The organism is Allobosea sp. 2RAB26, from assembly GCF_052115465.1.
GTDB lineage: Bacteria > Pseudomonadota > Alphaproteobacteria > Rhizobiales > Beijerinckiaceae > Allobosea.
The window spans coordinates 401,465-458,811 of record NZ_JBFRGS010000001.1 but is presented as its reverse complement, the minus strand read 5'-3'; the positions used below and the strand labels follow the sequence as shown (position 1 = coordinate 458,811).

Genomic DNA, 57,347 nt, shown 5'->3' with positions numbered 1-57,347 from the left:
GATGCGCTTGCCTTCCTCGGCGTGGCAGGTGGCGCAGGAGAAGTCCATCACGCCGCCACGGCGATAGAACAGCTCCTCGCCGACAGCCGCCATTTCAAGTTCCTTGGCGTGCTTGAGCTGCGGCTCGAGCTTCATGCCGTTCGACTTGTTGGCGATGAAAGCCGTCAGGTCCTCGAGATCGGATCCCTTTCCGGGAGAGGAGAAGCGTCGCGACAGCACGTCCTTGGTGTCGAGCCCCTGGACCTTGTCCATGCACCAGAGCAGGCGCTGCTCCAGATCCATGACCTTGTCGGCATCCGCGAAATGGCGCGGCAGCCGCGCATAGGCGCCCTCCAGCTTGCCGGCGCCCTCGCCGAGATCACAACCTTCCAGCGAGACATTCTTGGTGCCGCGCTTCGTCGTCCAGATCTCTTCGCCGCGATCGACTGCGAGATAACCCGGGTTGGAGAATGGGTCCGAGAGCATCTGGCGATAGCGCTCGATCTCCTTCTCGCTGTCGTCCTGCGGCGGCGATTGTGCGGTCAGATGCCCGGCCGCGAGCGTCATGGCCGCGGCAAGAACTGCCGCGCCGATCACAGTGAGCTTCATGCCCTGCCCTTTCGTTTCCCCAGCCGGCCGCTTCATGCGACCTTCATTCCCGGCTTTCTTGATTTGAAAGCCTTTACATTCACAAAAAACAATATCACGATATGTCGAAATGATGTGCGACGGACGGTCGCGTCGTCAAGAGCTAACCAGAATAATTCCAGGGAGGATGTCCGAATGGATTTTCAGCAAGCGGGGCTGTCGCGCCGTCACGCTCTCAAGGCGGGTGCCTTCGCCGCCGTGGCCAGCCTTCTCGGCGCCAAGCTCGCCTTCGCGGATGAAAAGACGGTCGCGGACGAACTGAAGAAGCTCTATGACGACAAGCCCTTCGCCACGGGCAAAATCAAGCTCGATGTTCCCGAAATCGCCGAGAACGGCCTGGTCGTCCCGATCAATATCGAGATCGAAAGCCCGATGACGGACGCCGACTACGTCAAGGCCGTGCATGTCTATGCCGACGGCAACCCGCTTCCCGGCATCGTCAGCTACAGCTTCACGCCAGCCTGCGGCAAGGCCTCGGCCGCGACCCGCATGCGCCTCGCCCAGACCCAGAACATCGTCTGCGTCGCCGAGATGTCGAACGGCGCGCTGCATATGGCCAAGGCCAATGTGAAGGTCACGATCGGCGGTTGCGGCGGCTGAGACCTGCGCGTTCCAGCCCCGACAACGACAAGATCACGGTGAGGATACCCCATGAGCACCAAGCCCACCCCGCGGGTCCGCGTTCCCGCCAAGGCCGCCGCAGGCGAGATGATCGAGATCAAGACGCTGATCTCGCACGAGATGGAATCCGGCCAGCGCAAGGACGCCAAGGGCGAGACGATTCCGCGTAAGATCATCAACAAGTTCAGCGCGAGCTTCAACGGCAAGCCGGTTTTCTCCGCCGATTGGCATCCCGCGATTTCGGCCAACCCGTACCAGTCCTTCTTCTTCAAGGCGACGGAATCGGGTGAATTCACCTTCACCTGGAAGGATGATGACGGTTCCGAATACACCGCCAAGAACAAGCTGACGGTCGGCTGATGTCTCGCCGGCCGCGACCCGGCCGGTTGCTCGCATCGAACGGACAAGCGGGGCGAAACGTCCCCGCATGAGGGCGGCTGCGCGCCGCCCAAGGGTGGATCATGATCTCACGGCGCGATTTTCTTCAGGCAACATCGGCTGCTGCGGCCATCACGCTAGCTTCCGGATTGGGCCCGCTCGGCCGCGCAGCCGCGCAGCAGCGCCTGTCCCAGGCCGACATCCTGCGCTTCGACCCGCTCGGCACCGTGACGCTTCTCTACGTCACCGATATCCACGCCCAGCTCGTGCCGCTGCATTTCCGCGAACCCTCGATCAATCTCGGCGTCGGCGAGGCCAAGGGTCAGCCGCCGCACCTGACCGACGCGGAGTTCCGGGAGCATTTCAAGATCGCCACGGGCTCGGCCGACGCCTTTGCCCTGACCTCCGACGACTTCACCTCGCTTGCCCGTCAGTACGGCCGGATGGGCGGGCTCGACCGCATCGCGACGCTGGTCAAGGCGATCCGCGCCGAACGCGGAGACGATAAGGTTCTGCTGCTCGATGGCGGCGACACCTGGCAGGGCAGCTGGAGTTCGCTCCAGACCAGGGGCCAGGACATGGTCGACGTCATGTCGGCCCTGAAGACCGATGCCATGGTCGGCCATTGGGAGTTCACGCTCGGCGCCGAGCGCGTCAAGGAGATCGCGGAGAGCGCATCCTTTGCATTCCTCGCCCAGAACATTCGCGACAAGGAGTGGAACGAACCCGTCTTCAAGCCGCGCAAGGTCTTCGAAAAGGGCGGCGTCAAGGTTGCGGTGATTGGCCAGGCGCTGCCGCGTACCGCCATCGCCAATCCGCGCTGGATGTTCCCTGACTGGGAGTTCGGCATCCGCGAGGAGGAGATCCAGAAACAGGTCGAGGAGGCCCGTGCCGAGGGCGCAGCCATCGTCGTGCTGCTCTCGCATGACGGTTTCGACGTCGATAGGAAACTGGCCGCGCGGGTCAAGGGCCTCGACATCATCCTGACCGCCCACACCCATGACGCGATGCCCGGTGTGGTGCGCGTCGGCAATACCGCCCTCGTCGCCAGCGGCTCGCATGGCAAGTTCCTGTCGCGGCTCGACATCGCGGTGAAGGACGGCAAGGTCGCCGATATCCGCTTCAAGCTGATGCCGGTCTTCTCCGAAGCGATCACCCCCGATACCGAAATGGCGGCGCTGGTCAGGAAGCTGCGCGAGCCCTTCGCCGCCGACCTCGCCCGCGAGATCGGACGGACCGAGTCGCTGCTCTACCGGCGCGGCAACTTCAACGGCACCTTCGACGACCTGATCTGCGACGCCATGATGAGCCAGCGCGACGCCGAGATCGCACTCTCCCCCGGCTTCCGCTGGGGCGGGACGCTGCTTCCCGGCGAGCCGATCACCTGGGAGGCGATCACCAACGCGACCGCGATCACCTATCCCAACTGCTACCGCATGGAGATGACCGGCGCCCAGCTCAAGGAGATCCTCGAGGACGTCGCCGACAATATCTTCCACCCCGATCCCTATTTCCAGGGCGGCGGCGACATGGTCCGCATCGGCGGCATGGGCTACGCCATCGATATCGGCAAGCCGATGGGCAGCCGCATCTCCGGGCTGACGCATCTGAAATCCGGCAAGCCGATCGATGCGTCCCGGAAATACGTCGTCGCCGGCTGGGCAAGCGTCAACGAGGGCACGCAAGGGCCGCCGATCTGGGACGTGGTCCGCGACCATGTCGCCCGCACCAAGACCGTTTCGATCACGCCAAACGACGCCGTCAAGGTGACCGGCGCCTGACCCGCGCCATCCTCCCTGAACCCTCCCAATCCAGAGGAATCTGCCGCCATGACCTCCCCCCGCAACCGCGAAAGCCTGAGCAGGCGCCGCTTCCTCGGCGCGGCCGGAATGGCTGGCGCGGGGCTGGCCGCCTCGGCTACCGGTGCCCGCGCCGGGGCTCCCGACCCGCTGATCACCGACGTCCAGGACTGGAACCGCTATCTCGGCGAAGGCGTCGACAAGCGGCCCTACGGAATGCCCTCGCGCCATGAGAAACATGTCATGCGCCGGGACGTCTCCTGGTTGACGGCATCCCCGGAATCCTCGGTCAACTTCACGCCACTCCATGAACTCGACGGCATCATCACGCCGTCCGGCCTGTGCTTCGAGCGCCATCACGGCGGCATCGCCGATATCGAGCCGGCCAATCACCGCCTGATGATCCACGGCCTGGTCGAAAAGCCGCTGGTCTTCACCATGGAGGACATCCGGCGCATGCCGCGGCAGAACCGCGTTTACTTCCTCGAATGCGCCGCCAATTCCGGCATGGAATGGCGCGGCGCGCAGCTCAATGGCTGCCAGTTCACCCACGGCATGGTCCATAACGTCATGTATACGGGCGTGCCGCTGAAGGCCCTGCTCGAAGAAGCGGGTGTGAAGCCGACCGCCAAATGGCTGATGCTGGAAGGTGCGGATTCCTCCGGCATGAACCGTTCGCTCCCGCTCGAGAAGGCGCTGGGTGACGTGCTCATCGCCTTCGCCATGAACGGCGAGGCGCTGCGGCCCGAGCAGGGCTATCCGCTGCGCGCCGTCATCCCCGGCTGGGAAGGCAATCTCTGGGTCAAGTGGCTGCGCCGCATCGAAGTCGGCGACAAACCCTGGATGGCGCGCGAGGAAACCTCGAAATATACCGACCTTCTTGCGGATGGCCGCTCGCGCCGCTTCACCTTCATCATGGACGCCAAATCCGTGGTGACCAATCCCTCGCCGCAGGCGCCGCTGAAGCACAAGGGGCGCAATGTGCTGTCCGGGCTGGCCTGGTCGGGACGCGGCACGATCAAGCGTGTCGACGTCACGCTCGACGGCGGCAAGAACTGGCAGAGTGCCCGCATCGACGGCCCCGTTCTCGATAAGTCGCTGACCCGCTTCTATGTCGATTTCGACTGGGCCGGCCAGGAACTGCTGATCCAGTCCCGCGCCATGGATTCCACCGGCTATGTCCAGCCGACCAAGGACGAGCTGCGCAAGGTGCGCGGCGTCAATTCCATCTACCACAATAACGGCATTCAGACCTGGCTCGTCCGGGCGAATGGGGAGACCGAGAATGTCGAGATCGCCTAAGCTCGCCCTGCTTGCGGGTTTCGCGGCGCTCGCCGTCGTCGCAGCCGGCCCGTTGATCGCGCAACCTCAGAAGCAGGCCCAGCCCAAGCCGGTGCCGCATGCCGCCGGCCAGCCCGCGCACGCGAAACTCAATCTCGGCCGCCTGGCGCTGCCGGAAGAGATCAAGGCCTGGGACATCGACGTGCGGCCCGACGGCATGGGCCTGCCGCCCGGCAAGGGCACGGTGAAGCAGGGCGACGAGATCTTCCAGACGCAATGCGCGAGCTGCCATGGCGAGTTCGGGCAGGGCAATGGCCGCTGGCCCGTGCTGGCAGGCGGCCAGGGCAGCCTGACCTCGGACCGTCCGGAGAAGACGATCGGCTCGTTCTGGCCCGATCTCTCCACCGTCTACGACTACATCCGCCGCGCCATGCCCTATGGCAATACGCAGTCGCTCTCACCGGACGAGATCTACGCCCTGACAGCCTATCTGCTCTACCTCAACGACATCGTGAAGGACGAGGAGTTCGAGCTGTCCGATAAGAATTTCACCAGCGTCAAACTTCCGAACGCGTCGACCTTCTATGACGATGACCGCGAAACCACCGAGAAGGCGTTCTGGGGCAAGGAGCCTTGCATGAAGGACTGCAAGGCCGAGGTAAAGATCACCGGGCGGGCCGCCGTGCTGGATGTGACGCCCGATTCCAAGACCGCCCCCAAGGTGGATTGATGGGGACAGGCTGCGCCACCGCAAAGTGCGCATCCCGGGTGGCCCTGGCCGCCCTGGTCGGTTTTGCGGCGCTGATCCCCGTGATGTCCTGCGCACAGGCGGCCGGCGATCGCGCGCTCGGCGAGTATCTTTCGTCGGAATGCACCGCCTGCCACCAGACCAGCGGGCGCCATGATGGAGGAATTCCTGCCATCGTCGGCGTCCCCGTCGACCAGTTCATCGCACTGATGAACAGCTACAGGGACCGGCAGCGAGAGAACCAGGTGATGCGCACCATCGCCGGGCGCCTGAGCCAGGAAGAGGTCGAGGCGCTGGCAAGCTATTACGGCAGCCTCAAACCAGCTCCATAGACCGGAAGCCGGCGAAACCCGAGGGAGGGCCAAATGTCACATTCATTAGCGGACGCCACTCGTCGCAGCATGCTTCTCGCAGCGGCCTCCGGCCTTGCCGCAGCAGCAACACCAGCAGGGGCAGCGCCGCGTGACCTCAAGCTGACCGACCTTCAGAAGGAAGCCGATGTCGCCTGTGTCTATCATTGTGATTTCGGCGATCCGCAGCGCTTCGTTCAGATGCTGACCAACATCGCAAACCATTACTCTGCCTATGGTGCCGATCCGTTCGCCCTGCAGTTGGTCGTCGTCGCGCATGGACAGGGCGTGAAGTTCTTCCTGAACGACCTTACCGATACCAGCTGGCGCGACGAGGCCATGGTGCCCAAGATTTTCGAGCGGATCGAGGATGTCGCAAAGAACGGTCTCAAGGTTCATCTCTGCGAGATCACCTTCGATCGGCTGAAGCTCGACAAGGCCAAGGCGCGCAATGCCGCGTTTATCAGCTTCGTGCCGTCGGGCGTGGCAGCCGTGGCTGCCCTGCAGGCTAAAGGCTTTGGCTACATGAAGGTTGGATAGGCCCGCAGAAGGCCTGCCGGGATCAGGGATCACCGGGTTCACTGACGATAATGGGGAGAGAGAGATGCTGATCGATCGCCGTTCACTGGTTCTGTCCGGGCTGGCGCTCTCCGGAGCGACGACCCTTGGCGCCCCCGCAGTGCTTGGCCAGGCGAAGCCGCGCGTCGTCGTGGTCGGTGGCGGCGCGGGCGGTGCGACTGCAGCCCGCTACATCGCCAAGGACAGCAATGGCGCCATTGCGGTGACGCTGGTCGAGGAGAATGAGCGCTACCAGACCTGCTTTCACTCCAACCTCTTTATCGGCGGGTTCAAGAGCTATGACGAGCTCGTCCATGGCTATGACGCGCTGACGAAGAACAACGGCATCACGCTTGCGCGCGCCCGCGCCACCGCGATCGACCGCGACAAGAAAGAGGTCGTGCTCTCCACCGGCGAGCGCCTGCCCTATGATCGGCTCGTGCTCTCCCCTGGCATCGACCTCAAATATGATTCCGTCCCGGGCTGGTCGAAGGAGGCCGAGGAAGCGATGCCGCATGGCTGGAAGCCCGGCCGCCAGACCCGGCTGATCAAGGAGCGGCTCGATGCGGTGCCGGATGGCGGCCTGATCGTGATGATCACCCCGCCCAATCCCTATCGCTGCCCGCCAGGTCCCTATGAGCGTGCCTCGATGTTCGCCCATGTCCTGATGCAGACCGGGCGCAAGCAGGCGAAGATCGTCATCCTCGATCCGAAGGAGAGCTTCTCCAAGCAGGGCGTCTTCCAACCCGACTGGGAGAAACGCTACGGCACGATGATCGAGTGGCTCGGCCCCAAGGTGCATGACGGCATCAAGTCGGTCGATCCCAAGACCAACACCGTGGTGACCGGCTTCGAAACCTACAAGAACTGTGCCTTCGTCAATGTCATCCCGGCCCAGATGGCGGGCGCGATCGCGCGCGAGGCTGGACTTGCGCCCGCCGGCGGCTATTGCGCCATCGATCCCGCGACGATGAAGTCGGCAGCCGATCCCGCCATCTTCGTCCTCGGCGATGCCTGCATCGCTGGCGACATGCCGAAATCCGCCTTCTCGGCCAACAGCCAGGCCAAGGTCGCGGCCATGGTCATCCGCGGCGAATTGTCCGGGTCGCGCACCTTCCCGCCGCGCTACGTCAACACCTGCTGGAGCCTGGTCGACACCGACGACGCCATCAAGGTTGGCGGTCGATATGAGCCGAAAGACGGCAAAATCGCCGCTGTCGAGACCTTTGTCTCGCAGCCCGACGAGAGCGACGAGCTGCGCAAGCAGACCCAGGCCGAGAACATCGGCTGGTATGCCGGCATCACCGCCGACATGTTCACGTGATTGGCCCAGGCGCCGATTAGAAGCATTCTGAATTTCCCGCCGCGCGATTCCGTGCGGCCCGCTGCCGATGAAGGAACCATGATGAAAGCGATTGCCTGCGCCACGATCCTGATCGCTGCCGCGATCTTCGGGAATTCAGCCCAAGCCCAGGACGTCGCCGCCGGCGAGCGCTCCTGGAACAAGTGCCGCGCCTGCCACCAGCTTGGCGAAAGTGCCAAGAATACGGTGGGGCCCATCCTGAACGGTCTCTTCGGTCGGCATTCCGGCTCCGTCGAGGGCTACAGCTACTCCAACGCCAACAAGAACTCCGGCATCACCTGGGACGAGACCGTCTTCGCCGAGTACATCAAGGATCCGCGGGCCAAGATCCCCGGCACCAAGATGGTCTTCGCCGGCATCAAGAACGAACAGGAGATCAAGGATCTCACCGCCTTCCTCAAGCAGTACGACAAGGACGGCAAGAAGATGTGAGCTGAGGCCAGCCTCGATCAGGCCGGCCCACGCCTGCGCGACGACGGGATCAGCCCTGTCGTCGCGTTGCTTGTTCCGTCAGGCGTATTTTGGCATGAGCGCTCGCAAGCGTTCCGAGCCCGGAACGGATTCTCTGCTCGCAAGCCAAGGCTCCCGCCATGTCGGACACGAAGCGCCCCCGCATTGCCATCACCTACTGCACGCAGTGCAACTGGCTGCTGCGATCGGCCTGGATGGCCCAGGAACTGCTCTCGACCTTCGGCCCCGATCTTGGCGAAGTCGCGCTCCTGCCGGGTACAGGCGGGACCTTCCAGATCCATTATGACGACGTGCTGATCTGGGACCGCAAGAATGATGGCGGCTTCCCCGACGTGAAGGCGCTGAAGCAGCGCGTGCGGGATCGCCTCGACCCCGGCCGCGACCTCGGCCATCTCGACCAGAGCCACGGCTGAGCGATCCTGCTCGAGCGAGCCTCACGATCCCGGCGCCCGGCCGGGTATCACCTGTCGGGCGCGCTCTTCCTCTGCCCCGCCCTACCGACCGGAGCCTGGCAAGTTGAAGCTCAGGACCGCGAGCTCTGTTCTGTTATGCGCACCGAGCTTGCGCATGACATTGCGGACATGAACCTTGACGGTGCTTTCCTTCAGGTCGAGCTCATAGGCGATCACCTTGTTCGCCTTTCCATGCTGCACGGCCTCGAGCACTGCCGCCTGCCTGGGTGTGAACATCTGCCGGGGCCCGACCGGGTCTCCCGGCTTGCCGGCGCGACGCGACAACAGACTCCCCGACGGAATGAACACTCCGCCCGAACGCACCAGGCTCATCGCGCCGCGTGCCACGTCGAGGCTAAGCGTTGTCGGGATATAGCCTTTCGCGCCGGTCGCGATGGCCTCCAGCATCTCGTCGACGTCCTCGGTATCCGAAAGCAGAACCAGCGAGACATCGCCATCCGCGGCAAGGTCCTCGATCTCCCGCTCGATCTCCTTGCGGCAGCGCGGACCGCTCACATAGCGCAAAACCACCGTTCCCGGTCTCGGCGGGCTCGACCGCTCGCGACGCCATTCCGCCAGCGACGAAAACGTCTCGACCTCGTAATCACGACTTTGAGAGAGCAGGGATGAAGCCAGGCAATCACGGATCAATTGCCTGGCTTCGATGATGACGATGGCGGCAGGCTGCTCTCGGAGACGCGAAATCTCTTCGGCTCCCGAGCGAGTCAAGGATGGCCGCCGATCGGCCATGAGCGGCAGATTCTCATGTATATTTTCGAATATCATAACAATATCCTTGAATTAAAAGCGCATCGCCCCATAATTTTGCCAGAAATAAGTCTAAAAGGAGAACTGCCGCCGCTTTCTCCATGTATTAAATTTTACATCAATTCTAAGCCAGCCAAAGAAAATTATTCGGCGAACCAAACAAATGTTACCTTTTCAGCTCACCCTCTAGGACAAAAAATCGTGAAGACCTCATCAGAGGACTGTCTCTGCCTCTGCACCATTGACGGAGAGACCAGCCATACGGCGTAGCCGCTCCATGTCGTAAATGCTGAACTGGCCGGTCGCGAAGGACATCACCCGCTCAGCCTGCAGGAATTGCATGACGCGATGCAGGTGAACCCCGGTGACTCCGCAAGCCTCCGCCAGGTGGCGTTTCCCGAGCGGCGTCTTGAAGCCCCCGTCATGCATCAGCCCCCGGATCTGCAGGCGATCGTGCAACGTCACGACGAAATGGGCGAGCGCACGAGACGTCCGCCCCGCACCGAGCGCGGTCAGCGAATCCACGAGGCGACGGCGCCCGGCAACCGCAGCACGCGTGATACTCCGCATGAAGCTCTCGTGCCGGAACATCTCGTCGACTCTCGCAGCAGCGAAACTGCACAGCATGACGGGGGTCAGGGCAATGATGGTGCTCTCTGAGGGGCCCGCCATCACCGTATCGAGACCGATCAGATCCCCGGGGAGGAGGATGGCGACGAGCTGACGCTCGCCGGACCCCAGAGCCCGGTACTCTGCAGCCCAACCGGAGAACAGCGTGAACAGGCCGGGCCGCGCGCCTCGTTCCAGGATCACGCTACCGGCTTCCGCAAACCTTTGCCCCTGCTTGAACTCTTCCAGGGTCGTAGCATCCGCATCCGACACGCCATGGAGCGCGGGGATCTGCCGCAACGGGCATGTCAGGCACCACACGCGTTCCCGCGCGACGCCCGCATGGTTCGATGCCACGGCCGACTGGATGCGATGCATTACCCCCTCCGCCAAGGCCGCGCGATGGCCCGAAGGGTTAACTTATGTTAACCGCCAATCCCCGATAAGCTGCATTTGTCGGACCCAGTTTCAAACGTTTCATTGTACTTTGGCGCCCCAAAGGACTCCCCCACCGGGAAACTGCGCGTGGTGACGATCAACGGCTTCACGCATCGGCCGCGTGGACGTGCCGCTCCTCGCAGCACCGGATAAGAGCGGAAGCGACCCGCGCCAGCTGGGGTGCGACAAGTTCCGGGAAGATCGGCAGCGAGAGAAAACGCCGCGCCAGCCGCTCCGAGACTGGAAAGTCGCCGGGCACGTAACCCAACCCGGCATAGGCCGGCTGCAGATGAACCGGGCGGGGATAGTGGATGCCGGTCGAAACCCCCGCCTTGGCGAGTTCCGTCCGCAGCCTGTCCCGCTCTTCGCTCTGGATCGCGTAGACATGAAAGACGTGTTCCGCACGCCGGGCCGGAGCCGGAAGCTGCAGCTCAGTGTCGCCCAGCAGCCGCTCATAGGCCGAAGCGATCCTTCTGCGCTTCTGTGTCCAGCCATCGAGATAGGGCAGCTTGACCTGCAGCGCCACGGCCTGGATCGCGTCGAGGCGCAGATTGAAGCCGGGCCTGACGTGATTGGATCGTCCCTCCTGCCCCCAGTCGCGCAAGCTGCGCAGCAGCTGAGCGGCCTTGGAATCGTGAGTGACCACCGCGCCCCCCTCGCCGCAGGCCCCGAGATTCTTGCCGGGATAGAAGCTGAAGCAGCCATATGAGCCGAAGGCGCCTGCCCGCATGCCATCGCGCTCCGCGCCATGGGCCTGGGAAGCATCCTCGATCACGGTGATGCCGTAGCGATTGGCGATGGCGCCGATCGCCGCCATATCGGCAAGCCTGCCATGGAGATGGACGGGCACGACGGCACGGGTCGCCGGCGTGATGGCAGCCTCGAAGGCTTCCGGCGACATGGTGAAGCTGTTGGGATCGACATCGACCAGAACCGCCTTCGCTCCCGCATAGTGGATCGCGGCCACCGTTGCGACGAAGGTCATTGGTACCGTGATCACCTCGTCCCCGGGTTCGACACCGGCCGCGAGCAGAGCCAGGTGCAGGGCTGCCGTGCCGCTGCTCACGGCCACGGCTTCCCCGACACCGCAATATTCAGCGAACGCGCGCTCGAAGGCCGCGACCGGTTCGCCCAGGACATAGTTGCCGCTGCGCAGGACGGAGAGGACGGCCGCCTCAAGCGGCTCCTGCACCGTCTTGAACTGAGCCTTGAGATCGAGAAATGGGATCATGAGGTTTCCCCCAGTACGGTTTCAAACAACCTGGGTGCAGTGGCGTTGGCTCCGGCATGGCCGATGACGCTGGCCGGGACCCCGGCGACCACCGCGCGGGCCGGCACATCACGCATCACGACTGCGCCGCAGCTGACCACGGCGTAGCTTCCAATCTCGACCCCACAGCCAATGGTGGCATTCGAGCCGATCGACGCCCCTCGGCGCACGACCGTGGCCTCCTGGGCCCATGCCTGCGCCTCTCGCGATCCCCCCGGCCTGACCGCGCGCGGCATGCGGTCATTGGTGAACATCACGCCATGGGCGATCATGACCTCATCCTCGAGCACCACCCCCTCACAGATGAAGGAATGCGAGGATATCTTGCAGCGCCGGCCGATGCGGCTACCGCGCTGGATCTCGACGAAGGGGCCGATCCGTGTGCCCGAGCCGATCGCACAGCCATAGAGATTGACGAGATCGGGGTGGCTGACGACGACATCATCACCGAAGTCCACATCGATGATGGGCATGGCGCTCCCCTTCCCTGCTCCGGCAGAACGCTAGCGTGCAAAAGCGGAACCGGAACGATGGGAATAGGGCGCGCCTCGTTCGGATGAAGCCTATAGGCGGATCGCCCGCAGCAGTAGGCTCCCTACACCTTCCGACGAATTGCTTCTCCTCCCGTGGCAGCAGGACCTTGCAGGCCGCGCCACCAAGGTCTGCCGCACCCCCGCCCGACGCAGCGCCTGACAATCGCCGGGGAAGACCGGAGGCGCGGCCTTGCGCACTGCCGCGGGCAGGATCCTCTCGATTTTTATTCGTGAATGAGCGGCCCGGCTGGCCGTCGCAGGGCAGATGCGCGCTCTCGCTCAGTGGACCGTTATCGCCAGCGCTCGACCCTGTTGGACAGAGGGGCCTCCGCTTCGGCAGATCGGCCCTTCCGGTTCAGTGAACGTATAGGTGACGGCGACGCATGATCCGGTCGAAGGCAGCGGCGCTCCGACGCGACCGGGTCGCCGCTCTCATGGTCGCCCGGCATCCAGGAAGCTGCGGACCAGAGCGACGGTCGCCGCAGGATTCTCCTCCATGATCCAATGTCCGCTACCGGGCACAACCGCGCCCTGGACGTTCTCGCCTGCGAACTTCATGACCGCAGCCATGCCCAGTCCGAAGGATTTCTCCCCCCCGATCGCCAGCACAGGGATCGTCAGCTTGCCCTTTGCCAGGAAGGCCTTGTTGTCGACAGCATCCTGATCGAAGGCGGCGAACTGGGCAAAGCCCGCGCGCATCGCCCCCGGCCTGGCGTAGAGCGCCGCATAATGCTCTCGCGCAGCTTCGCTGAACCGGCTGGGGGTCGCCGAGAATTCATTCCAGAAGCGATCGAGATAGATGCGCTCGCGGCCGGCGACGAGCCGCTCCATGTCGGGGCCGCCGAAGCGAAAGTGCCAGAGCAGCGGATTCTTCAGGATCTCCTCCCAGGGGCCGACGCCCGGCAAGGGGGCATCGATCAGCACGAACTTCGTCACGCGATCGCGATACCCGGCGGCAAGCGCAAATCCGACCATGTTGCCGATGTCATGGGTCACCAGCTCCGCCCGGTCCACCTTCAGGGCATCGAGGACGCCGGCAATGTCGGCGGCCTGGTTCTTCTTGTCGAAGCCCTTTTCGGGGATGGCCGAAAGGCCCATGCCACGCAGGTCGGGAACGATCACGGTCCGGTCCCGCGCGAGATCGGCCGCCATCTCGCCCCACATGTCGCCGGTTTCACCATAGCCGTGCAGCAGGACGACCGCCGGCCCCTGTCCGCCGACCCGTACGTGCAACGTCGTACCGTTGGTCGGGATCTCCTGCGTGCGGAAACCCGCCGGAAACGGAACAATCTGAGCCAACGCGGGGGCAGCGAAAAGAAGGGCGCCGGTAGCGGCGGCCAGGAAGCGAAGCATCGCGATCTCTCCTCATGTCTGGCCGGGCACTCCAGGGCACGGCCTTGCTCTCGACGAGATGATGGCGCTGCGCCATTGTCTGGAGTAGCCGCCAGAAAGCGAAACTGGTTTCCGGAAATAGCGAACAATGATGAAGCTCGACGGAGTCGCGGCATTCGTGATGGTCGCGGAAGCCGGATCGATCACCGCTGCGGCCCAGCGCATGGGACTGGCCAAATCCGTGGTCAGCGAACGGCTGGCGGAGCTGGAACGGCTGGTGGGCACGCGACTTGTGCAGCGAACCACCCGCAAGCTGTCGCTGACCGAAGGCGGCACCGCCTTCCTGGAGCGCGGCAGGCGCTTGTTGCGCGAGGCCGAGGAGGCCGTGGCAGAACTCGCCGAACGGCGAAGCGAGCTGGTCGGACCACTGCGGATCTCCGGACCCGTCAGCTTCGGGGTCCTGCATCTCGGCCCCGCGATCTTTTCCTTCCTGGCGACCAACCCCAAGATCGAGCTGGCACTGGAGCTGGAGGATCGCTTCGTCGATGCGGCGGCGGATGGCTACGATGCCGTCATCCGCCATGGCCCAATCCATGACACGCGACTTGTCGCGCGGCACATTGCGAGCAGCCGCCGCGTCCTCGTCGCCTCGCCTGCCTATCTGGATGCCTGTGGCAGACCGGGGACGCTGATCGAACTCAGGCAGCATCGCGCGATCCTCTACATGAACCGGGACTCGGACTGGCGGTTTCACAGCGAGAGCGGCGCAGTCGTGGTGCGAGCGCAGCCGGCCGTGCGCGTCAATAACGGGCTGATGATGCGCGACGCCGCCCTGGCAGGGCTTGGCATCACCTTGCTGCCGACCTTTGTCGTCCATGAGCAGGTCGCCCGCGGCGACCTGCAGATCGTCGATGTCGGGATCGAGGCCGAAGGCGCTGAAGTCCACGTCGCCCATCCCCGCGACCGCGCAGCCTCCGTCAAGGTACGCGCCTTGACGGAACATCTGCGCCAGAGCTTCGGGAATCCGCCCTATTGGGAGACAGCGGTCGCCCAGGCCTCGCCGATGTCGTGAACACGACACATTCTCGGCACCGCACTGCGCCGCCGAGGCATTGGATGCATCTGCGCTCAGACCGAGCGGCTGTAGCTGCGCCCCGGCTGAGCGAGATAGGCATCGAAGACCGAGGCCACCTTGCGGACAAGCAGGCGCGAATCCTCCGGCATCAGCACGCGACTACCGTCGAAGTGAATGACCCCGTCCTGCGCCAGCGCCTTCAGTCGCGGGAAGGATGGCGCCAGATCCTCCGGGTTCGCCTTGTGCTTGGCGCAGACGGCGCCGATATCGACCGTGAGATCGCACATCAGGCGTTCGATCAGCTCGGCACGCAGCCGGTCGTCAGTACTGAGCCGGAAGCCTTTCGCCGTGGCCAACGCCCCGCTCAGCACACGCTCGGCATAGCGGCCGATGACGACCTCGTTCTGGACATATCCGCCGGGAAGGCGGCCGATCGCCGAGGCGCCGAAGCCGATCAGCGCCTCGGCGCCGTCAGTGGTGTAGCCTTGGAAATTGCGACGCAGCACGCCCTCTGCCCCTGCCTGCCCCATGCTATCGTCCGGCAGGGCAAAATGATCGAGGCCGATGCGGACATAGCCGGCGGCGACCAGCGCCTCGGCCATTGCCTCAGCCTGTTCGTGACGTTCCAACCCGTCAGGCAAATCCGCCTCGTCGATCCTGCGCTGATGTTTCTTGAAGCCGGGCACATGAGCATAGCCGAAGACCGAGAGGCGGTCCGGCCGCAACGCGACGCAGCGCTCGACGGTCTCGATGCAAGATCGGACCGTCTGCTTCGGCAGCCCGTAGATCAGGTCGAAATTCAAGCCGCTGATGCCGGCAGCTCTGAGCCCGGCGACGACGCTTGCCGTCTGCTCGACGCTCTGGATGCGGTTGATCGCCTCCTGCACCACCGGATCGAAGCTCTGGACTCCGAGGCTCGCCCGATTGACGCCGGATGCAGCCAGGGCCTCTGTCACCGCCCTTGTCAGCCTGCGGGGGTCGATCTCGACGGCGATCTCGGCCGAGGGGGCGATGACAAAGCGCTCCCGCAACAGCGCAACCAGACGAAGGAAATCGTCCGGCGCGATGATCGTCGGCGTACCACCGCCAAAATGGACATGCTGGACCTGGAGCGGCGCAGCGAGCCGATCGGCAACGAGCGCGATCTCGCGGCGCAGGACTGCGAGATAATCGACGATCGGCTGGTCGCGCAGGGCAACACTGGTGTGGCAGCCGCAATACCAGCACATCGAGCGGCAGAACGGGATGTGGAGATAGAGCGAGGCCTTCGTTCCGGGCCTCAGCGCCCGCAGCCAATCGCCATAACTTTCCGCACCGATCTCGCCCGTGAAATGTGGCGCAGTCGGGTAGCTGGTATAGCGCGGCAGGCGCTCGTCGAAATACCGCGCCCGGACATTGATCATGACACGTATCCCTGTCTTGCCAGAGTCGATTTCAATGGCATGTGTCTAGCGCGCCCCGGCGAACGATCCTTGATCCAGGACAAATGCCGCCCCGATCGATGGGGCGTGCTACCGACTTGAGAGGATTGGGCTCTGGCGCGACCGCCATGGCTCCCAACGCAGTTCCGCCCATCGCTCAGAGCTCTTGCCAAGCACGGGCTCCTCTTCTGGAATACGCCACGCTCCGCCTGCGCTGTCGTCGCAGGTTGCTGCCGAGGCAAGCCCTCCGGGGTGCCGCGGCAGTTGCATGCACGAAAATGGGGAACAGACCACACATGACGAAAACGCGGTTCGATATCTGGCTCGACCAGCATCACGCTGAGTTCACGGCGATCCGGCGCGACATCCATGCCCATCCGGAGCTCGGCCTGGAAGAACACCGCACGGCCGCGCTGGTCGCGGGCAAACTCCGGGAATGGGGCGTCGAGGTGACCGAAGGCGTCGGCGGAACCGGCGTAGTCGGTGTCATCCGTGGCCGCCGGCCGGGCCAGGGCGCGATCGGACTGCGCGCCGACATGGACGCGCTTGCGCTCATCGAGGAGACAGGGCTGCCCTATGCCTCGCAGAATCCGGGCCGCATGCATGCCTGCGGCCATGACGGGCACACGACCATGCTGCTCGGCGCGGCGCGCTACCTCGCCGAGAACCCCGATTTCGCCGGCAGCGTGAATCTGATCTTCCAGCCGGCGGAGGAAGGGCGCGGCGGAGCGCTCGCCATGCTGAAGGACAGGCTATTCGCGCGCTTCCCCTGCGATGCGATCTACGGGCTGCATAACTCACCAGGCATGCCGGCCTCGTCCTTCGGCACGTGCAACGGCCCGATGCTGGCTGCGGCCGATAGCTGGCAGGTGATCTTCCGCGGAGTCGGTGGGCATGGAGGTTCACAGCCTCACCTCTCGACCGACATCACCTATGCGCAGGCCCATTTCGTGCTCGGATTGCAGGGCATCATCGGGCGCAATGTCGCGCCGCTCGACACCGCCGTGATCAGCGTCGGCTATGTCCATGCCGGCTCGGCGGAAGCCAGCAATGTCATCCCGGCCGAGCTCGTCATCGGCGGTACGGCGCGCACCTACGCGCCGGAAATCCGCGATCTGGTCGAGCGACGGATTGCCGAACTTGCCGCGGCAACCGCGCAAGCCTGGGGCTGCACCGCGGAGGCCTCCTATCGGCGCGGACCGAGCGCCTTGCGGAACCAGCCGGATCAGGTCGCAGTCGCAGTGGCCGCCGCGTCCGCTTCGGTCGGCGCCGCCAATGTCAATGGGGCGATCCGGCCGGGAACCGGGGCCGAGGATTTCGCCGAAATGATGCAGATCAAGCCGGGCGCCTTCATGCGCATCGGCAATGGCGTCGAGGCGGACGGCTCCTTCAAGGGACTTCACACGCCGCTCTTCGACTTCAACGACGAGATCATTCCCGACGGCATTCGCTACTGGGTGAACATCGTCAGCGAAGAGCTTGGCGAGGATCTGCGGGCAGCCGCGGCCTGAGGCTACCTGCGCCACTTTCCCGCGCCGCCGGAAGCGGCGCGGGACCATATTCTGCTGTCGAAGGGGCGCAGCCTGTCCGCCCTCTTGCCGTTACGGTTACAGGCAACAGTTCCAGGCGCGCAAAACTTCGCCACGCTGGCAGTATGCCCTGCAGATGCGGGCCCTCAGTGCTTCGGCCGGAGGCTGCCATGGAGCAGGCGCAAAAGCGTGGACTGACGAGGCTCTTGCTGCGCTGGCCAGAACGGCGCGCGCAGCTGCGGGAAAAATTCGCCCGCGACCCCGGCTTTGCAGAGCTGTGCGAGGCTTATGAGGCAGCCTGCGAGGCCGAGTCCTATTGGACGAAATCGACACTGCCTGTGGGCCCGGCGCGAGCCCGGGAATACGACGCCCTCGTCTCCGCGACAGAACAAGATATCTTGATCCGGCTAGGTCTTTCTTAAGGGAGCCGACCCGGATTCTGGCGGAATTCATCGAATACTGCCTTGATCCATGCTGGCTCGCAGGGCATCATTGGGCTTTCAAGAGCTAATTACGGGCTTTCTTCAGTCCTAGCTGTCGAGGCGAGTGATGGGCGGGCGCATTGCAAGGCTGCATGACGGGAATCCTCCTCCCCAACTCGTCCTTGCAGCGTTGGACACTCTGCTGGCGCACGAGGCCTTGCGCCTTTCCGAGCGCAACCGGCGCTTCCTCTCTTTTGTCGTCATGCAAACCGTTGCGGGCCATTCCGACCGTATCAAGGCCTACTCGATCGGCGTCGATGTCTTCGGCCGCGACGACAGTTTCGACCCTGGCACCGACCCGATCGTGCGGATCGAGGCGACACGCCTGCGCTCGGCGCTGGCAACCTATTACGAGACGGCGGGAGCAAGCGCTCCCGTCAGAATCGCGATGCCACCCGGCAGCTACGTTCCATCCTTTACGTGGCGGCCGTCAGGGAATGGATCCACGAGACCGGCTTTCGCTACCGAGCCAGCGAGGATCGCGTCCGCCGGCGCCAGCCTGCCGACAATCATCATCAAGAACCTGACGGACCGCGCGGCCCGGCTTGCGGCAGTTCATGGCGACCTGCTTATCGAAACCATCATGAAGCGGCTCGTCACAGCCGGCTTCAGACTGTTCGCGATGCCGTCTGCCGAGCGCAGAGCTGCCGCGATCGCGATCAGCAAACTCCTCCTGCACCCCGAGGAGACTTACGCGCTCGACATCGCGGTCCATCCGATGTCGACCTGCCAGCGCTTTTCCTGGTGCGCCACCGATCTGCGCAGCGGAGAGATCATCTGCTCCGACTTCGTCGATGAGACCGAACGCGACGTGCCTTGTGCGAGCACCATCGACATGATCGCTGCGCAGGCAGTCCAATCGGTGTCAAAGGCTCTCGCCGGCTGAACTGGTCGCCCGCCGCTCTCTTAGCTTACCGTAACTGTTACAGGCTTAAGCCCTTGCCGCCCCCATGCGACCGTCGCCCGGCGCGCATGGGCCGCGTCCGGCGGCTGTCGGGCTGGCCCGGAGCGTCGATCCGGCACCGGGAGTGATTCATGGAACGCCACAAGTTCATGGCCGCCGCAGCCCTGGCACTGACGCTAGGGTTATCCGGCGGAGCAGCGAAGGCCCAGACTGCGCCTCCCGCCAAACCCAATATCCTTGTCATTTTCGGGGATGACGTCGGCCAGGCCAACATCAGCGCCTATACGCATGGGGTGGTCGGTTACAAGACGCCGAACATCGACCGCCTCGCCCGGGAAGGCATGATGTTCACGGACTACTACGCCGAGAACAGCTGCACGGCGGGGAGATCCTCCTTCATCACCGGGCAGACGCCGCTGCGCACCGGGCTTTCGAAGGTTGGTATCCCCGGCGCCCCGGTAGGTCTGCAGAAAGGCGATATTACCATCGCCCAGGCCCTCAAGCCGCTCGGCTACGCCACGGGTCAATTTGGCAAGAACCACCTTGGCGACAAGGACGAGTACCTGCCGACCAATCATGGCTTCGATGAATTCTTCGGCAACCTCTATCATTTGAACGCTGAGGAAGAGCCGGAACGGCCCAACTGGCCGAAGGATGATCCGACATTCGTCAAACTGATGTCGCCGCGGGGCGTTCTGAGGACCTCCGCCGATGGCAAGATCGAAGATACGGGCCCACTGACGCGCAAGCGCATGGAAACTGTCGACGACGAGACTACGGGTTCCGCGATCGACTTCATGCAGAGGCAGGTACGCGCCAACAAGCCGTTCTTCACCTGGATGAATTTCACTCGCATGCATGTTTTCACGCATGTGCGGCCGGAGTTTCGCGGCAAGAGCGGCATGGCGGGTAACGAATACGCCGACGGCATGTGGGAGATGGACCAGAATGTCGGCAAGCTGCTGAAGACGCTGGACGATCTCGGCATTGCCAACAACACCATCGTCGTCTTCACGACCGATAATGGCCCCAACGCCTTCACCTGGCCGGATGCAGCGACGACACCGTTCCGCTCGGAAAAGGATACGAACTGGGAAGGCGCGTTCCGCGTGCCGGCCATGATCCGCTGGCCGGGCCAGGTCAAGCCGGGCGAAATCGCCACTGGCATCGTCTCGGGCCTCGACTGGTTCCCGACGCTGCTCGCTGCGGCTGGTGACACAGCCGTGAAGGATCGCCTCCTCAAGGGCTGGCAGCCGCAGGGCAACCCGACGACCTTCCGCAACCATCTCGATGGTTTCAACCAGATCGACTACCTCACGGGCAAATCCGACAAGAGCGCACGCAACGAGTTCTACTATTTCAACGACGACGGCGCCCTCGTCGCGATGCGCTTCGACAACTGGAAACTCGTCTTCGAAAAGCAGGAGCAGCCTGGCCAGATGGATGTCTGGGCGAATCCCTTCACTCCTTTGCGCCTGCCCAAGATGTTCAATCTGCGCATGGACCCCTACGAGCATGCAGAGATCTCCGGCAGCGGGTACGATCAGTGGCGGACCGAGAACGCCTATCTCGCCGCCCAGGGGGTGATGAAAGCCACGCAATTCCTCGAGAGCTTCGTGGAATATCCCCCGAGCCAGCGGCCCGCGAGCTTCGGCGTCGATCAGGTCCGCAAACAGGTGGACAGGAAGATCGACGAGTCGTTCAGGAAGCGTGGTCTGGAGTGAGCCTGTAACTCAGGTATGGTGCCAGCCGGCGTCGCGAGGCGCCGGCTGGTCTCCTTCAAATGGGCCTTAAGCTGAAAGCCGGCATGAGCGTGGGGACAGAAGCGTCGAGGCGACGTCGCGGCGCTGGGGCGATCCGGGATCGCGCCACGCCGGTTGTCCGTGCTGCGCTCACCCTGCCAGCCGGCTTGCTGTTCCTCTCAGGTACGGCCGCGCTGATCCTCCAGGTGATCTGGATCAGGCAGCTCTCGACCGTGGTCGGGGTCGAGGTCTATGCCGTGACGACCGGCGTCAGCGCCTTCTTCGCCGGCCTCGCGATCGGCGGCCTGATCTTTGGACCGATTGCCGACCGCAACCTTCAGCCCTTGCGTCTCTACGCCGCTCTCGAAGGTGGCGTCGCCATCCTCGCCATGGCTGCGACCATCGGCCTGTCGCAGGCAGCTCCGCTCTTTGCCCGCCTCGAATTGACGACACCGCCGCTCGCCTGGGCGATGGTGTTTGCGCTCGTCGGCTTGCCCGCCGTGCTGATGGGCGGCACGCTGCCGGCACTGACGCGTTTCGCCGCCACCCGGCGCGACGATGTCAGTCAGGTCGGCGGCCGGCTCTATGCGGCCAATACAGCGGGCGCCATCACCGGTGCACTGCTCGCCTCGTTCCTTGTCATTCCCGCGGTCGGCATGCGCGGCTCGGCGCTCGTGGCCGCCGCAATCTGCCTGGTTGCGGCCCTCGCGGCGCTTGCAACGAACGCTAAGGCAGCTGTCGCAAGCGTCGACGCGGTCAAGCCGACCGATAGCGGCTTCTCGCCTTCGGCCGCGCTGGCCATCGCCCTCTACTCGGTCGCAGGCGGCATCGCGCTGGGTTACGAGGTAGTGTGGTCGCAGACGATCGTGCCCTTCATGAGCACGCGCAGCTTCGCCTTCTCCGTCCTGCTCGCAACCTATCTCACCGGGCTCGCGCTGGGGGCTGCCATTTTCGCGCGCTGGGCCGATCGCGTCACGAAGCCATGGAGTGTCTTCGGCCTGCTCATCGCAGGGGCCGGCCTGTCGGCCGCTCTGGCCATCGCCGTGCTCGGCCCCTGGCTGAGCCAGCTCCAGGGCCTGGTCGAGGCAGCAGTGCTGAATCTGACGGGCAGCGCCTTTGCCGGCATGTCCGCCCGATTTGCCGTCGCCGCGATCTGCGTCGTCCTTCCCAGTACCCTGTTCCTAGGCGCGGCCTTTCCAGCGGCGTTGCGCCTGATCGTCGCCCCCCGGCATATCGGCCGCGGTGTCGGCATGATCGTCGCGTTGAATACCCTCGGCGGCATTCTTGGCACGGCCATCACCGGCTTCGTCCTCATTCCGGCGCTCGGGCTCGTCCAGACCCTCGCAGTGCTCGCCGTTGCCGCCGCGCTGGTGGGAGCCGTCGCTGCCTTGCGCGAACGGCGCGCCGGCTCAAAGGCTTGGATCGCGGCGCTCGCCATCAGCGCCGCCACATGCGCGACCGCCATCCTCCTGCCATCCGATCGCCTCGCCACGCTGATGCCCGGCGCCCGCGGCGCGAGCCTTACCTTCTATGACGAGGGCCTGGGCGGCACGGTCGCCGTCGTCGAGCGGAGCTCGGGCCGAAACCGCTTCCGCCGTCTCTACATCCAGGGCGTCTCCAATTCCGGCGATGCGATGCCATCCCTGCGCTACATGCGGATGCAGGCATTGCTGCCGCTGATCATTCACAACCGCGAGCCGAAATCGGCTTTGGTGATCGGCTTCGGTACCGGCATCACGGCGGGAGCCTTGCTGACCTATCCCGGCCTCGACCGGCGCGTCGTTGCCGAATTGCTGCCGAGCGTCATCCGCGCGGCGCCGAATTTCGAGGGTAGCTTCCGGGCCGCAACCGACCCGCGTCTCGAGATCCGCCTGCGCGATGGACGCCGCGAGCTCCTGCGCAACCCGGATCGCTACGACCTGATCACGCTCGAACCGCCGCCACCCTCTGCTGCGGGCGTCGCCAACCTGTATTCGAGCGATTTCTATGCTCTGGCTCAATCGCGCCTTGCCGAGGGGGGCCTCGTCGCGCAGTGGCTGCCCCTGCCGACCCAGAACGACGAAGACACGCGGTCTCTGGTGCGCAGCTTCCTCGACGTCTTCCCGCACGCCACCCTCTGGACCACTGAGCTGCACGAGATGCTGCTGATCGGCTCGCAAGAACCGGTTTCGCTGGATCTGCAGAGGATCGCCGGCCGCTTCGCACAGCCGGAGGTGGCAAAGGCTCTGAGTGATGTCGGAATCGATTCCCCTGCGGCTCTCCTCGCGACCTTCGTCACCGATCGGCAGGGGCTGGAGCGCTATGCAAGCGCTGCTCGCCCCGTGACGGATGACGATCCGCGCATCGAATATGCAGGCTGGGTGCGGCGGCTCGAACTGGCGCGGACCTTGCCCATTCTCCTGGAGATGCAGGGAGAACCGCCGGTCATCGGCGCCGACGATGCATTCCGGGCCGATCTTGCAAATGAGCGCAGCAGACTCGTGACATTCTACGATGCCGGCCTTGCCGCTTATGTCGGCGACCGGGCGCGCTGGGCGCGGCAGATGCGGCGCGTGATCCAGGCCGATCCCACCAACCCCTATTATAACTGGTTCACAGGGGGCCCTCGCGAATGAGCGAGCGCGGAAGCGTTCTGCGGGATGCCCGCCCCCGGAAGCCCGACATTGAGAAGGAGAACCCGGTGCTGAACGTTCGAGCTGCCCTGGCCGCATTGTTCCTGGTCTCATCCTGGGCGTGGAATGGCGCCGTCCTCGCCCAATCCGACCCTCTGCCATCCTGGAACGACGGCAAGGCAAAGACCGCCATCGTCGAATTCGTCAGAAGGGTAACGCAGGAGGGCGGCCCCAATTACGTCAAGCCGGCGGAGCGCATCGCCACCTTCGACAATGACGGCACGCTCTGGGCCGAGCAGCCGGTCTATTTCCAGCTTCAGTTCGCCTTCGACGAGGTGAAGCGGCTCGCTCCCCTGTATCCGGAGTGGAAGAGCAAGGAACCCTACAGGTCGGTCCTGGCCGGCGACATGAAGGGGCTGGCGGCCTCCGGAGAAAAGGGCCTCCTGCAGATCATGGCGGCTGCCCATTCCGGGATAACGACACGGGAATTCGAGCGATTGGTCGTCAGCTGGCTCAACACCGCGCGGCACCCGACGAAGAAGCGCCCCTATACCGAGATGGTCTACCAGCCGCAGCTGGAGCTGCTGACCTATCTGCGCGCCAACGGCTTCAAGACCTTCATCGTCTCGGGCGGTGGCGTCGAATTCATGCGCGTCTTCGCCGACAAGGTTTATGGCATCCCGCCCGAACAGGTGGTCGGCTCCGCCGGTGCAGTGACATTCAGGCTGAGCCCGAGCGGCAAGCCCGAACTGTTCAAGGACGCCAAGGTCGAGTTCATCGATGACGGTCCCGGAAAGCCTGTCGGGATCAACCGCTTCATCGGCCGGCGACCGATCCTGGCCTTCGGCAATTCCGACGGCGACCTGCAGATGCTGCAATATACGACGGCCGGCGATGGGCCACGCCTGGCCCTCATCATCCATCACACCGATGCCGAGCGCGAATGGGCCTATGACCGCAAGTCGCCTATCGGTAAGCTCGACAAGGCTCTCAATGAGGGCCAAGCCAACGGCTGGACCATTGTCGACATGAAGTCGGACTGGAAGGCTGTCTTTCCGCCGGAGCCGTAGCGATGAACAAGGAAGACGTGGTCAAGCGCTTCAGGATCACGGACGGCGACAAGTTTCGGCTTTCCGACGTCGACCCCGCCGATGTTTGCGGTTTCGACAGTGAGAAGGACGACGCCAAGGAGTTGCTGGCAGCCGGGGTCAAGCGTCTGCACGCGCTGCAGGAGCGGCTCTACGCCGAAGGGCGCTGGTCGCTCCTCGTCATCTTCCAGGCGATGGATGCGGCCGGCAAGGACGGCACGATCGAGCACGTCATGTCGGGCATCAACCCGCAAGGCTGCGAGGTGACGTCCTTCAAGGCTCCAAGCACCATCGAGCTGCGGCACGATTTCCTGTGGCGCACCACCTGCGCACTGCCGGAACGCGGTCATATCGGGATCTTCAACCGTTCCTATTATGAAGAGGTCCTGGTCGCGCGGGTCCATCGCTCGGTCCTCGAAGCGCAGAACCTCCCGCCCAAGCTGATCACAGACGATATCTGGCGCGAGCGTTTCGAGAGCATGCGCGATTTCGAGCAGCACCTTTCGCGCAACGGCGTCGCGATCCTGAAATTCTTCCTGCATGTCTCAAAGGACGAACAGCGGCGCCGTCTCCTCGCCCGGATCGACGAACCGGACAAGAACTGGAAATTCGACTCAAGGGATCTGGCCGAGCGCGGTCATTGGGACGAGTATATGGGTGCCTATGAGGATGCGATCCGGGGCACCGCGACGAAGAGCGCGCCCTGGTACGTCATTCCCGCAGATCACAAATGGTTCACGCGGCTCGCCGTGGCGGCAGCCATTGGCGAAAAGCTCGAACAGCTCGACCCACAGTTTCCGACGGTCGACGACGACATGCGCAAGGCCATGGCACAGGCGCGCAAGGTATTGGCGAGCGAGGAGCGGTCCGAGCGCGCCAAGGCGGATTGAACAGCAGCGGAGGCCCGACGACCATGACGGATGGCGCGGTACTGGACAGGATCGACACGTTGAGCGGCATGATCCGCATTCCCGGCGGAACCTTCCGCATGGGCTCGGACAAGCACTATCCGGAGGAGGCGCCGAGCCATCGCGTCACGGTCGATGGTTTCTGGATCGACGCGACTCCGGTCACCAATGCGCAGTTTCGCGCCTTCGTCGAAGCAACCGGCTACGTCACCTTCGCCGAGATCCCGCCGGACCCAAAGGACTATCCCGGCGCCCTGCCCCATATGCTGCGAGCAGGCTCGCTGATGTTCAACCCACCGACCCATGCGGTCGACCTGCGCGACTGGTCGCAATGGTGGAAATTCCAGTTCGGCGCGACCTGGCGCAAACCCTATGGGTCGGGGTCGTCGATCAAGGGGCTCGACGACCACCCGGTCGTGCATGTCGCCTATCGCGATGCCGAAGCCTATGCAGCCTGGGCCGGAAAGGCCGTGCCGACCGAGGCCGAATGGGAATTCGCCGCACGTGGCGGGCTTGAGGATGTCGAGTTCGCCTGGGGCGACGAGTTGACGCCTGGCGGGCGTCATATGGCCAACACCTGGCAGGGCAATTTCCCCCACGAGAATACGCGGGAAGACGGGTTTGCGCGCACCTCTCCTGTCAGCGCCTTTCCCGCCAACGGCTATGGCGTCCACGACATGATCGGCAATGTCTGGGAGTGGACAACGGATTTCTGGTCGACACGCCATCAAGGCGATGCACCCAAGGCCTGCTGCGTGCCGCAGAATCCCCGCGGCGGCCCCGAGGCCAACAGTTATGATCCGCGTCAGCCTGCGATCCGCATTCCGCGCAGGGTCCTTAAGGGCGGCTCGCATCTCTGCGCACCAAGCTATTGCCGGCGCTATCGCCCGGCCGCCCGCCATGCCGAACCGGTGGATACCTCGACGAGCCATGTCGGCTTCCGTTGCGTGGTCCGGACCGAGCCCATCCCCCCGACCTGAATGCAGCTGTAACGGTTACGTTGCTGACTAGAGCGCCGCTTCGTTCAGAATTCCGGCGAAAGCCCCATTCGCATTCCGGAGGGAACAGGCTGATGAGCGACGGCAGGGGATCGGCGGCTCGGGATGCGGTCGTCGATCTGCAGAAGCGGATCAACCAGGACATCATCGGCCAGGAACGCGTCGTCGAACGGCTCGTCGTCGCACTGCTTGCCAATGGCAATGTCCTGCTCGAGGGCCTGCCGGGTCTCGCCAAGACCCGCGCCATCAAGAGCCTTTCGAATAATCTCGAATCCGACTTCAGCCGCATTCAGTTCACGCCGGACCTTCTCCCCTCGGACGTCACCGGCGGCGAGATCCTGCGCGGCGACGGCCAGTTCGAGTTCCGCAAGGGCCCGATCTTCGGCAATCTTGTCCTGGCTGACGAGATCAATCGCGCCCCGCCCAAGGTCCAGTCGGCGCTCCTCGAAGCGATGGAGGAACGGCATGTGACGGTCGCCGGCAAGCGCTACGACCTGCCCGACCTCTTCATGGTGCTCGCGACCCAGAACCCGATCGAGCAGGAGGGAACCTATCCTCTCCCGGAAGCGCAGATGGACCGCTTCCTCATGCATATCCGGATCGACTACCCCACCGATGCCGATGAGGTGAAGGTGATGCGGCTCGTTCGCGGGGAAGCTGCTGAGCCGACGGGTGCTGCCGCGCAACCTCCGCCGAAGATCCCGCAGAAGCTGATCTTCGAGGCGCGCTCCGAGATCGACCGGGTGACGACGAAAGCGGTCGTCGAGACCTATATGGTCGCCCTTGTCGCCGCGACGCGCAGGCCCGCCGAATTCGGCGACAAGCTGAAGAACTGGATCGCAGTCGGGGCAAGCCCGCGCGGCTCGCTCGCACTCGATCGCTGCTCGCGCGTCTATGCCTGGCTCAACGGACGCGATTATGTCACGCCCGAAGATGTCCAGGCGATTGTCCATGACTGCCTGCGCCATCGCCTGTCGCTCAGCTACGAGGCCGGCACCGACGGCGTGAATGCGGACGGTGTGCTGGACGAGATCATGAAACTGGTTGCGGTCGCGGCCTAGGGCGGAGCGGCTCATGGCGTTGATGCGGGAAAGACAGGGAGCAGGCAGCGCCGTTCCGGAAACTGGCGCGCGCGTCTTTGTCTCGCTCGATGACCTGCTGCGGCTGAAGCACCGTGCAAAGGGTTTCAGCTTTCTGCCTCGCCAGCCGGTTCACAGCCTGCTTGCCGGCCGGCATGCCTCACGCCTGCGGGGACGCGGCCTGAACTTTGAGGAGTTGCGCCACTATTTCGAGGGGGACGATACCCGTTCGATCGACTGGCTGGCGACGGCTCGTCTCGGCTCTCCTCATGTCCGCGTCTATTCGGAAGAGCGCGATCGGCCGGTCCTCCTGATCGTCGACCAGCGCAGCACGATGTTCTTCGGCAGCCAGCGGGCGATGAAGTCAGTCGCAGCCGCCGAAGCCGCCGCACTCAGTGCCTGGCGCGTCACCTCACTCGGCGATCGCATCGGCGCGGTCGTCTTTGGCGATCGGCAGATCGTCGACATCAAGCCGCAGGGGCGTGATATCGGCGTGATCCGCGTGCTTTCGGAAGTGGTGAAGCAAAATCACGCCCTGGGCCAGCCAGAACCGACGTCGGCGGCGGCCCAGCTCAATGAAGCCCTTCGCCATGCGGTCCGCATGGCGACGCATGACTGGCTGGTCTGCCTGATCTCCGATGCGGCCGGCGAGGATGAGGAAACGGCGCAGCTGATCACCCGCCTTTGTGCTCACAACGATGTTCTGGCCGTCTACGTTCACGATCCGCTCGAGCGTGACCTGCCGGATGTCGGCCCCGCCGTTTTCAGCTCCAGTCTTGGCCAGATCGAAATCGATTCTTCCTCTCAGGATCTGCGTAGTCGGTTCGCGCGCGAGCATGCAGACTGGCGCGCACGACTGGCGGATCTCTCCCGCCATCGGGCGATCCCGATTCTTCCGATCTCGACAAGCCTCGATGTTGCGGCACAGTTCCGCGAACTCATTGGCAGACGCAGCGAACGCCGGGCCGCGGCAGCGCAAGGGCGGCCGCTGCGATGAGCGACGATCCCGGGAGCCTGGCCAATCTTCGCGACCTGGTGCTGCCCCCGGACATTCCGTTCTGGCCGCCCGCGCCGGGGCTCTGGATCGTCGCGGCAACGTGCCTCGCGATGCTCGCGGTTCCGGCCTGGCGCGCGGTCCAACGCTACCGCGCCGCCGCCTATCGTCGCGCGGCGATCGCCGAACTGGAGACCATATCGGCTGGGATAGAGCAGAACGATCCCGACGCCGTCGCCCGCATCTCCGCGGTGATGAAGCGCGTCGCCATGGTCGAATACGGCCGCGACAAAATTGCCTCGCTCAGCGGCCCCGCTTGGGCCGATTTCGTTGCACACGAGGCAGGCACGGGCTTCGATCCGGCCACGATACATCGGCTGCTCACCGAGGCCTTCGATGGCAGGACCAAGCCGGATCCGTCTGAACTACGGCTTCTCATCGGGCATGCCGAGCTATGGGTCCGCGCCCACCGCACGCCTACCGTCGCGGAGGCCTCACCATGCTGACCTTCGCCTATCCCTGGCTGGCCCTGATCACCCCCCTGCCGATAGCGGTCTGGCTGCTTCTGCCCGCCCATGCGAGCAATCGGACAGGCTTGCGCGTTCCGTTCTTCGGTCGTCTTGCGACGCTCAGCGGTCAAACCCCGCATCTGGGAGGAGTGATTACGCCACGCCGCACTCTTCCCTTGTTCGTCCTGATTCTCTGCTGGCTACTGGCTGTGGCTGCGCTCGCGCGCCCACAATGGATCGAGCCGCCGCTTCATCAGGACCGCCCAACCAGGGACCTGCTGCTTCTCGTCGACCTGTCCGGGTCGATGGACACGAAGGACTTCGTCGACGCATCGGGCAAGACCGTCGACCGACTGACGGCGGTCAAGCAAGTGCTCGACGAGTTCCTGTCGCGACGCAAGGGCGACCGGGTCGGCGTCGTCGTCTTTGGCGATGCGCCATTCGTCCTCGTGCCGTTTACGACCGATCTCGAACTGAGCCGCGCGTTGCTGCGCGACACCGTCGTCGGAATGGCCGGTCCGCGCACGGCCTTCGGCGACGCGATCGGCCTCGGCATCGGGCTCTTCGACCGCAGTACCGTCAAAGCGAAGACGATCATTGCGCTGACCGACGGCAACGACACCGCCAGCAAGGTCCCCCCCGTGGAGGCCGCGGGTGTCGCGAGGGACCGGGGCATCGTCATCCATACAGTCGCCGTCGGCGATCCCACGGCGGCCGGTGAAGACAAGCTTGACGAGGGCGCTCTCAAGGAGGTCGCCAGTACGACGAAGGGAGGTTTCTTCCGCGCGCTCGACCGATCCCAACTCGCCGAGATCTACCAGCGGCTCGACGAGATCGAGACCCGCAAGATCGATACGGTGAGTTTTCGCCCGAAGCGCGATATTTATTGGATGCCCTTGGCCGCGGGCCTGAGCCTGTCGCTGCTGCTGCAGGCGCTGCGAATGCTGCGGCGCCGATACCTGCGTGCTGCGCTTCGGATCAACGATCTCGCGATCTCGAAGGGGGCGCCATGATCGAAACCCTTTCCGCATTCCACTTCCAGCGCCCACTTTGGCTGTTCGCCTTCCTTCCGGCCCTTGTCCTGGTGCTGCTTGAATACCGGGCCGCTGATACAGCCGGCCGGTGGCGCCGCATCATCGATCCCGAGTTGCTGAAATATCTTCTGGTCGACAATGGCCCCGTGTCACGCATCACCCCCAATGCCGTGCTCTTGGCGGCCTGGACGCTCGCAACCATCGCCGTCGCCGGTCCGGCCTGGCAGCGCGAACCCTCGCCCTTCGCCGATGCGAAGCCGCCGGTCGTCATTGTCCTCAAGGTCACTCCGTCGATGATGACGGAAGATCTCGCCCCGACCAGGCTGGACCGGGCTCGCCAAAAGCTCTCTGACCTGCTGAGCCTCCGCGAGGGGGCAGCAACCGGTCTCATCGCCTATTCCGGCTCGAGCCATCTTGTCCTGCCACCAACCCAGGACAGCACGGTGGTGCTGGATCTCGCCAAGGCCCTGTCGCCCGCGATCATGCCCAAGGAGGGCGACGACCTTGCCAATGCACTCGCCTTGGCGCAGCGGGTACTGGCCGGCAACGGGCATGGCGGCTCGATCCTGGTGATGGCGGACACGGTCGCGAGTGATCAGCTTGCCCGACTGGGCGAGACCGCAGTAGCCGCGACCACCATCCTGTCTCTGCTACCGGCCAATCTGGATGCAGCCAGCACCGGAGAGGCAGCCCGCGCGCTTCGCGCGACCGTCGTCGCGACCACGCCGGATCAGGTGGACATCACCGCGATTGAGCGCCGGCTCGATCGCGTCGGGCGCACCGCCGACGTCGCTGGCGAAGGACAGCATTGGCAGGAGGCGGGATACTGGCTGACGCCCCTCTTTGCCCTGCTCGCGCTGCTCTGGTTCCGCCGTGGATGGGTGCTGACATGACCCGGCCGATCGTCAAAATGTGTGCCCCCTATGCGCTCATCGCGGCCGTCGCCGTCCTCCTGCTGGCGCTCCTCGCCCAACGCATCGGCTGGCCCAACCTGTTCCTGACTCCGGACCAGCGCGGCCGCATCCTGCTCGATAATGGCCGACCTGCCGACGCAGCCAATGCCTTTCGCAATCCGATCTGGCGGGGCGTTGCCCTCTTCCGCGCGGGAGATTTCAAGAGTGCAGCGCAGGCCTTTGCCGCGGTCGACAGCGCCGAGAGCGCCTATGACCAGGGCAATGCCCTCATCATGCTCGGCCAGTACGATGACGCCATGCAGCGCTACGACCGGGCGCTGACCTTTCGGCCCGGCTGGCCGGAGGCCGTTACCAACCGCGAGATCGCCCGCATCCGCGGCGAGCGCAAGAAGGCGGAAGGCGGGGTCAATGACAACACCGAGTCCAAGCCCGATGAAATCGTCTTCGACAAGACGAAGAAGGGCGGCGAGGACACGACAATCGAGGACCCCGCCCAGGCGATGTCCGATGAGGCCGTGCGCTCGCTCTGGCTCAAAAGGGTTCAGACCCGGCCCGCGGATTTCCTGCGCGTGAAGTTCTCCTACCAGCTTCAATCGCCCGCCTCAGGGACGCAGCCATGATGCGCCATGTGGCGGCTGTCGTCGTTGCGCTCGCCATGGCTATGGCCCCGGCACTGGCGCAAGCCCCCGCTGCGACGCCGCTGGTTCGGACGACGATCGCACCCTCGGAAGGTATCGTGATCGGCCAGCCGGTGCAGCTGCATGTCGAGGTGCTGTTTCCCAGCGAGATGCCACGGCCGCCGCTGGTCAAACTCGCGGAGGCTCCAGGAGCCCAGACCCTGCGTTTCGAAACTCAGGCGATCACGATTCGGGATCGCATCGGCGATCAGGATTATGTCGGTCAGAGATTCGAGTTCGTGATTTTCCCAAGGCGCGGCGGCGATATCCAGGTGCCGGCAGCCGATGTCACCCTTCTCGACCGAGCCGGCGATCCCGTTGGATCGGCCAAGGGACAACAGATACATTTCTCGGTCACCGTTCCACCGGGTATCGACCCTTCCGGTCCGGTTCTTGCCGCATCCGACGTCCGCGTCAGCGAGACCTGGTCTCCCGATCCGGTGTCGTCTTCCTTCAGGGCCGGGAGTGCGATCACTCGCGCAATTCAGCGCAAGGCCACGGGCGTGCCGGCGCTCGGCATGGTCGATTTTCGCTTTACCGCGCCCGAGGGCGTGCGTGTCTATGTCGATCCGCCGGTCGTCGACGACAAGGTCGATCGCGGCTCCGTTGAGGGCTCTCGAACCGACAAGGCCACCTATGTCTTCGAGAAGCCTGGCAGCTATGTTCTGCCGGGTCTCTCGCAGCCCTGGTGGGATACCGACGGCAGGCAAGCCCGGACGGAGACGCTGGCCGGGGTCACGTTGAAAGTCGCCGCGACGGCGGCCGCCCCGTCACAGCAGCCGCCCTGGTGCAACGCCATTGCGAACTGGCGCAAATTCGTCATTCCGGTGCTCGGCGCCGCGCTGGTCCTGCTCGCTTGCGCCATGCTCTGGCCCTGGCTGAGCTCCCGATGGCGCAGGCGCGAGCAGAGACATCTCGCCTCGGAGACCTTTGCCCGAAAAACTCTGCGCCGGATTGCCAGCACCGGGGATGCTCCGGCGAGCTATCGTGCGCTCGCGACATGGCTGGAGCGATTGCCCCCGGACGGCAAGGACGCCGCGCGACGGGACAGCCGCTTGCAATCGTTGATCACGCAGCTCGAGCACGCCCTGTTCGGAACGGGCGGCAGTTGGTCAAAACAGAACGGAGCGGAGTTGGCAGAACTGGTCGCACACTTCCCTACGCTCAAGAAGGCCGGCCTCGTCCACGTCTCGCCACCCCTCCCTCCGCTCAATCCGCCCCCTCCGTCGCGGCGCCCTGCGTTTCAGGAGAGTGCATGACTGCGCAATGTAGTGCCGATCATGCCAGCGCCCAGCGTCTCATCGGAAATATCTTGCGGCGGCTGGGCTCCACGCAACCGCACGACAATTCGCCCCGACGGTTCGGAGCCATCGCTCCCATGTGAAATTTCCATGCGATTTCAAAGCGGAGACTGATATGCAACATCCCCTCAAGGCCCGGCTCCAGCACACGGTCGCCCTCATTGCGACGGTGACCCTCCTTCTCCCGCCGCCCACCATCGCCCTGGCCCAAACCCCGCGAACGGCAGCCGCCTCGACAACCGCGCCGCAGGCAAGCCCGACCCAATCCTGGCCGCGCACCGTCGCGGATGCCGCGGAGGACATCACCATCTATCAACCGCAGATCGAGAGCTGGCGGGGAGATATCCTCGAAGCCCGCTCGGCCGTGTCGATCCAGCGTCCCGGCAGCCAGGCGCCGACGCTGGGCGTGATCTGGATGAAGGCGAGAACCTCGGTCGACAAGGAAAGCGATCTCGTCTCGCTGGATGGCATCGAGCTCACCAGGGCGAATTTTCCCTCGGACACCGCCAATTCCAACGCCTATCTGACGACGTTGCGCGAGCATGTCCCCGGTGGCCTGCGCACGATCTCGCTCTCTCGCCTGCAGGCCAGTCTTGCCGTCTCCGAGGCCGAGACCGACCAGACGCAGGCTGTGCGCAACGAGCCCCCCAAAATCGTCTACAGCGAAACACCGGCCCTGCTCGTCCTGATCGACGGCAAGCCCCAGCTACGCCAGGTTGCCGGCAGCAAGCTGCTGCGCGTGATCAACACACCCGCCCTGATCCTGTTCGACGAGGCTGCCGGCGTCTACTACCTGCGCGCGCTGAAGACGTGGTGGAATGCCAAGGCGCCTGAAGGTCCCTGGGCCGTGGCACCACAGCCTCCGGCCAGTCTGGCCGGCGCGTTGAAGGCAGCCGGGACCCAGGTCAATCTGATGGACACGCCGCCAGTGGACATCGAGGCAGCAGTTGCAGGCGGCGCGATCCCGACCCTGCATGTCAGCCTCGGACCGGCGGATCTGATCCAGACGGCGGGTCATCCGGAATATCTGCCGATTCCGGATACGCAGCTGCTCTATATCAAGAACACCAGCAGCCATGTCGTCATCGACGTCGCCAGCCAGGAGAACTATGTCCTGATCTCCGGGCGCTGGTTCAGCTCCAAATCGCTTTCCAACGGCCCCTGGAGCTTCGTTGCGGGCGACAAGCTGCCAGCGGATTTCGCCAAGATCCCCGACAGCCACCCGAAGGGCGCCGTGCTGGCCTCAGTGAGCGGCACGGTCCAGGCCCAGGACTCCCTGATCGACAATCAGATCCCGCAGACCGCGACGGTCGACCGCAAGAAGGCGAAGGTGAGCGTTCGCTATGACGGGAAGCCAGAACTGAAACCGATCGAAGGCACCAGCCTCGAATATGTCGCCAATGCCGCGATACCGGTGATCAAGGCCGGCAGTTCCTATTATGCGGTCCAGAACGGCGTCTGGTTCGTCGCGAACAGCGCGGCCGGCCCCTGGGCTGTCGCGACCGAAGTCCCGGCAGCGATCTACGCTATCCCGCCGAGTTCGCCCCTGCATTTCGTGACCTATGTCAGGGTCTACAGTTCCACCCCCGAGACCGTCTATGTCGGATATACACCGGGCTATTACGGTACGGTCGCCGCGCCCGGCGGGGTCGTCGTCTACGGCACCGGCTATGTCTACCCGGCCTGGATCGGATCGGCCTGGTATCCGGCACCTCTGACCTATGGATATGGCACGGCTTTCGCCTGGGGCGCGGTGTCCGGGTTCACCCTGGGGGCCATTGCCGGCGCGGCCTGGGCCGGTGGCGCCTGGGGCTGGGGCGGCGGCTGGGGTTGGGGCCACAACAATGTGGTGATCAACAACTTCAATACGTTCAACCAGTTCAACTTCAACCACGCCAACATCTACAACCGCTGGACGAACAACTCGGTGCATAGCCGCATCGACACCCGCATCGCCAACCGGGGCGGGCTCACGCCCGGCCAGCGCGCCAATCTCGGCAACGCACGCGCCAATCTGAATGCGCAGGGCGGCCTGGGCGAGCGAGCTGGCAATCTGCGCCTGAATGACGGGAACATCCGTCAGAACGCCGGCGACATCGCCCGCAACCACCCACGCGCGAATGACCACTACGCGGGTCGCAACGGTGAGGTCTTCCGCCGCGGGAGTAATGGCTGGGAGCAGCATCAGAACGGTCGCTGGGCCAATGCCGGTGGCGGAGAGATCCGTAATCTCGACCGTGAGCAGATCGGCCGGTTCCATGGCGAGCGGATGGAAAACTTCCGAGGAGGCGGTGGATTCGCGGAGGCTGGCGGTTTCCGTGGCGGTGGCGGCTTACACGGCGGCGGCTTCACCGGCGGCAGTGGGTTCCATGGCGGAGGAGGTTTCCGTGGCGGCGGATTCCACGGCGGTGGCGGCGGATTCCATGGTGGTTTCCGTCGCTAGCGGAGACGCCGGTGCGGCCACGGCCGGCCGCATCCGGCCATTGCGCCTCCACGCATCGCCCCCAGTCCCGTTCGCGGCAAGCTGTTTGCTTGTCGCATCCGGCATGGCAGGTTGCCATCCGCCGGACAGGGAGATGCGACGCGATGGAGCTGAAGTGGCTGGAGGACTTTGTGAGCCTCTCGACAACCTTGAGTTTCTCGCGCTCGGCCCGGGAGCGCAACGTCACGCAATCTGCCCTGAGCCGCCGCATCCGGCAGCTCGAGAGCTGGCTCGGCCTGTCCTTGTTCGACCGCAGCAGCTACCCGATCGGCATCACGGAGGAGGGCAAAATCTTCCTGCCGCGGGCGCGTGAGATCCTGAAGCTGGTCCAGACCTCGCGACAGGAGGCGCGCCAGCAGCATGAAGACACGGCCGAAGTGCTGGTCTTCGCCACGCTCAACACCTTGTCCCTGACCTATTTCCCCGGCTTCATCAGGCGCATCGAGGAGCGGCTTGGGTCGGTGAAGACCCGTTTCTGCGACCAGTATTCGTCCTATGACGGCAATGTCGCGGTCCTGAACCAGGGCGAATGCGATTTCCTGCTGACCTATGCGCATGAGACCGTGCCGCTGCTGCTCGATCCCGCTCGTTTCATCTATCGCCGCCTTGGCTCCGAGCGCGCGATCCCGGTCTCGATCGCCGGCGCCGATGGCAGGCCGGTGCATGCTCTCCGCCCCACAAGAGAGCCCGTCCGAATGCTCAGCTACGGCAGCTGCTCGTTCTTTGCCCGTCGTCTGGCCAAGCTCTTCGCCGATCGGCCCGCCCCTCACGTCACCGTCTACGAGAACCCGATGTCGGTCGGCCTCAAGGCGATGGTTTTGGCTGGGCGCGGCATGGCCTGGATCCCGGAAAGCCTGATTACCGAGGAGCTGCGCAGCGGCGTGCTCGTGCCGGCGGCCGATCCCTCCTGGGAGCTGACCGCCGAAATCCGCCTCTACCGTGCCGCATCGCCAAGCCGGCACGGTGCCGAGCTTTTCTGGGCCGCCGTCGATGAGAACATGCCCCTGAGTGCGCCGGACGCACCTGTGCGCCCGATGCCGGGCAGGCTCTCCTATGCGCGGCCCGTCGCGACCAATGCGGGGGACAGGAAGTTGAGATTGGCTGCTGCGTCGATGCCGGCGAGCTGATCATAGAGCGTCGCGATCTCGGCCTCGTTCATCGTGGCCGCACAGCAATCGAGGAATTTTGACTCGCGATCCATGTCGTCGAAGGGGTCCGCAATCGAGCCCTTTGCCTCCGAGCGTTCGACGGTCAGCGTTCGCCCGTCCGCAAGCCGCACGGTCACACGATGCGGCAGGCGCCCGGCAGCGGCCTCCTCGCTCTTGTCATAGGCCCTCATGACCGTGCGCGGCAGAAGTTCGCGCACGGCCTGGCGCTGCACCGCCTCGGGCGTGAAATCGGCCAGCGACAAGCGGTCCTGCAGGAGCGCGAGCGCGACGCAGTAATGCATCGAGAAACGGGCCTGCATCTCGTCTTCCGGGTCGGGATAGGCGAGGTTACGCGCATTCGCGATACCGACCAGCGTCTCCACCGCAAGCACGTCCCCGCTCGTGAAGCCATGTTCGGCCTTCAGCCCGAGGATCGCGTCCACCGTGTAATGCGTGGAGCCGCAGCAGGGATGGCGCTTGGGGATGAGGCCCTCGCTCTCGATGACATGCGGCTCGGCAATGGCTATCCCGGCCCATCCCGCCGCGCTCGCGTCGCCGAACAGTTCGGCCACCCCCATCGGGCATTCCAGAATGTCGAGACGACCTGTCATGCCAGCCGCCGCAAGCGCAGCCGCGTCAACGGCATTGCGGGCGGCAAGCCCCGCATGCAGCGGCTTTGCCGGGGTCCCGAACTGCCCCTTGGGCCCGGCCGCCATGCTTGCCGCTACGCTCATGGCGCGCGCGATGCCCGCCGCATCGAGTCCCATCAGCCAGGCCGTGCCTGCTGCAGTTCCGATAGCCCCCACCGTCGAGGTCGCGTGCCACCCGAGCGTGTAATGCGCCGGATTGATGCCTCGCCCGACTATCGCCTGCGCCTCGAGCCCGACGAGATAGGCGTCCACGAAGCTGCGCCCGTTCGCGGCTCGACCATGCGCGACGGCAAGCAGGGCCGGCACGAGCACGGCCGAAGCATGGGTGATGCCCGGCCGGAAATTGTCGTCGTAATCGAGAGCATGCGCCGCCGTGCCGTTCACCAGGGCGGCGACGGCTTCCGATGCCCTGCCGCCACCAATGACGGCGGCTGCACCGGACAGCCCGATGCTGGCGGCGAAAGCCGCACGCACCGACTGCGTCGCCTGATCGTCGGCGCCGGCAATCATGCAGCCGATCGTATCGGCGATCGCATGACGCGCACGCGTCCGCGCCAGAGGAGCGAACCCAGGTCCGGACCGGCTCCAGGCCGCAATGCGTTCGATGGCACTCGACATAGGCTCTCCAGATCTGCGACGAGTACGACGAGAAGGGCCAGCGCGTCCGTCAGCCCACGCGCGCGTTGAGGATGAGGCGCAGCAGGCGCCCGAAGGCGAAGCGGTTGACCTCCTCGCCCTTCTTGTCGGTGTTGACGCGGTGCACGATCACCAGGTCGAGCGAGGGAATGACGAGGCAGTACTGCCCGCCGACGCCCTGGGCGCTGTAGCTGCCATCCGGCAGCACGACGCCCGGAAAACCAGCACCGGACCGCGACACCCACCACATATAGCCATAGCCGCCACGCGGGCCTGCATCCGAGAGCGGCAGGACACTGGTCGCCACCCAGTTGGCCGGCACCACCTGCCGGCTGCGCCAGCGGCCTCGCCGCAGGAACATCAGGCCGAAGCGGGCGAGATCGCGCGTCGACATCCGGAACGGATAGGCCGGGTGCACGGAGCAGTCGTCCGGCTCGATCCAGCCGTCGCGACGTTCCTCGTCGAAGCGGAAATCCTGCATGCCGAGCGGCCCGGCGATGCGCCCCTGGAAGTCATCATGGATGCCGGCACCGGTGAGCGCGCCGAAGATCGTGCCGAGAGCGTTGAAGTCCCAGTTGTTATAGGACCAGAAGGCGCCCGGCGCGTGCGAATGGCGCGGCTCCTTGATCGACTTCATCCAGGCCGATTCATACCCGGCCGGGTGAAAGATGCCCGAGCGCGCAGTTAGCAGGTCGTAGATCGTGGCCGCCTTCTCGCGTTCGCTCAGGCCGTCCTTGTCGTCGACTCCGAGCTGCGCCAGGCTGCGCGACAGGTCGATCGTGCCTTCGTCCTCATGGATACCGATGAGAGCGCTGAGGAAGCTCTTGCGGATCGAATGGCACTGGTAACGATGGGCGAGATCGCCGCGGCTCGCGACAACCCGGCCGCCCTGCACGATCATCAGCGTCGCAGTCGCGATCGTGTCGGCATAGCTCCAGACGCGGTCGAGGCCATCCGCGGACCAGCCCGCATCAGCGGGGTTTACCGCACTCCAGTCCTCATTCGGCCAGGCCGCATCCGCAACCTGTCCGTCCCCCGAAACGTCTTTGCGCATGGAAAAATCGCCTCCCCTGAGGATTGCAGTCACGAGGCCGGCCGGTACCCCGTGCTCGCCTCCAGGAATTCCCGCGTGTAAGGCTCGGCGGCGCGGCCGGCGCGCACGTCCTCGGCGCTCATCTCCTCGATGATGCGTCCTTCGCTCATCATGCCGACGCGCTCGCACAGATGCGTCACCACCGCGAGGTCGTGACTGACCATCAGATAGGTCAGGTCGCGGGCACGCCGGAGCTGCTTCAGCAGGTTGAGGATTTCGGCCTGGACCGAAACATCGAGCGCCGAGGTCGGCTCGTCGAGGAGCAGCAGTTCGGGCTCGATGATGAGTGCGCGTGCGATCGCGACGCGCTGGCGCTGGCCGCCCGAAAGCTCATGCGGGAAGCGATAGCGGAACGACGGCCCGAGCCCGACGGCCGATAGGATTTCGTCGATGCGCTCCTGATGCCGGTCGAACCCGTGAATCCGGAGAGGCTCGGCCAGGACGTATTGCACCATCTTGCGCGGATGAAGCGAGGCATAGGGGTCCTGGAAGACCATCTGCACCCGACGAAAAAAGCTCTTGTCGCGCTGGCGCGGCACCACCGTGTCGCGGAACCTGATCGTGCCCTCGTAATCGCGGTTGAGCCCGACGAGCGCACGCAGGATCGTCGACTTGCCGCAGCCGGACTCGCCGATCAGCCCGAAGGCTTCGCCGTGCCCGAGCGTGAAGGAGACATCGTCGACCGCGGTCATCGCGGCTGCGCCGCTGCCGAAGATGATGTTGAGATGGCTGACTGCGAGGGCGGTCTGCTGCGCAGCCCCAGAAGCGTTCGTGGCCGGAGCACTCATGTCGCCACTCCTCTGCGGATCGTCGGACCGTCGAGCCAGGCCGGGTCGCGGCTCGGGACCTGGAGCATGTCGGTGGCGCGGTCGAGCCGCGGCAGGCTGTCGAGCAGCGCGCGCGTATAGGGGTGGCGCGCATTGCGCAGGTCGCGCGCGGCGATGTCCTCCATGATCCGGCCGGCATACATGACCAACACGCGGTCGCAGAAATCGGCGACGAGGTTGAGGTCATGGCTGATGAACATCAGGCCCGCGCCACGCCGCGTGACGAGCTCGTCGAGAATGGTCAGGACCTGCCTTCGCACCGTCACGTCGAGGGCCGAAGTCGGCTCGTCGGCAATGATCAGGTCCGGCTCGGGAATGAGCATCATGGCAATCATGATGCGCTGCCCCATGCCGCCCGAAACCTCGTGCGGGAAGAGCTGGTAGACGCGGTCGGGATCTCGGATCTTCACCGCCTCGAGCATGGCCAGCGCCCGCGCTTCGGCCTCGCGCCGGCCGACCTTGTGATGCAGGCGGTAGGCTTCGGTGATCTGCTGGCCGACCCGCATCAGCGGGTTGAGCGAGAATTTCGGGTCCTGCAGGATCATCGAGATGCGGTTGCCTCGAATGCTCCGCATCTGCCGCTCGCTGGCGGCGAGCAGGTCGATGCCGTCGAAGGAGAGGCGCCTGGCGTCGATATGTGCGGCCTTCGGCGTCAGCTTCAGCACCGTGCGCCCGGTGAGCGACTTGCCCGAACCGGACTCGCCGACGATACCGACCTTCTCCCGGCCGACGTTGAACGAGATGCCCCGGACCGCCTGGGTGGTGCGATGAGCCCCCTTGAAGGACACGAAGAGGTCCTCGACCTCGAGCAGCGGCTTAGCCATGACGCGGATCCAGGATATCGCGCAGGCCATCCCCGAAGAGGTTGAAGGCGAGGCTGGTGATCAGGATGGCGGTACCGGGAATGGCCGCAATCCAGCCATTGGTCAAAATGAACTCCCGGCCGGAAGCCAGCATGGCGCCCCATTCCGGGCTCGGCGGCTGCGCACCGAGGCCGAGGAAACCGAGCCCCGCAGCGGTGAGGATGATCGCCGCCATGTTGAGCGTGAGGCGCACCACGACAGAGGGAATGCACATCGGCACGACATGGCCAAGGATGATGCGCAACGGCGAGGCTCCCTGCAGCCGCACGGCGGCAATATAGTCCGACTTGCGGATCGACAGGGTTTCCGCGCGGGCAAGCCGGGCGATCGGTGGCCAGGCGGCGAGCGCAATCGCGATGATGGCGTTCTCGATGCCCGGGCCGAGCGCGGCGACGAAGGCGAGCGCCAGCACCAGGCTCGGGAAGGCCAGGAAGACATCGACCACGCGCATCAGCACGATATCGACCCAGCCGCCGAGATAACCGGAGGTGGTGCCGATGATCAAACCGAGCGGCGCGACGATGATCGCCGTCAGCAAGGCAATGTAGAGCGTGATGCGGGCGCCTAAGACGAGCCGGCTGAAGATATCGCGGCCGAGTTCGTCCGTGCCGAGCCAATGCGCCGCCGACGGCCGCATCAGCCGCTTGCCGAGATCCTGGGCATAGATGTCATGCGTCGCGATCAGCGGCGCAAACAAGGCCGCCAGCACGATGAGTACGATGACGGCCAGCCCGAACAGCGCCGACGGGTTGGCCTTGAGCCGCCACCATTTCAGGGACAGCTGCTGCATACGCGCCTGGAATGGCGAGGCCGGAACGGGGGCCGTAAGCCAGGCCTTGAGGCCTGTGCCGGACGTTTCAAGAGGGGGAGCGGACATGGCGTGCCTTCACCGGGTGCGCGGGTCGAAGACCCGGTAGAGCAGGTCGCAGAGCAGATTGAGCGTGACGAAGATGACGCCGACGAGCAGCGTGCAGCCGACCACGGCATTCATGTCGCCCGCGAGCAGGGCATTGGTCAGGTAGCGGCCGAAACCGGGCCAGGCGAAGACCGTCTCCGTGAGCACCGCCCCTTCCAGCAGGAAGGCGTAGGAGAGCGCCACGACGGTCACGACCTGCACGGCGATATTGCGAAAGGCATGGCCCCAAACGGTGCGCGACCAGGACAGCCCCTTGACCCGCGCCGTCACCACATATTCCTGGCTCAGCTGCTCGATCATGAAGCTGCGCGTCATGCGGCTGATATAGGCGAACGCGCCGAAGGCCAGGATCGAGGCCGGCAGGATGATGTGCGAGAAGGCGTTGCCGAACATCTCCCAGTTGCCCGCCATGGCACTGTCGATGAGCAGGAAGCCGGTCACAGGCTCGAGGTCGAACTCATAGGTGAAGTCGATGCGCCCCGGCCCCGCCACCCAGCCGAGCGTGGCGTAGAACAGGACGAGCCCCATCAGGCCGAGCCAGAAATTGGGGGCGGAATAACCGATCAGCCCGACGACGCGTGACAGCTGGTCGATCCACGTATCGCGGTACATGGCGGCGAGCACGCCCATCGGAATGCCGAGCCCCGTACCGATGATGATCGCCACGCTGGCGAGCTCGATCGTCGCCGGGAAGACGCGGGCGATGTCTTCCATCACCGGTTTCCCGGTGGTCAGCGCCGTCCCGAAATCGAGATGCAGGATGCCCCAGACATAGCGCGCGAACTGCACCCAGAGCGGCTGGTCGAGACCGAGCTGCCGGTACATCGCGTCATAGGCTTCCTGGGTCGCGTTGTCGCCGAGCACCGCGGCAACGGGATCAAGCGGCAGCAGGCGACCGATGAAGAAGGTGAGCGCCGCGAGCCCGAACAGGGTCACGGCAACGGAAATGATGGTCCTTCCGGTTGCCCAGACCCAGGACGGAAGACCCTTCCGCCCTGGACTCGCAAACCGACGGGAGCCGACCTCGGCGACTTCGGACACCAGCCAGCCTTACTTGCTGGTTCGGGCGTAGTAGGTCTTGAAGCCGGTCCAGCTCCAGTCCTTCAGGTCCTTGCGGACACCCGCGATGTTGTACATCTGGAACATGAAGGCCATCGGCCCCTTGGCCATGACGTCCTTCTGAATCTCGGCGTAGAGCGCGTCGCGCTTGGCCGTGTCGGCTTCCAGCAAGGCTTCGTCGATCTTGGCGTTGAGCGCCAGGTCCTGATACGACGAACGCCAGCTCGGATATTGCGTCTGCTTCGCCTCGGCCCGGTTGTCGGGATTGAAGACGAGGCGCGAGGCATTCCCATGCGCATCCGGCACGCCGGTCTGCCAGGCCAGCATCGCCGACTGGAATTCGCGGCCGCGAACCTTGCTGAACAGCTGGGCATTGGCCATCCGCTCGAGCGACAGCTTCACGCCGATCTTGGAGGCGTTCTGCTGCACGCTTTGGGCGATCGGCGCCGAATGCGGCAAGGTGCCGAAGATCAGGCTGGCTTCGAAACCGTTCGGATAGCCCGCCTCGGTCAGGAGCTGCTTGGCCTTGTCGAGGTCGAGCTTGAAGGGCTGGCCCTCCTTCTCGTCCAATGCGCCGACCGCTCCAAGCTGCGCGAAGCTCGCCCGCGGCACCCCGAGATAGGTCATGATCGTCTTGCCGAGACCGTCATAGTCGATCAGGTAGCGCATCGCGAGGCGCACCTTCTCCTTGGAGAAGGGGCCGTCCGCAACGTTGAAGTTCCAGAAGAACAGCTGCGGCCGCAGAACCTTGAGGATCGAGACATCCTTCGAGGCTTCGAGGTCCTTGACGTCCTCGGGCGTCAGGTCACGCGCGACGTCGACGTCGCCCTGCCCCAGCAGCAGGCGCTGGGTGCCGGCTTCCGCGACATGCCGGATCAGCACGCGCTTCAGCGCCGGAGCCTTGCCCCAATAGCCCTCGTTCGCCTCGAGCACGATGGACTCGCCCGCGTTCCAGCGCGTCAGCTTGTAGGGGCCGACGCAGGCCGTGCGGGTGCCGAGATACTTATTGCCGAGATCACCATTCTGCTCATTGGCCATGATGGTCTTCATGTCCATCACGGCAGCGACGCGGTTGGCGGCGATCGCCTGCAGGATCAGCGTCGTCGGATAGGCCTTGTCGAGCTTGAACACGACCGTATTGGCATCCGGCGCCACGATGCGCTGATCGACCGTGTCCTTGGTGAAGCCGTATTCGGTCAGGGTCGCGGCATTGCCGAAATTGAGTTTGACCACGCGGCGCAGCGACCAGAGGACATCCTCAGCGGTCACCGGATTGCCGGACGGGAACTTGGCGCCCTTGCGCAGGTGGAAGGTGATCTCCTTGCGATCCGGCGAGACGTCCCAGCGCTCGGCGAAGAGCGGGACAACCTTGCGCTCGTCGGCCGGGTCGAAATCGACCAGCGTGTCGCAGGTGTTCTGCAGGATCTCGTTGGTCACGACCTCGCCGACCTGGGCCGGATCGAAAGTGCTGATCGCGTCGATATTCCACGCCATCACCAGGGCGTTCTTCGGCGTGGCGGCGCCGGCCGTCGTGGCAGCAGCGCAAACGGCCGCCGCAGCGGCGACGCTGGAGAGAAGATACCGCGCGGCGCGAGGCGCGCGCGTCTCCGTCGACTGGTCTTGCTTGGCCATGGTCAGTTCCCGCTCTCGTGATTGTTCTTGGTCAAGACTTGCTGTGGTCGCTAGGCCTGCGCTGTGTCTCCCGCGCAGGCCCGGCTGAAAGGCTCAGGCGGCTTCGGGCCGCGGCTGGATCGGCGGCTTCACCTCGGCCGGGATCGGGCAGATATAGGGCGTCCTGGTCGTCCGCTCCTGGTGATCCTTCTTGGCGCGCGCCAGCAGCGTCTCGTCGCTCATCACGTCGACGGCCGTACCGGCCATGATCTTGGCGGCATGAACCATGCCCTTATGCGCGGCCGGGGCCTTGCCTTGCGCCGTGATCTGCCAGGAATGGCCGGGCGTGCCGATGGCATGCGTCGCGACGCGTGCCTGGATGGTCGGCACCTTCCAGCTGACATCCGCGACGTCGGTCGAGCCGACCATCGGCACGCCTCTGGCATCCCTGGGGATCACGAAATCGCAGAGCGGGGTGTTCTCGCGCGGCGCGACGCCGGTGCGGCGATAGTCGTTCAGGATGTCGGCCTCGCTCAGCGTCGCCTGGATCTGGGCGGCGTAGGCGCGGTCGGCATCGTCGAACGGCACGGGCCCGAGACGCTGGATGTTCTGGAACATCGCCTCTTCGAGCGGCGTATTGCCGAGCATGTTGGAAACCGCGCTCATGATAGAGATCGAGACCTTGGTCTCGGTCATCAACGCCGCCCCCTCGGCGACTTTCTTGACCCTTTCATTGAGTTCCAGCATGCCCGCGAGGTCGCGGGCGCGGATCGCATAGCGCACCTTTGCCGAAGCCTGCACGACGTTCGGCGCGATACCACCGGAATCGAGCATGGCATAGTGGATGCGGGCATCCGACGGCATGTGTTCGCGCATGTAGTTGACGCCGACATTCATCAGCTCGACGGCATCCAGTGCGCTCCGTCCCAGATGCGGCGCCGCCGCCGCGTGCGAGGCGCGGCCGGTGAAGTGGAAGTCCATGCGCGTATTGGCGAGCGACAGCGCCTCGTCGACCCGCGTCATCGACGCCGGGTGCCAGGTGATCGCCACATCGACATCGTCGAAGGCGCCGGCACGAACCATGAAGGCCTTCGCTGCGCCACCCTCTTCCGCCGGGCAGCCGAAATAGCGCACCCGCCCGGGGCGCCCCGTCTCGGCAAGCCAGTCCTTGAGCGCGGTCGCGGCCAGCAGCGCGGCCGAGCCGAGCATGTTGTGGCCGCAGCCATGGCCATGTCCGCCACCCTCGACCGGGCGCGGCTCGGCGATATTCGCCTCCTGGCTCAGGCCGGGCAACGCATCATATTCGCCGAGGAAGACGATCACCGGGCCGCCCTCGCCCGCTTCGCCCATCACCGCAGTCGGAATGCCGGCGACATTCTCGGTCACGCGGAAGCCCTGTTCCTTCAGCATCGCCGTATGCTCGGCGACCGAGCGGTACTCGGTATAGGCGATCTCGGGCATGCCCCAGACCCGGTCGCTCAGCGCCTCGAAGGGCTGCCGCTTGGCATCGACCAATTGCCAGATCGTCTCTGAATTACGCATGGCGTCCTCTCGTATTCCAGATGCTGTCACAGATGCTTACGCAGAAAGCGTGCGACGGCCCCGAAGACCGTGCGCCGGTTCTCGATCCGGGCGAAGCCATGGCCCTCATGCGGGATGCGGACATACTCGACCGGATGGCCGCGACCGCGCAGCACCGAATAGATCATCTCGCTCTCGCCGGGAGGCACACGCGGATCGTCGAGCCCCTGCGCGATAAACAGCGGCGCGCGAATATGGCCTGCCTTGTGGATCGGCGAGAAGCGGATCAGGTCGTCCCGATCGGCAACAAGATCGCCATATTCGACCGCGCGCAGATACTTGCGCCACGGCCCCGTGGTTTCGAGCATCGTCAGGAAATTGGCGATGCCGTAGAACTCGACGCCGACCTTCCACAATTCGGGTTGTTCGGTCAGCGCGGCGAGCACCATGAAGCCGCCATAGGAGCGCCCATAGACCGCGACGCGCTCGTCATCGACCTCCGGTTGTTCGCGCAGCCACAACCGCACCGCCTTGAGGTCCGCGACACTGTCCATGCGCAGATGCTTGTCGTCGAGATGCTGGTAGGCGCGGCCATAGCCGGTCGAGCCACGCACATTGGGGGCGACGACCATGATGCCCTGGCTCAGGAAGAACTGCAGGTCGGCCCGGAAGATCGGCGTCCACTGCGCTTCCGGTCCGCCATGCACCACGACCACGGCCGGATAACCGCCCGCCGGAGCCTTGCTCCGCGGCCGATAGACGAAGAAGGGCACTTCGAGACCATCGAAGCTCGCGACGCGCTCGACGCTCGGCTCGACAAAGCTGCTTGAATCGAGACCTGCCTTGGATGCATCCGTCAGCCGCGTTGCCGTGCGCGTAGCCAGATCGAAGCGCCAGATATCCGGAGACGAGGTCGCACCATCGAGCGGGAACACGAGGCCGCTGCCGTCGGGAACCCAGGCCACCGAGCCGATGGTCCCGCGCGGCAAGCCGGCGACCTCGAACTCCTCGGCCGTCGCGAGATCACGAATGAAAACGCGGTTCCAGCCTTCCTCGTTCGCCACATAGGCGAGGCGGCCCTGATCGGGTGCGAGCGCGATCGCCTCGATATCCTGCTTCTCCCGCTCGACGATCCAGGTGACGCGCCCCTCGGCCAGTGCACAGAAGGCGACACCGAGATGCTCGCGCCCCTGATCGGACACGAAGAAGAAGCCGCTGCCATCCTTCTTCATGCGGCTGACGACATAGCGCGCGCGGCCCTCATGCGGCAGCAATGGCGTGAGGCTGCCAGTCTCGAGATCGAGGCGATGCAGGTCCTGATCGCTCATCGAACGCGTGGCGTTGGCGACGAGCAGCGACTTGCCATCGGGGAAGAAGGCGACCGCCTCACGATAGCCGGAGCCTTGATGGACGCGCTTGGCGGTGCGCGTGGCGAGATCCATGACGTAGACGTCCATATGCTCGCAATCGCGGGCATTGGAGGTGAATGCGATGCGTTGTCCGTCCGGCGCCCAGGCGCCCCAGGCATGCACGACCGTCGGGTCGTCGGTTAGCGGCTCAGGCACTCCGGAGGCGCCCGGCACCAACCAGAGTTGGTGCCGCTCGTCGCCACCGCAATCCATGGTGAAGAGGAGGTCGCGGCCCTTGGGGTTGAAGGAGATCGCGCCGATCGGCTCCGGCATATCGGTCAGGCGCCAGGGCGCTCCGCCCGCGAGCGGCCGCAGCCAGATCTGGTGCGTGCCGCTCTCGTCGCTGAGATAGGCCAGCAATTCGCCATCAGGCGCGATGGCGGGGCTCTTTGCGCTCCGGACCTCGAGATAGGGCTCGATGCCGATGCGAATCTGGTTTGCGGCCTCGTACATGGGCACTCCCTCAGGCCGCCTGGGCCAGCATCACATCGCGCAACCGGTCCGTTGCCTCGCGCAGGGCTTGCGACAACGCCGGCGCATTCGGCGTCGCTGCGTGGTTCGCCTCGGTCACGATCGTGAACCGGGCTTCGGGCCAGGCCTTTTTCAGCTGCCAGGCCGTGCTCATCGGCGTCACCGTATCGTAGCGCCCCTGCACGATCTCGGCCGGCAAATGGCGGATGCGACCGATGTCGCTCAGCAATTGGCCGGAGGGAAGGAAGGCCCCGTTCATGCAGTAATGCGTGAAGATCCGGGAGATCGCGAGCGCGGCGTCGGTGTCGGTCAGCGTCGCGACATGGTCCGGGTCGGGCAGGAACGTCTGGGTCTGCGCCGAAAAGGTCCTGAGGCTGACCGCCGCTGCAGCACGCAACCCGGCATCGTCGCTGGTCAGGCGCTTGTAATAGGCCAAGAGCAGATCATCACGCTCCGCCTTCGGCACGAATTCGGCAAAAGCCTCCCAATGATCCGGGAAGATCATACGCGAGCCCTGGAACCACCAGTCGATCTCCGAGCGCTGCGCCATGAAGATGCCATGCAGACGGAACCCGAGACAGCGCTCGGGATGGCTCTGGCCGTAGGCGAGCCCAAGACAGCTGCCCCAGGATCCGCCGGTGACGAGCCAGCGCTCGATGCCAAGATGGCTGCGGATACGCTCCAGATCGGCGATCAGGTCCTGCGTCGTGTTGCCGTCGAGTTCCGCATGCGGGGTCGATTTCCCGGCGCCGCGCTGGTCGAAGGTCACGATATTGAAGACGGCAGGGTCGAAGCTCCGGCGCTGGGCCGGCTTGGTGCCGCCACCCGGACCGCCATGCAGAAAAACGACCGGAATGCCGTCCGGATTGCCGCTGGTCTCGACATGGAGTTCATGTGCGCCCCCCACCGCAAGCCGAAAAGCGCGGTAAGGCTCAAGCGCGGGGTAAAGAACGTCATCGTAGGCCGACACGCCTTGCTCCAACGAAAAACGCGCTGAAGCCAGCGCTCAACCATCTCGATGACCTAACGATGCCACGCTCGGCCCGATGCTGGCTAATGCAATTTGGGTTCGATGTTATGCGCCTGTGGAATAGTTTTGCAGCATACCCGTCCCCGACCTCCTGTTGCCTCCGGCGCCGCGGCCAGCCACGCGGGCAGGCTCTTATTTCCGCTGAGGCAAAGGCCCTCGCCATGTCCCCAGCAGCATATCCAGAAAGCGTTCCGCAGCCGGAGCAAGGCGAACGCCGCGGCGACGCACCACGCCAATGGTCCGCGAGACCTCCGGATCGCGGATTGGGCGCGTCACGATGATGGGATGCTCTCCGGTCGGCGTTGCAAGACGCGGCAAAACCGAGATGCCAAGCCCGGCTTCGACCAGCCCCAGCGAGGTCGACAGATGCGTGACTTCGAAGGACCAGTCCAGCCGCACACCGACCCGCACCAGGGCCGCGTCGAGGATGGCGCGATTGCCGCTCGCCCGGCTGACGGTGACCAGTGGATGCCCTTCGAGATCGGCCCAGGCGAGCGATGGCTTGCTCGCCAGGATATGGTCGCGCCGGCAGGCGAGGACGAACGGGTCTTCGAGCAGCGGCTCGAAGCTCAGATCGGGATCGGAGCCCCCGAGCAGATTGATGCCGAATTCGACCTCGCCGCGCGCCACGCTCTCCAGGCCGTCATTGGCCGAGAGGTCGAGGATCCGGAACCGAATATTGGGATACTGCTCCGAGAAGCGCGCGATCACCGAGGGCAGGAAGTAGAACGCGGCCGTCGGCACACAGGCGAGCGCGATCTGCCCTGCTCGCCTCGTGCCAAGATCGCGCATCGCGAAGATCGATGAATCGAACTCGTCCAGCATGCGCCGCACCAGCGGCAGCATCTCGCGCCCGACCATGGTCAGCGCCACGCGCCGTGTCGTGCGTTCGAGCAGGGCCGCGCCGACCGCTGCCTCGAGCCGCTGGATGCGCCGGCTCAGCGCCGGCTGCGACATGTTGAGGGCCTCTGCGGCGCGGTGGAACCCCTCCAGTTCAACCACCGCGATGAACGCGCGCAGATCAAGCGCTTCGAAATTGATGCTCATGGCGCATCAATAACACCGATCTCTGCATTTCACAGCGGTTTCACGATCTGGGATGAGAGCCCGTCACTCACCGCTGGACGCCGCCCTTGCCCGATCCGCTCAAGCCCACTCATGCACGTGCCCTGCGCATTCCCTGCGTGCTGATGCGCGGCGGCACATCCCGCGGCCCGTTCTTCCTGGAAACCGATCTGCCGGCGGACCCGGAGGCGCGCGACCGCGTGCTGCTCGCAGCAATGGGGTCGCCTCACACGCTGCAACTCGACGGGATCGGGGGCGGCAATTCGCTGACCAGCAAGGTCGCCATAGTCGGCAACGCGTCACGCCCGGATGCCGATATCGATTACCTCTTCGCCCAGGTCGCAGTCGACCGGGCTCATGTCGATCTCGGTCCGAACTGCGGCAACATGCTCTCCGCCATCGGCCCCTTCGCCATCGAGGCCGGCCTCGTGCCGGCATGCGATGGTGAGACGATGGTTCGGATCTACAACCGCAATACCGCCTCGCTGATCGAGGCGGTGGTGCAGACCCCCGGCAAACGTGTCGAGTATGACGGCACAACCGCGATCGACGGCGTTTCAGGCACTGCAGCCCCGATCAAGCTGACCTTCCTCGAAGCCATCGGCTCCAAGACCGGCTCCCTGCTGCCGACCGGCAAGCCGCGCGAGTTGATCGATGGTGTGCCGGTCACGTTGATCGACTATGCCACGCCGATGCTGCTCGTCCGCGCAACCGATTTCGGCCTTGCCGGTGACGAGTCGCCGGCGGAGCTCGACGCGAATACGGCCCTGCTGGCGCGGCTGGAGGAGATCCGGCGCGAGGCGGGCAGGCGCATGGGTCTTGGAGACGTCGCCGGCCGGGTCATTCCCAAGATCGGACTGCTTTCGACGGCCCGCCAGGGCGGCAGCCTGACCTCACGCTATTTCACGCCGGACCGCTGCCATCGCAGCCATGCCGTCACCGGCGCACTCTGCATCGCCGTCGCCAGTCAGGTCGCCGGCAGCGTTGCGCAGGAGGCAGGTCTCGCGGACGCCGCCTCGCTGGTGACGATCGAACATCCGAGCGGCCGTATCCAGGTCGACCTCGCTCTCGACGCATCTGGCCAAGTTGCCAGAGCCAGCCTGGTGCGCACTGCGCGCCGTATCTTTGAAGGCCATGTCATCGTCCCCGCCAGCGCGATTGGCGCGCTGCCAGAAGGGACTGCAATCGGAGGAAATTCCCATCATGACACCGACGCGTCGCCACTTCTGCAGCCTGCTGACGACTGCAGCCGCCAGCGCCTGTCTGCCTGAGCTGGCATTCGCTCAGGCAGCATTTCCCGAGCGGCCGATGCGCCTGCTGGTGCCTTACGCGGCCGGCGGCGGAACGGACGCGATCGCGCGTCTGGTCGCCCAGGGCGTTGGAGAAAAGCTCGGCCAGTCGCTTGTCGTGGAGAACAACGGATCGGCCGGCGGCAACCTGATCACCGCACAGGCCGCCACCTCTCCCGCGGATGGCTACACCGTGCTGATGGCCAATCAGGGCCCGATGGTGGTCAACCCGCACCTGTTCAAGAACGTCAAGGTCGATCCGCTGACGGCCTTCGACCCGATCACCCTGATTTCCGCAGCTCCGCTGGTCGTCGTCGTGGCGCAGAATTCGCCCCACAAAACGATCAAGGACCTGATCAGCTTCGGCGAGAAGAATCCGGGCAAACTGACCTACGGCTCTGCCGGCAACGGTTCGGCCAGCCACCTGGCCACCGTTCTGCTGGCGCAGATGGCGCAGTTCACTGCCGTGCACGTGCCCTATCGTGGCGCAGGCCCGGCCCTGACCGACCTCCTCGCCGGCCAGTCCGATTTCATGATCACCACCGTGCCGTCGGTTCTCGGACTGATCGAAGGCAGCAAGGTGCGCGCGCTGGCGGTGACCGGCAAGGAGCGGGCCAAGCTCTTCCCCGAGGTGCCCTCGGTCGCAGAAAGCGGCTGGGCCGGTTACGAGGCGACAGCCTGGTATGGTTTCGTCGTGCCGAAGGGGACGCCGAAGGATGTCACTGCGAAGCTCCGCACCGCCACGGTGGAGGCCATCAACGACGCGACCATCCGCGAACGGCTGAAGAACGAAGGCGCCGAGCCGATCGGCAATACGCCGACCGAGTTCGCTGCGATGATGGAAGCGGAGTCGAAGCGCTGGGCCGGCATCATCAAGCAGGCCCAGATCGCGGTAAACTAGGCCCGAGACGGGCCAATCCATACAAAGACCTGCGTCACGGCCCGCCAGCGGCAGGCCGTGACGCAGCGTACTTATCCAGCCTGAGCGATTCCGGGCCTAGCTCTCGCCTCTTTGCGGCAGGCGAGGCAGCAGGATCGTAAGCAGCCCCAGCAGCGGCAGGTAGGAGCAGACGCGGTAGACGAAGGCGATACCGTGCGTATCGGCGAAGTTGCCAAGCAGGGCCGCTCCAAGTCCACCCGCGCCAAAGGCAAAGCCGAAAAACACGCCGGCGATCAGGCCGACACGGCCGGGCACGAGTTCCTGTGCGAAGACGACAATCGCAGAGAATGCCGAGGCGAAGATCAAGCCGATCACGACGCTCAGCACGCCGGTCCAGAACAGGCTCGCATAAGGCAGCAGCAGCGCGAACGGGATCACACCCAGGATCGAGAACCAGATCACGAAACGCGCTCCGAACCGGTCCCCGATCGGCCCACCCAGAAAGGTCCCGACTGCGGCTGCACCGAGGAAGAGAAACAGCATCAGCTGCGCATCGCGCATGCCGAGCTGGAACTGGTCGATCACGTAAAAGGTGAAATAGCTCGAGATGCTGGCCATGTAGACATTCTTGGTCGCGGTCAGCAGCACGAGGATGAGGAACGCCAGTGCGACGCGCCCCTGCGGCAACGGCAGCGTGCGACTGACGGCAGGACGGCTGGCATTCTGGCGGCGATGACCGGCATACCAGGCCCCGACCCAGCCGAGCACGATCATGCCCAGCATCGCTATGGCCGAGAACCACGCCACGCTGCCCTGGCCGAATGGCAACACCACGAAGGCCGCGAGCAGCGGTCCGATGGCCGAGCCCATATTGCCGCCAACCTGGAAAAGCGATTGCGCCAGGCCGTGGCGGCCACCGGAGGCAAGGCGAGCCACCCGTGACGCCTCCGGGTGGAAGATTGCGGAACCGAAGCCGATCAGGCTCGCCGCCATGAGCAGCATCGCAAAGCTATGCGCATTGCCCAGCAGGATCAGTCCGGCGCAGGTGCAGGCCATCCCGGCCGGCAGGGAATAGGGCATCGGCCAACGATCGGTCACCATCCCGACGACCGGCTGCAGCAGCGAGGCCGTGACCTGGAAGGTCATGGTCAGCAGGCCGATCTGGACGAAATCGAGAGCGTAGTTTGCCTTGAACAGCGGGTAGAGCGAGGCAAGAAGCGATTGCATCACATCGTTGAGCAGGTGGCAGAAGCTCACCGCCAGCAGGATCGATGTCGTCGTCTTCTCGAAACGGGACCTGGTCCCGGGGAACGCTGCAACCATCTCAATTCGTCTCCAGCGCGGGCCGCAAACATCGGCTTATCGCCGCCATGCCTCTTTACAGAGCGCCTCCTTGACCTGCATTCGTGTTTCGGTCGAATTCTTTTGCGTTTGGGCCAAAGATGAGAAAACTGCCGCAGCATCTGCTCGAGGCGCGCGACGAGGCTCACCGCCGTAACCTCGGATGGATTGCCTATGCCGAGGCCGACATCCTGGTGCACAGCAACGAGGATCCCGCGGGCTACACCATCCCTCTCCATAGCCACCAGCGCATCCAGTTGCTCTGCGTCTTCTCCGGCGTGGTGGCAGTCGCAACCGAGCGCGGCCGCTGGATGATTCCGCCAGGCCACGCGCTGCTGATCCCTCACCATCTCGAGCATTCCGTGGAAATGCTGAGCGATGTCAGCATGCGATCGGTCTATCTTCTGCCCCGGGAGGGCGTCCTGGCCGATCCCGAGCCGGTGGTGCTCGAGGTAACGGATCTTGCGCGCAGCCTCATCATCGAAGCGATCCGCCTGCGCGAGGCGCCCGCCGGAAGCCGCAAGCTCACATTGAGCCTTCAGCTCCTGATGGAAGAGATCGCCTCCCTCGAATCCCGTCCTCTCGGCCTTCCCTTCCCGGCCGACAGGAGACTCGCGGCGCTATGCCGGGCCTATATGGCAGCGCCGTCGGCGAATGCCCGGCTCGACACCTGGGCGGAAGCGCTTGCGATGAGCCGCCGAACTTTCACACGCTTCTTCCTCAGGGAGACGGGCGTCAGCTTCGCGACCTGGCGGCAACAGGCCAGCCTGTTCGCCTGTCTGCCGAAACTCGCGGAAGGCGCGCCGGTGACGCAGATCGCCATGCTGGCGGGCTACGAGAACGTCGCCGCCTTCACCACGATGTTCCGCCGCCTGCTTGGGACCTCGCCGCGCAGCTACATGAAGGCCTCGATCACCGGCTAGGCCCGCGCCGGCTCGCTAGGGCCGCTATGTCCGGTTTCCTTCCGGCAGTGGCGACCTCCAGGACGAGCTGGTGTCGATCCGGGTCGTGGCGAAGCGTTCGCGGAGCCATTTGGCTGCCGGACCGCATGGCCGCTGCTTGTGCCAGATCATCTCGAGCGCGATCGGCCAATCCGCGTCGTCGAATTGAAGATCCGGCGTGATCAGACCGGGGGCGGCCGGCGAATTCGCGATGACATGGTCGGACACGAACGCCCAGCCGATGCCGTGCTTCACCATTTCCAGAATGACCCAGTGGCTTTCCACCCACCAGACCTCGGCGGCAACGCGCAGGCGCCGCTTCTCCGGCCCGTCGCTTCTGGCGGCGACGAGGATCTGCCTGTAGCGCTTCAGCTCTTCCCAATCGACGCGGGCCTTGGCAAGCGGATGGTCCTTGCCGCAAACCAGCTTGAGCGGGACCCATCCGATCGTCTGGAAGCCAAGCTCCGTCGGCAAGACCTCCTGACGCCACATCACGCCGATATCGGCTTTCCCCGCGAGGACCAGCCGGCTCACATCCTCCATCAGCGGAAACAGGATTTCGAGCTCAACATGGGGGAAGTGCCGCGCGAAATCGGCAAAGAGCGCCCCCAGAGCGTGCTCCGGGTAAAGTTCGTCGATCGCGATGACAAGCCGCTTCTCGACATGAGCCTCGAAGCTGCGCGCGACGCCGATGAGGTGTTCGCTGCGATCGAGCACGACCTTGGCCTCGCGCAGCAATCTTTCGCCCGCCGGAGTGAGCACGGGATTGCGCCCGGCCCTGCTGAACAGAGCGACGCCGAGATCCTCCTCGAGATTCGAGACCTGCGTGCTCACGGCTGATTGCGCTTTGCGAAGCGCGCGCGCTGCCCCGGAGAACGAGCCATGCTCCGCTGCCGCGACGAAGGCCCGAAGTTGGTCCAGCGAAACCGTCATCTATCTGATTATCAGATATGATCCAACTTGATGCAATCGAAATGACAGATAGAGAACGCGGCCATCAATCCTAGTGAAGGCCCCTTAGCACATGCGCTCCGTTCGAGACCGAATCCGCCACGCACTCATGTTCGAGGCGATCGGATTAGCCATTGTCATTCCAGCGGGAGCCTATCTGTTCGGCCTGCCGGCGGGCCATATGGGCGTCATCGGCGTCGGCAGCGCAACCGTCGCCACGATCTGGAACTTCCTCTTCAACCTGGGCTTTGACCATGCGATGCAGCGTATGGTCGGCCATACCCATAAGGGTATCGGCACGCGCATCCTCCATGTCGCGTTGTTCGAGGGCGGACTTCTGATGATCCTGCTGCCGCCGATCGCCTGGTATCTCGGCATTACCCTGATGCAGGCCTTCGTGATGGATATCGCGATCGTCGTCTTCTATGTCGTCTACGCCTTCAGCTTCAACCTGGCCTATGATCGGGTCTTCCCGATCCCGGCGAGCCCGGCCTATGCCATGTGACGCTAAGACTGTCGTCGCGGCGTCAGCTCATCATGGCGGCCGCGCGCTCGGCTGAGGACTTCGTCTCCAGCCGGAGGCGAAGGCCGCCCGAGGACGAGTGTGACGGCCCGAAACGCTGATAAATCCGCCGCTGCGGGCGAGCCGGATCGAGGCGCCGTTCAGGCCGCTGTCGGCCCGGCTCGAACAGCCCCTTCACTTGGCTCTGTGCCTGAGGATTGGCGCTAACCGCCAATCTTGAAGGAATAGGTCGTGCTCAATCCGAACGAGAACTGGTCGCGCGCACCAATGGTGCGGACGATCGGCGAGCGCGCGGCATCCTGGAGCAGGCGGTCATAGCGGGCATAGGCCGTAGTCTTCCAGACGTCCGACCATGCATATTCGAGTGCCGCCGCGAGGCCCGCCGATTTGACGCCTCCCGACGGGCTGTAGGCGGCGAGGATGCCGTTCGCCTGCGATTCCTCCGGTGTCACACCAAAGTTCCTGCGCATGTAGGCCTGATTGCCGAACGAAAAGCGCGGACCGCCCGAGAGCTTGAAGCGGCCGATCGGCTGAACCCAGTCGACGAAGATATCGGCGACGATGCCATGATGGCCGTGGAAGCCCTGCCGCACCTCGATGCGGGTCCGCAGCCGGTCCTCGATCGGCCAGAACTCGGCGAAGGCGCCAGCCTCGATCGTCCAGGGCACGTCTCGCATGCCGAACAGTTTTCGATCCGAGCCGGAATAGCGACCCGACTTCAGGTCGCCGACGACGCCCATGCTGAAGCGGCTCGTCTCATACAGGGCGAAGTCCAGCCCCTCGTCGGGTGCGCTGAACCCTTCCGGCTCGCCAACCCGCCGCCAGCTCAGCGACGGCGTGCCCGACGGTCCGTAGGCCTTTGCGCCGTCATATTTGGGACCGATCTGACCCGAGCCGCCGAGCGTCACGATCCAGCCGGAGGCCGGAGTGGGGTTCAGCAGCGCCGGAGCCGGATCGGCCGCGACAGCAACCTGGGATCCAGCGACCAGGCACAGACCGGCGACGGCAAGCTTAGGGTAGGCGGGCACAATCGTCGCTCCTGCAGGACACCCACTCGCTTGCCATATCTGAACTCTGTCGCAAACCGGTAAAGATCGAACCCAGCGTCACTCGACGATTTTTCTGCCGAGTTTCACGTCCAGTTTCTTAATGCGGTGCCACAGGCTGCGCTCGGCAATGCCGAGGAGCCGCGCGGCCTGGACCTGGACGCCGTCCGTACGCCGCAGCGCCTCGATGATGAAGCCGCGCTCGAGCCGCTCGAGTTCGGCATCGAGATCGTTCGGGAGGCGATCGCGCTCGGCGCGCCGCGCGCCACCTTCAAACAAGTCGCGAGGCAGATCCGGGACGTCGATGGTCGGGGACTTCGCGACGATCACGGCGCGCTCGACGCAATTATGCAGCTCACGGATATTACCGGGCCAGTCATGGCCGTCCATCGCCGAGAGAGCGGCCGGGGTAAAGCCGGTCACGCGCTTGCCCATCGCCTCGGCCAGCGTCGCGAGGAAATGGGCGGCGAGGATCGGGATGTCCTCGCGCCGCTCACGCAGGGCAGGCAACTGGATCGGGAAGACGTTGAGCCGATAGAACAGGTCCTCCCGGAACTCGCCGGACGCAACCGCCTGGCGCATGTCCCTATGGGTTGCCGCGATCAGCCGGACATCCACCGTCTGACTGCGGGTGCCGCCGACAGGTTCGAAGCTGCGCTCCTGAACTGCACGCAACAGCTTCGCCTGAACGGCGATCGGCATATCGCCGATCTCGTCGAGGAAGAGCGTT

Annotated in this window: 53 protein-coding genes and 1 pseudogene (2 of these 54 running past the window's edge); 32 read left to right on the top strand and 22 right to left on the bottom strand. The window is 64.8% G+C overall.

Annotation, left to right across the window (positions count from 1 at the left end; all coding sequences use genetic code 11):
- On the bottom strand, window positions 1-546 hold the 5' portion of the coding sequence (soxA, locus tag AB4118_RS02045) for a sulfur oxidation c-type cytochrome SoxA (protein ID WP_441488346.1). It extends 246 nt beyond the left edge of the window; 546 of the gene's 792 nt are visible here — the first part of the coding sequence; its start codon is at window positions 544-546; its stop codon lies off the left edge, out of view.
- Between the two features lie 216 nt (window positions 547-762).
- Here soxA and soxY point away from each other — a divergent pair, with 216 nt between their 5' ends.
- The 10 genes from soxY (at window position 763) to AB4118_RS01995 (ending at window position 8,609) form a co-directional block, all read left to right on the top strand.
- Window positions 763-1,227: a thiosulfate oxidation carrier protein SoxY gene (gene soxY, locus AB4118_RS02040; RefSeq protein WP_441488154.1), complete on the top strand. Its 465-nt coding sequence runs from the start codon at window positions 763-765 to the stop codon at window positions 1,225-1,227.
- Between the two features lie 51 nt (window positions 1,228-1,278).
- Entirely contained in the window at window positions 1,279-1,608 is a 330-nt protein-coding gene (soxZ, locus tag AB4118_RS02035) for a thiosulfate oxidation carrier complex protein SoxZ (protein WP_043238560.1), read from the top strand.
- Between the two features lie 101 nt (window positions 1,609-1,709).
- Window positions 1,710-3,407: a thiosulfohydrolase SoxB gene (gene soxB / locus AB4118_RS02030; protein WP_441488153.1), complete on the top strand. Its 1,698-nt coding sequence runs from the start codon at window positions 1,710-1,712 to the stop codon at window positions 3,405-3,407.
- 48 nt (window positions 3,408-3,455) lie between these two features.
- Window positions 3,456-4,727: a sulfite dehydrogenase gene (soxC, locus tag AB4118_RS02025; RefSeq protein ID WP_441488152.1), complete on the top strand. Its 1,272-nt coding sequence runs from the start codon at window positions 3,456-3,458 to the stop codon at window positions 4,725-4,727.
- On the top strand, window positions 4,711-5,436 hold the full coding sequence (locus AB4118_RS02020; protein WP_441488151.1) for a c-type cytochrome: 726 nt from the start codon (window positions 4,711-4,713) through the stop codon (window positions 5,434-5,436). Before soxC ends, AB4118_RS02020 begins: the two co-directional genes overlap by 17 nt.
- A 38-nt stretch (window positions 5,437-5,474) precedes the next feature.
- On the top strand, window positions 5,475-5,786 hold the full coding sequence (locus AB4118_RS02015; protein ID WP_441488150.1) for a c-type cytochrome: 312 nt from the start codon (window positions 5,475-5,477) through the stop codon (window positions 5,784-5,786).
- A 33-nt stretch (window positions 5,787-5,819) separates the two neighbouring features.
- Window positions 5,820-6,344: a DsrE family protein gene (locus AB4118_RS02010; RefSeq protein WP_441488149.1), complete on the top strand. Its 525-nt coding sequence runs from the start codon at window positions 5,820-5,822 to the stop codon at window positions 6,342-6,344.
- Window positions 6,345-6,408: 64 nt separating this feature from the next.
- Window positions 6,409-7,686: an FCSD flavin-binding domain-containing protein gene (locus AB4118_RS02005; RefSeq protein WP_441488148.1), complete on the top strand. Its 1,278-nt coding sequence runs from the start codon at window positions 6,409-6,411 to the stop codon at window positions 7,684-7,686.
- Between the two features lie 81 nt (window positions 7,687-7,767).
- Complete coding sequence (locus AB4118_RS02000) at window positions 7,768-8,157, top strand: c-type cytochrome (RefSeq protein ID WP_441488147.1); 390 nt, start codon at window positions 7,768-7,770, stop codon at window positions 8,155-8,157.
- A 158-nt stretch (window positions 8,158-8,315) separates the two neighbouring features.
- A complete protein-coding gene (locus AB4118_RS01995; RefSeq protein ID WP_043238576.1) occupies window positions 8,316-8,609 on the top strand; it encodes an Rdx family protein in 294 nt (97 codons plus the stop codon).
- 81 nt (window positions 8,610-8,690) lie between these two features.
- Here AB4118_RS01995 and AB4118_RS01990 read toward each other — a convergent pair whose 3' ends face one another.
- From AB4118_RS01990 to AB4118_RS01970, 5 genes are all read right to left on the bottom strand, one after another.
- Entirely contained in the window at window positions 8,691-9,377 is a 687-nt protein-coding gene (locus tag AB4118_RS01990) for a helix-turn-helix transcriptional regulator (RefSeq protein WP_441488146.1), read from the bottom strand.
- 252 nt (window positions 9,378-9,629) lie between these two features.
- Complete coding sequence (locus AB4118_RS01985) at window positions 9,630-10,403, bottom strand: Crp/Fnr family transcriptional regulator (protein ID WP_441488145.1); 774 nt, start codon at window positions 10,401-10,403, stop codon at window positions 9,630-9,632.
- A 166-nt stretch (window positions 10,404-10,569) separates the two neighbouring features.
- On the bottom strand, window positions 10,570-11,694 hold the full coding sequence (locus AB4118_RS01980) for a DegT/DnrJ/EryC1/StrS family aminotransferase (protein ID WP_441488144.1): 1,125 nt from the start codon (window positions 11,692-11,694) through the stop codon (window positions 10,570-10,572).
- Window positions 11,691-12,206: an acyltransferase gene (locus AB4118_RS01975; RefSeq protein ID WP_441488143.1), complete on the bottom strand. Its 516-nt coding sequence runs from the start codon at window positions 12,204-12,206 to the stop codon at window positions 11,691-11,693. The genes AB4118_RS01980 and AB4118_RS01975 overlap by 4 nt, the downstream gene beginning before the upstream one ends.
- A gap of 492 nt (window positions 12,207-12,698) precedes the next feature.
- Window positions 12,699-13,619, bottom strand: coding sequence for an alpha/beta fold hydrolase (locus AB4118_RS01970; protein WP_441488142.1), 921 nt, complete (start codon window positions 13,617-13,619; stop codon window positions 12,699-12,701).
- A 127-nt stretch (window positions 13,620-13,746) separates the two neighbouring features.
- Between AB4118_RS01970 and AB4118_RS01965 the strand changes: the two genes are divergently transcribed.
- On the top strand, window positions 13,747-14,670 hold the full coding sequence (locus AB4118_RS01965; RefSeq protein WP_441488141.1) for a LysR family transcriptional regulator: 924 nt from the start codon (window positions 13,747-13,749) through the stop codon (window positions 14,668-14,670).
- 56 nt (window positions 14,671-14,726) lie between these two features.
- On the opposite strand, the gene hemN is transcribed toward AB4118_RS01965, so the two are convergent.
- Entirely contained in the window at window positions 14,727-16,076 is a 1,350-nt protein-coding gene (hemN, locus tag AB4118_RS01960) for an oxygen-independent coproporphyrinogen III oxidase (RefSeq protein ID WP_441488140.1), read from the bottom strand.
- 314 nt (window positions 16,077-16,390) lie between these two features.
- Here hemN and AB4118_RS01955 point away from each other — a divergent pair, with 314 nt between their 5' ends.
- The 17 genes from AB4118_RS01955 to AB4118_RS01875 all read left to right on the top strand — a co-directional run bounded on the left by AB4118_RS01955 (window position 16,391) and on the right by AB4118_RS01875 (window position 36,474).
- On the top strand, window positions 16,391-17,605 hold the full coding sequence (locus AB4118_RS01955; RefSeq protein ID WP_441488139.1) for an amidohydrolase: 1,215 nt from the start codon (window positions 16,391-16,393) through the stop codon (window positions 17,603-17,605).
- Between the two features lie 188 nt (window positions 17,606-17,793).
- Window positions 17,794-18,045 carry a hypothetical protein gene (locus tag AB4118_RS01950; RefSeq protein WP_441488138.1) on the top strand — a complete coding sequence of 84 codons (252 nt, stop codon included), beginning with the start codon at window positions 17,794-17,796 and terminating at the stop codon, window positions 18,043-18,045.
- A 127-nt stretch (window positions 18,046-18,172) separates the two neighbouring features.
- Entirely contained in the window at window positions 18,173-18,991 is an 819-nt protein-coding gene (locus tag AB4118_RS01945; RefSeq protein WP_441488137.1) for a hypothetical protein, read from the top strand.
- Between the two features lie 149 nt (window positions 18,992-19,140).
- The gene (locus AB4118_RS01940) at window positions 19,141-20,733 is read left to right on the top strand and encodes an arylsulfatase (protein WP_441488136.1); all 1,593 of its coding nucleotides are present in this window, start codon (window positions 19,141-19,143) and stop codon (window positions 20,731-20,733) included.
- Between the two features lie 83 nt (window positions 20,734-20,816).
- Entirely contained in the window at window positions 20,817-23,366 is a 2,550-nt protein-coding gene (locus AB4118_RS01935; protein ID WP_441488135.1) for a fused MFS/spermidine synthase, read from the top strand.
- Window positions 23,367-23,434: 68 nt separating this feature from the next.
- Window positions 23,435-24,433: an HAD family hydrolase gene (locus AB4118_RS01930; protein WP_441488345.1), complete on the top strand. Its 999-nt coding sequence runs from the start codon at window positions 23,435-23,437 to the stop codon at window positions 24,431-24,433.
- Window positions 24,434-24,435: 2 nt separating this feature from the next.
- Window positions 24,436-25,341, top strand: a complete 906-nt coding sequence (locus AB4118_RS01925; protein ID WP_441488134.1) for a polyphosphate kinase 2 family protein — start codon at window positions 24,436-24,438, stop codon at window positions 25,339-25,341.
- Between the two features lie 23 nt (window positions 25,342-25,364).
- On the top strand, window positions 25,365-26,339 hold the full coding sequence (locus tag AB4118_RS01920) for a formylglycine-generating enzyme family protein (RefSeq protein ID WP_441488133.1): 975 nt from the start codon (window positions 25,365-25,367) through the stop codon (window positions 26,337-26,339).
- Window positions 26,340-26,431: 92 nt separating this feature from the next.
- Window positions 26,432-27,418 carry an AAA family ATPase gene (locus tag AB4118_RS01915; RefSeq protein WP_441488132.1) on the top strand — a complete coding sequence of 329 codons (987 nt, stop codon included), beginning with the start codon at window positions 26,432-26,434 and terminating at the stop codon, window positions 27,416-27,418.
- A gap of 13 nt (window positions 27,419-27,431) precedes the next feature.
- The gene (locus AB4118_RS01910) at window positions 27,432-28,433 is read left to right on the top strand and encodes a DUF58 domain-containing protein (protein WP_441488131.1); all 1,002 of its coding nucleotides are present in this window, start codon (window positions 27,432-27,434) and stop codon (window positions 28,431-28,433) included.
- Window positions 28,430-28,936 (top strand): DUF4381 domain-containing protein, encoded by a 507-nt coding sequence (locus AB4118_RS01905; RefSeq protein ID WP_441488130.1) that lies wholly within the window; start codon window positions 28,430-28,432, stop codon window positions 28,934-28,936. Before AB4118_RS01910 ends, AB4118_RS01905 begins: the two co-directional genes overlap by 4 nt.
- The gene (locus AB4118_RS01900) at window positions 28,930-29,952 is read left to right on the top strand and encodes a VWA domain-containing protein (protein WP_441488129.1); all 1,023 of its coding nucleotides are present in this window, start codon (window positions 28,930-28,932) and stop codon (window positions 29,950-29,952) included. Before AB4118_RS01905 ends, AB4118_RS01900 begins: the two co-directional genes overlap by 7 nt.
- The gene (locus AB4118_RS01895; protein ID WP_441488128.1) at window positions 29,949-30,866 is read left to right on the top strand and encodes a vWA domain-containing protein; all 918 of its coding nucleotides are present in this window, start codon (window positions 29,949-29,951) and stop codon (window positions 30,864-30,866) included. Before AB4118_RS01900 ends, AB4118_RS01895 begins: the two co-directional genes overlap by 4 nt.
- Complete coding sequence (locus AB4118_RS01890; RefSeq protein WP_441488127.1) at window positions 30,863-31,507, top strand: tetratricopeptide repeat protein; 645 nt, start codon at window positions 30,863-30,865, stop codon at window positions 31,505-31,507. Before AB4118_RS01895 ends, AB4118_RS01890 begins: the two co-directional genes overlap by 4 nt.
- Window positions 31,504-32,823, top strand: a complete 1,320-nt coding sequence (locus tag AB4118_RS01885; protein ID WP_441488126.1) for a BatD family protein — start codon at window positions 31,504-31,506, stop codon at window positions 32,821-32,823. Before AB4118_RS01890 ends, AB4118_RS01885 begins: the two co-directional genes overlap by 4 nt.
- 157 nt (window positions 32,824-32,980) lie before the next feature.
- Window positions 32,981-35,308: a hypothetical protein gene (locus AB4118_RS01880; protein WP_441488125.1), complete on the top strand. Its 2,328-nt coding sequence runs from the start codon at window positions 32,981-32,983 to the stop codon at window positions 35,306-35,308.
- A 143-nt stretch (window positions 35,309-35,451) separates the two neighbouring features.
- Window positions 35,452-36,474, top strand: coding sequence for a LysR family transcriptional regulator (locus tag AB4118_RS01875; protein WP_441488124.1), 1,023 nt, complete (start codon window positions 35,452-35,454; stop codon window positions 36,472-36,474).
- Here AB4118_RS01875 and AB4118_RS01870 read toward each other — a convergent pair.
- The 11 genes and pseudogenes from AB4118_RS01870 to AB4118_RS01820 form a co-directional block, all read right to left on the bottom strand.
- Window positions 36,399-37,763 (bottom strand): MmgE/PrpD family protein, encoded by a 1,365-nt coding sequence (locus AB4118_RS01870; RefSeq protein ID WP_441488123.1) that lies wholly within the window; start codon window positions 37,761-37,763, stop codon window positions 36,399-36,401. The two genes, AB4118_RS01875 and AB4118_RS01870, sit on opposite strands and share 76 nt — an antisense overlap.
- A gap of 49 nt (window positions 37,764-37,812) precedes the next feature.
- Window positions 37,813-38,835 carry a serine hydrolase domain-containing protein gene (locus tag AB4118_RS01865; RefSeq protein ID WP_441488122.1) on the bottom strand — a complete coding sequence of 341 codons (1,023 nt, stop codon included), beginning with the start codon at window positions 38,833-38,835 and terminating at the stop codon, window positions 37,813-37,815.
- Between the two features lie 29 nt (window positions 38,836-38,864).
- Window positions 38,865-39,662, bottom strand: a complete 798-nt coding sequence (locus tag AB4118_RS01860; protein WP_441488121.1) for an ABC transporter ATP-binding protein — start codon at window positions 39,660-39,662, stop codon at window positions 38,865-38,867.
- Window positions 39,659-40,447, bottom strand: a pseudogene (locus tag AB4118_RS01855) (ABC transporter ATP-binding protein); the annotation flags it as partial. The pseudogene AB4118_RS01855 and the gene AB4118_RS01860, both read right to left, overlap by 4 nt.
- Window positions 40,448-40,517: 70 nt before the next feature.
- A complete protein-coding gene (locus AB4118_RS01850) occupies window positions 40,518-41,441 on the bottom strand; it encodes an ABC transporter permease (protein ID WP_441488120.1) in 924 nt (307 codons plus the stop codon).
- Between the two features lie 9 nt (window positions 41,442-41,450).
- A complete protein-coding gene (locus tag AB4118_RS01845; RefSeq protein WP_441488119.1) occupies window positions 41,451-42,521 on the bottom strand; it encodes an ABC transporter permease in 1,071 nt (356 codons plus the stop codon).
- Window positions 42,522-42,530: 9 nt separating this feature from the next.
- Window positions 42,531-44,171 carry an ABC transporter substrate-binding protein gene (locus AB4118_RS01840; RefSeq protein WP_441488118.1) on the bottom strand — a complete coding sequence of 547 codons (1,641 nt, stop codon included), beginning with the start codon at window positions 44,169-44,171 and terminating at the stop codon, window positions 42,531-42,533.
- Window positions 44,172-44,264: 93 nt separating this feature from the next.
- Window positions 44,265-45,692: a M20 family metallopeptidase gene (locus AB4118_RS01835; protein WP_441488117.1), complete on the bottom strand. Its 1,428-nt coding sequence runs from the start codon at window positions 45,690-45,692 to the stop codon at window positions 44,265-44,267.
- Between the two features lie 26 nt (window positions 45,693-45,718).
- Window positions 45,719-47,533 carry a S9 family peptidase gene (locus AB4118_RS01830; RefSeq protein ID WP_441488116.1) on the bottom strand — a complete coding sequence of 605 codons (1,815 nt, stop codon included), beginning with the start codon at window positions 47,531-47,533 and terminating at the stop codon, window positions 45,719-45,721.
- 10 nt (window positions 47,534-47,543) lie between these two features.
- Window positions 47,544-48,521, bottom strand: a complete 978-nt coding sequence (gene pip / locus AB4118_RS01825; protein WP_441488115.1) for a prolyl aminopeptidase — start codon at window positions 48,519-48,521, stop codon at window positions 47,544-47,546.
- A 192-nt stretch (window positions 48,522-48,713) separates the two neighbouring features.
- A complete protein-coding gene (locus AB4118_RS01820; RefSeq protein WP_441488114.1) occupies window positions 48,714-49,628 on the bottom strand; it encodes a LysR family transcriptional regulator in 915 nt (304 codons plus the stop codon).
- A gap of 86 nt (window positions 49,629-49,714) precedes the next feature.
- Between AB4118_RS01820 and AB4118_RS01815 the strand changes: the two genes are divergently transcribed.
- On the top strand, window positions 49,715-50,917 hold the full coding sequence (locus AB4118_RS01815) for a 4-oxalomesaconate tautomerase (protein WP_441488113.1): 1,203 nt from the start codon (window positions 49,715-49,717) through the stop codon (window positions 50,915-50,917).
- On the top strand, window positions 50,850-51,836 hold the full coding sequence (locus AB4118_RS01810) for a Bug family tripartite tricarboxylate transporter substrate binding protein (RefSeq protein WP_441488112.1): 987 nt from the start codon (window positions 50,850-50,852) through the stop codon (window positions 51,834-51,836). The genes AB4118_RS01815 and AB4118_RS01810 overlap by 68 nt, the downstream gene beginning before the upstream one ends.
- 96 nt (window positions 51,837-51,932) lie before the next feature.
- On the opposite strand, the gene AB4118_RS01805 is transcribed toward AB4118_RS01810, so the two are convergent.
- Window positions 51,933-53,138 carry an MFS transporter gene (locus AB4118_RS01805; protein WP_441488111.1) on the bottom strand — a complete coding sequence of 402 codons (1,206 nt, stop codon included), beginning with the start codon at window positions 53,136-53,138 and terminating at the stop codon, window positions 51,933-51,935.
- Between the two features lie 119 nt (window positions 53,139-53,257).
- On the opposite strand from AB4118_RS01805, the gene AB4118_RS01800 reads away from it, so the two are divergent.
- Entirely contained in the window at window positions 53,258-54,079 is an 822-nt protein-coding gene (locus AB4118_RS01800; protein ID WP_441488110.1) for an AraC family transcriptional regulator, read from the top strand.
- A 24-nt stretch (window positions 54,080-54,103) separates the two neighbouring features.
- Here the strand turns inward: AB4118_RS01800 and AB4118_RS01795 are convergent, their stop codons facing one another.
- Window positions 54,104-55,030 (bottom strand): LysR family transcriptional regulator, encoded by a 927-nt coding sequence (locus tag AB4118_RS01795; RefSeq protein ID WP_441488109.1) that lies wholly within the window; start codon window positions 55,028-55,030, stop codon window positions 54,104-54,106.
- Between the two features lie 91 nt (window positions 55,031-55,121).
- Between AB4118_RS01795 and AB4118_RS01790 the strand changes: the two genes are divergently transcribed.
- Window positions 55,122-55,553 carry a PACE efflux transporter gene (locus tag AB4118_RS01790; protein WP_441488108.1) on the top strand — a complete coding sequence of 144 codons (432 nt, stop codon included), beginning with the start codon at window positions 55,122-55,124 and terminating at the stop codon, window positions 55,551-55,553.
- A gap of 221 nt (window positions 55,554-55,774) precedes the next feature.
- Here AB4118_RS01790 and AB4118_RS01785 read toward each other — a convergent pair whose 3' ends face one another.
- Window positions 55,775-56,599 (bottom strand): MipA/OmpV family protein, encoded by an 825-nt coding sequence (locus AB4118_RS01785; RefSeq protein WP_441488107.1) that lies wholly within the window; start codon window positions 56,597-56,599, stop codon window positions 55,775-55,777.
- Window positions 56,600-56,677: 78 nt separating this feature from the next.
- Window positions 56,678-57,347 carry the end of a sigma-54-dependent transcriptional regulator gene (locus AB4118_RS01780; protein WP_441488106.1) on the bottom strand. It continues 710 nt past the right edge of the window, so only the last 670 of its 1,380 coding nucleotides appear in the window; its start codon lies beyond the right edge, outside the window — the gene reads right to left on this strand; its stop codon occupies window positions 56,678-56,680.

Coding starts and splice junctions, on each gene's coding strand:
- soxY (WP_441488154.1), top strand. CDS start 763: ATGGATTTTCAGCAAGCGGGGCTGTCGCGCCGTCACGCTCTCAAGGCG.
- soxZ (WP_043238560.1), top strand. CDS start 1,279: ATGAGCACCAAGCCCACCCCGCGGGTCCGCGTTCCCGCCAAGGCCGCC.
- soxB (WP_441488153.1), top strand. CDS start 1,710: ATGATCTCACGGCGCGATTTTCTTCAGGCAACATCGGCTGCTGCGGCC.
- soxC (WP_441488152.1), top strand. CDS start 3,456: ATGACCTCCCCCCGCAACCGCGAAAGCCTGAGCAGGCGCCGCTTCCTC.
- AB4118_RS02020 (WP_441488151.1), top strand. CDS start 4,711: ATGTCGAGATCGCCTAAGCTCGCCCTGCTTGCGGGTTTCGCGGCGCTC.
- AB4118_RS02010 (WP_441488149.1), top strand. CDS start 5,820: ATGTCACATTCATTAGCGGACGCCACTCGTCGCAGCATGCTTCTCGCA.
- AB4118_RS02005 (WP_441488148.1), top strand. CDS start 6,409: ATGCTGATCGATCGCCGTTCACTGGTTCTGTCCGGGCTGGCGCTCTCC.
- AB4118_RS02000 (WP_441488147.1), top strand. CDS start 7,768: ATGAAAGCGATTGCCTGCGCCACGATCCTGATCGCTGCCGCGATCTTC.
- AB4118_RS01995 (WP_043238576.1), top strand. CDS start 8,316: ATGTCGGACACGAAGCGCCCCCGCATTGCCATCACCTACTGCACGCAG.
- AB4118_RS01985 (WP_441488145.1), bottom strand. CDS start 10,403: ATGCATCGCATCCAGTCGGCCGTGGCATCGAACCATGCGGGCGTCGCG.
- AB4118_RS01980 (WP_441488144.1), bottom strand. CDS start 11,694: ATGATCCCATTTCTCGATCTCAAGGCTCAGTTCAAGACGGTGCAGGAG.
- AB4118_RS01975 (WP_441488143.1), bottom strand. CDS start 12,206: ATGCCCATCATCGATGTGGACTTCGGTGATGATGTCGTCGTCAGCCAC.
- AB4118_RS01970 (WP_441488142.1), bottom strand. CDS start 13,619: ATGCTTCGCTTCCTGGCCGCCGCTACCGGCGCCCTTCTTTTCGCTGCC.
- AB4118_RS01965 (WP_441488141.1), top strand. CDS start 13,747: ATGATGAAGCTCGACGGAGTCGCGGCATTCGTGATGGTCGCGGAAGCC.
- hemN (WP_441488140.1), bottom strand. CDS start 16,076: ATGATCAATGTCCGGGCGCGGTATTTCGACGAGCGCCTGCCGCGCTAT.
- AB4118_RS01955 (WP_441488139.1), top strand. CDS start 16,391: ATGACGAAAACGCGGTTCGATATCTGGCTCGACCAGCATCACGCTGAG.
- AB4118_RS01950 (WP_441488138.1), top strand. CDS start 17,794: ATGGAGCAGGCGCAAAAGCGTGGACTGACGAGGCTCTTGCTGCGCTGG.
- AB4118_RS01945 (WP_441488137.1), top strand. CDS start 18,173: ATGGGCGGGCGCATTGCAAGGCTGCATGACGGGAATCCTCCTCCCCAA.
- AB4118_RS01940 (WP_441488136.1), top strand. CDS start 19,141: ATGGAACGCCACAAGTTCATGGCCGCCGCAGCCCTGGCACTGACGCTA.
- AB4118_RS01935 (WP_441488135.1), top strand. CDS start 20,817: ATGAGCGTGGGGACAGAAGCGTCGAGGCGACGTCGCGGCGCTGGGGCG.
- AB4118_RS01925 (WP_441488134.1), top strand. CDS start 24,436: ATGAACAAGGAAGACGTGGTCAAGCGCTTCAGGATCACGGACGGCGAC.
- AB4118_RS01920 (WP_441488133.1), top strand. CDS start 25,365: ATGACGGATGGCGCGGTACTGGACAGGATCGACACGTTGAGCGGCATG.
- AB4118_RS01915 (WP_441488132.1), top strand. CDS start 26,432: ATGAGCGACGGCAGGGGATCGGCGGCTCGGGATGCGGTCGTCGATCTG.
- AB4118_RS01910 (WP_441488131.1), top strand. CDS start 27,432: ATGGCGTTGATGCGGGAAAGACAGGGAGCAGGCAGCGCCGTTCCGGAA.
- AB4118_RS01905 (WP_441488130.1), top strand. CDS start 28,430: ATGAGCGACGATCCCGGGAGCCTGGCCAATCTTCGCGACCTGGTGCTG.
- AB4118_RS01900 (WP_441488129.1), top strand. CDS start 28,930: ATGCTGACCTTCGCCTATCCCTGGCTGGCCCTGATCACCCCCCTGCCG.
- AB4118_RS01895 (WP_441488128.1), top strand. CDS start 29,949: ATGATCGAAACCCTTTCCGCATTCCACTTCCAGCGCCCACTTTGGCTG.
- AB4118_RS01890 (WP_441488127.1), top strand. CDS start 30,863: ATGACCCGGCCGATCGTCAAAATGTGTGCCCCCTATGCGCTCATCGCG.
- AB4118_RS01885 (WP_441488126.1), top strand. CDS start 31,504: ATGATGCGCCATGTGGCGGCTGTCGTCGTTGCGCTCGCCATGGCTATG.
- AB4118_RS01880 (WP_441488125.1), top strand. CDS start 32,981: ATGCAACATCCCCTCAAGGCCCGGCTCCAGCACACGGTCGCCCTCATT.
- AB4118_RS01875 (WP_441488124.1), top strand. CDS start 35,452: ATGGAGCTGAAGTGGCTGGAGGACTTTGTGAGCCTCTCGACAACCTTG.
- AB4118_RS01870 (WP_441488123.1), bottom strand. CDS start 37,763: ATGTCGAGTGCCATCGAACGCATTGCGGCCTGGAGCCGGTCCGGACCT.
- AB4118_RS01865 (WP_441488122.1), bottom strand. CDS start 38,835: ATGCGCAAAGACGTTTCGGGGGACGGACAGGTTGCGGATGCGGCCTGG.
- AB4118_RS01860 (WP_441488121.1), bottom strand. CDS start 39,662: ATGAGTGCTCCGGCCACGAACGCTTCTGGGGCTGCGCAGCAGACCGCC.
- AB4118_RS01850 (WP_441488120.1), bottom strand. CDS start 41,441: ATGTCCGCTCCCCCTCTTGAAACGTCCGGCACAGGCCTCAAGGCCTGG.
- AB4118_RS01840 (WP_441488118.1), bottom strand. CDS start 44,171: ATGGCCAAGCAAGACCAGTCGACGGAGACGCGCGCGCCTCGCGCCGCG.
- AB4118_RS01835 (WP_441488117.1), bottom strand. CDS start 45,692: ATGCGTAATTCAGAGACGATCTGGCAATTGGTCGATGCCAAGCGGCAG.
- AB4118_RS01830 (WP_441488116.1), bottom strand. CDS start 47,533: ATGTACGAGGCCGCAAACCAGATTCGCATCGGCATCGAGCCCTATCTC.
- AB4118_RS01820 (WP_441488114.1), bottom strand. CDS start 49,628: ATGAGCATCAATTTCGAAGCGCTTGATCTGCGCGCGTTCATCGCGGTG.
- AB4118_RS01810 (WP_441488112.1), top strand. CDS start 50,850: ATGACACCGACGCGTCGCCACTTCTGCAGCCTGCTGACGACTGCAGCC.
- AB4118_RS01805 (WP_441488111.1), bottom strand. CDS start 53,138: ATGGTTGCAGCGTTCCCCGGGACCAGGTCCCGTTTCGAGAAGACGACG.
- AB4118_RS01800 (WP_441488110.1), top strand. CDS start 53,258: ATGAGAAAACTGCCGCAGCATCTGCTCGAGGCGCGCGACGAGGCTCAC.
- AB4118_RS01795 (WP_441488109.1), bottom strand. CDS start 55,030: ATGACGGTTTCGCTGGACCAACTTCGGGCCTTCGTCGCGGCAGCGGAG.
- AB4118_RS01790 (WP_441488108.1), top strand. CDS start 55,122: ATGCGCTCCGTTCGAGACCGAATCCGCCACGCACTCATGTTCGAGGCG.